Below are 57,352 nucleotides of genomic sequence, written 5' to 3' on the forward strand. Positions count from 1 at the left end.
AAAGAGGAAGAAAAGGGTATTGGTTAAAATTATAGGAGAGTAGAGAAATCCCTATTGATTTTTAAATCAATAGGGGTATTTTTTTCTTTTTAGAATTTCAAAAATATTTTTAAAATGGTATAATGTTTTTTGGGGGGTGGTATTTTGGAAAATATTAAATTTGAAAAGGATGGTAATATTGGAATAATTACAATATCAAGGCCTAAGGCATTGAATGCATTGAATTTTAAAACGCTGGTAGAATTAAATGAAGTTTTAGACCAAGTTGAAAAAGATGAGGAAATTTATGTCCTTTTGATAAGAGGGGATGGAGAAAAGGCCTTTGTGGCAGGTGCGGATATTGCTGAAATGAAGGACATGAATCCAAAAGAGGCTAGAGAATTTAGTATAATAGGCAATAAAGTATTTAGAAGGATTGAAAATTTAAGAATTCCAACTATAGCAGTAATAAATGGTTATGCTTTAGGAGGAGGATGTGAACTTGCTTTATCTTGCGATATTAGAATAGCCTCCGAAAATGCAAAACTAGGTCAACCTGAAGTAGGACTTGGAATAACTCCAGGATTTGGAGGAACACAAAGACTATCGAGGGTTGTAGGATTAGCAAAGGCAAAGGAACTGATTTTTACTGGAGATATGATCGATGCTAATGAGGCATTTAAAATTGGCCTTGTAAACAGAGTAGTAAAAAAAGAAGAACTTATGGATGAGGCATTAAATATGGCTAAAAAAATAGCCAGCAATGCTCCTTTTGCAATTAGTGTTGCAAAGGCTTCAATTAATAGGGGGTATCAGGCGGATATAGATACAGCTCTTATGTATGAAGTTGAAGTTTTTGCCCAGTGTTTTGCCACAGAAGATCAAAAGGATGCAATGACAGCTTTTTTAGAAAAAAGAAAAATTGAAAAATTTAAAAATAGATAGGGGGATAATTATGAAGGTTTTTGTTGTTGGTGCAGGAACTATGGGTTCTGGTATAGTTCAAGCTTTTGCACAAAATGGAGTTGAAGTTTATTTAAACGATATAAAGGAAGAGTTTATTGAAAGAGGGTATAACAATATAGTTAAAAACATAACAAAATTAGTAGAAAAGGGAAAGATATCTGAAGAGGATAAAAACAATATATTAAATAGCATACATAAATCTATAAACATAGAAGATGCAAAGGATTGTGATCTTGTAATTGAAGCGATAATCGAAGATATGAAGGCAAAAAAGGAATTGTTTAAAAGGCTTGATGAAATTTGCAGCGAAAAAACTGTCCTTGCTTCAAACACTTCTTCACTATCAATAACTGAGATTGCAGCTGCAACAAATAGACCCGATAGAGTTATAGGAATGCATTTTTTCAACCCAGCACCTGTAATGAAGCTTATTGAAATTATAAGAGGTATTGCAACATCGGATGAAACCTTTGAAAAGATAAAAGAAATTTCATTAAAGATAGGAAAGGACCCTGTAGAAGTTAAAGAGGCACCAGGATTTGTAGTTAATAGAATATTAATACCGATGATAAATGAAGCAATAGGAATACTGGCAGAGGGAGTTGCAAGCAAAGAAGATATAGATAAAGCGATGAAATTAGGTGCAAACCATCCTATGGGACCACTTGAATTATCAGATTTTATCGGAAACGATATAGTTCTTGCAATTATGGAATATCTTTATGAAGAAACAAAGGATGCTAAGTATAGACCACATATCATGCTAAAGAAGATGGTTAGGGCAGGATATCTTGGAAGAAAAACTGGAAAAGGATTTTATGATTATAAATAGGAGGAGGAATACCCTCCTATTTTTTATGCAAACGGCATTTGCGACAGCTTAGCGGTGAAACCTTTGTGGGCCTAGTAGTGGGGATCACTAGCAAATAGCAAGGGTGCCATACTCGAACCGGATGTATTAAAAGTGGCAAGTAATGAGAGAAATATGGCCATTCATACATTGGAAGGTATATATTACATATTGCTAATAAAAAACTTTTTAATTGTAACCTATAATTATGATAATTTAGTAAGACTAAACAACAATATTATTTCAACAGGTTCAGCATCCTTTACAACAAACTACAGCTATGAAGTAGGTGCATACCTAAACTCAATAACAGATATGATTTAAGATTAAAATAATGAAGTATTCATAAATTTAGAATAAGGAAGCATATTAGATGATAATAAAATAATAGATATTTTTATAGTAACAAATAAACGAGTGCCATCAGAATTGAATTATCAAGATAACATTTTAACTCTTGAACTAGACAAAGAAATTATTAAATTCCATATAGAACGACTTAACAGATGTATATTAGAAGAATTTTTTACATCAGAAATTTGTGATGTATACTACAATAATATTGAATTGACTATATGGGGTATACTATGTGTCTGAGTTTTAAATTAAACACACTAAAATTTAAAAGATAAAAGTAGGCTTTGAAAAAAATATTTTTTGGTTGGCCCCGTGAAGGATTTCCCTGGCATTCGCTCATTCGCTAAGCATTCTAAGCTTTTCTTTGTTTTCAAAAGTCTTACCATCGTGAGCCTATCTCCATGTCGACCACTCGGCTCTGCACGTCCGTGTGCAGAATTACGGACTTTTGAAAAGTCGAAAAACAAGAATTGCTAGAGCTCATGAGAGATACCTTATTGAAATCCATTCACGGGGCCATTGCAAAGTCTTCAACAAATAAGGGGTTTGTCTACAATCTGAAAAAATAGTGAAAATTTAACTTTAAGTTAAATTTTCACTATTTTTTTCAAAGCATGTTCAAAGTTAAAGATTTAAAAAGAAAAAATTAAATAAATACAATTTTTACAAAAATTCTATTAACAATTAAATTATATAAAATTTGATAATTATTGTAAATATTGGTTCAATAATATTAAGGGGTAGGGAATATGCAAAGGATCAAGAGATATATTCTTTTATTGTTAATCATTATTTCCATCGCAGCCAATATTTCAATGATTGCTAATATCAACACCAATAAAAATTATATAATAAGTGAAGAAGAACCTAAATTCCTATCAATTGACGAAATAAACCTTGTAAATTTAAACTTCTATGAAAAATTTGATAAGGGAGGCGATACTGTATAAAAATAGATGATTTTCTAAATAAGACTCATGATTATAAAGTTATAAGATCTTTAAAAGGGGGTAAAAAACTATGAAAAAAATAATATCATTTTTGTTGTCTTTGACATTACTCCTATCGACAACAATTGCATTTGCAGCAACAGGTGCAAATAAGGTATCAGATCAAGGAGTAAATAAAAGTAAGTTAAAAATAAAGGACATTTATGTAACGGTTCCATATGATATTTCTGAAGTAAAAATAGAAAGAATGCAAAAGGATGGTTATGAAAGAGTTGAAATAAGAGACAAGAAGACGGGAGAATTAATAGAAGCATTTGGAGAAAAGGTTGTTCCTCTCATTAATAGCAGTAATAGTAAAGATAGTAAAAGCCAATTTTTAAGCCAATATACAGTAAACTTAATTCAATCTACAAGTGGTGATTATTCAATACATTATGTATACAAAGAAAGAAAAGATGGACCAGCAGTTACAAGATTGTATACAATTTTAACAGTATATAGTTATGGCTCATTTAGGCAAATTGAATCAGTAAATGATACGTATTGGACTGCAGAAAGTGGCGGAACTTGGGAATTAGTGAATCCACATGCTACCACTATTTCTACATCAGGAAGTTTCCCAACAATTGAGATTGAAACATTCGGAACGGCTACTATTGAAGTAAGAACGACTTTAAGTGCAGGGGGAGAATACTCAATAAGTTATCTACAATCAATTGGATTTAGTATAAGTTATCAAATAGGAAGTACTTATTATTTAAGAAAAAGTATTTCAATAGGGTATACTTATAGTGTATATTAAAACTATCTAGGAAAAGTGAGAAACAACAATTCTATCCTTATTAAATAAAATATAAAAGAAAGGAGGATTAAATAATGACGGATTATTTAAGTGCATTACGGGGGATTGGTAATGGGATTAGTAATGGATTAGATAATATTGGAAGAACGTTATTTCATTTGCAAGGGCACTTTACTTACTTAGGTAATTTAATAAAAATAACAAACATTTTACTCCTATTTATAGTTGTCATTTTAGGTATAAATGCATACATTAACTGGAAGAGATATAAAAACGATATTCACAAATAAAGATCTCAACATTATACAGCGGTTTCAAACAGTCAAAAGTCCCACTTTACAAGAATCAAATGTGGGACTTTTGACTTTGGCTTTATGTAAATAGTTTGGGATTGGCAAATTATCTAGATGTCCATCTTTGCTAATTTTTAAGAAGTTTTTATGTAATTAAGATTAAGTAAAGCAAAATTAATAAAAATGGACATGTCAAAAATGCCAATGAAAGGTTGGCTTTTGTAAAAACTCAGCGTATTGTTTGGTTTTGCGTGAGGCTATTAAAAATTAAAGAGGAAAGGCAGTTTGTAGGGATACAAGGAAATGGATTTAACATTTTAGTAATTACTTGAAAGATTAGCTTCAATCTTTTCATATTTTAAAAAAGAAACTTTTTGCAGTGAATCTCTTTTAGAGATTATATTTTGTCAAGATTCTGTGTTGAATAAAAAATTATTCAGTTTATACTGGATTGCTAAAAAAATAACTATTATTGAAGATTTTATAAAAAGAATATATCATAAAATTGTGTAACATTTTAAATATTTTGAATAAAATTAATATAGCAAATAATTTAAAAAGAGGGGGATAAAATGAGAAAGGTAGCGATAGCAAGTGCAAAAAGAACTCCAATAGGATCCTTTATGGGTTCGTTATCAAGCTTTAGTGCTGTAGAACTTGGAACTAAAGTTATTGAGGCGATTTTAAAGGAAAATCCTCAGGTGAAAGAAAAAATAGATATGGTTTATATGGGTAATGTTCTACAGGCAGGTAATGGTCAAAATCCTGCAAGGCAAGCAGCTCTAAAGGCAGGCATTCCAATCGAAGTTCCAGCAACAACAGTAAATACGGTTTGCGGTTCAGGACTTCATTCGGTAATAATGGCATATACATCTATTATTGCAGGACAGGAAGATATCAGTATTGCAGGCGGAATGGAGAGCATGTCAAATGCCCCCTTTCTAGTTAAGGGAATTAGAAATGGTATTAAGATGGGCAACACTGAACTTATCGATGTTATGATTCATGATGGATTAACATGTCCTTTTAATTTATATCACATGGGAATAACAGCAGAAAATCTTGCTGAGAAATACAATATTTCAAGGGAAGAACAAGATAGTTTTGCTTATAATAGCCAAATGAAGGCATCAAAGGCAAGAAAAGAAGGTAAATTCCAAGATGAAATAATTCCGGTAACTATTAAAACTAAAAAGGAAGAAATAATTTTTAAAGATGACGAATATATTAGAGAAGATACAAGTTTAGAAAAGCTTGCTAAATTAAAGCCAGCATTTAAGGCTAATGGAACAGTAACTGCTGGAAACGCATCAGGCATCAATGATGGTGCAGCAGCAGTTTTAGTGGCATCAGAAGAAAAATGCAATGAATTAGGGTTAAAGCCACTTGTATACATAAAGGGATTTGGACTTGCAGGAGTAGAGCCAAGTATAATGGGAATAGGTCCAGTTTTTGCTATCAAGAAGATGCTTTCGAAGCTAAATATATCGCTCGATGAAATTGATTTATTTGAACTTAACGAAGCCTTTGCATCACAATCTTTAGCTGTATTAAAGGAATTAGGAGTTGATCCTGAAAAGGTTAATGTAAATGGTGGTGCAATTGCCTTAGGTCATCCTATCGGAGCAAGTGGAACTAGGATATTGGTAACGTTGATTCATGAGCTATTAAGGCAAAATAAGCGTTATGGCATTGCATCCCTTTGCATAGGTTCGGGAATGGGCGTTGCAATATTAGTAGAAAATGCAAATCTTTAAAAAATTCAAAAAATATATTAACAAAAATTTTAACTGATGCTATAATTATATTAGAACTAAATATGCATATTTTGGCATAAATAGAGGTGCGGGTAAAAGGGTAGCTTAAGGGTGTTAAGGGAAGGAACTCCCGATATCTTAAGCAAAGGGTTTACTCGCCGAAAGGGTGTGTTGGTTCCTCAGCATATCCTTGGGGGTAGGGTGTAAGCTCTATCACTGTCATGGCTGTGCCATGAAGCGCTATTTATGCAGTGGGCTAGTCTCATTGCATAAATAGCGCTTTTATTTTTAGATAAAAATGTCGAAAAATTTTAAATTATCAAAAACAGGGGGGATGATTTTGAAGGCGTTAATTAGAGTAAGAATGAGTCTTCATGATGCACATTATGGAGGAAATTTAGTGGATGGAGCAAGGATACTAAACTTATTTGGAGATGTGGCAACAGAGCTTTTAATAAGGCATGATGGGGATGAAGGGTTATTTAGAGCTTACGATTCAGTAGAATTTTTAGCACCGGTGTATGCAGGAGATTATATAGAAGCTGAGGGAGAAATAGTTGAAGTAGGAAATACTTCAAGGAAGATGAAGTTTGTTGCAAGAAAGGTAATTCAGTCAAGGCCGGATATAAATGATTCAGCGGCAGAAGTTTTAGAGGAGCCTATAATAGTTTGTAGAGCAAGTGGAACTTGTGTGGTTCCAAAGGACAAGCAAAGATTTAAATAGGGGGGAGCTTATGGAAAAACTTATTATTACTGCAGCAATATGCGGTGCAGAGGTTACTAAAAAGCACAATCCCAATGTTCCATATACTGTAGAGGAAATTGCAAGGGAAGCTGAGGCAGCATATAAAGCAGGAGCAAGCATTATACATCTTCATGTAAGAAATGATGATGGAACACCAACTCAGGATAAGGAAAGGTTTAGAGTTTGCATGGAGGCAATAAGGGAGCGCTGCAAAGATGTCATAATTCAACCTTCAACAGGTGGAGCTGTTGGAATGACAAATGAAGAAAGACTTCAGCCAATATATTTAAAACCAGAGATGGCAACATTAGACTGTGGAACGCTGAATTTTGGTGGAGATGATATTTTTGTAAACACCGAAAACACGATTATATATTTTGCTAAAAGGATGAAGGAGCTAGGAATAAAGCCAGAGCTTGAGGTATTCGACAAGGGTATGATAGATATGGCGTTAAGATTACATAAGAAAGGTTTCATAGAAGGCCCCCTTCATTTTAATTTTGTTATGGGCGTTAATGGTGGAATATCAGGGGAGCCAAGGGATCTTTTGTTTATGGCTGAAAGCATTCCAAAGGATGCTACTTGGACAGTTACTGGAATAGGAAGGTATGAAATGCCGCTTGCTACTATGGCTATTATTATGGGTGGACATGTAAGAGTCGGTTTTGAAGATAATGTTTATATTTCAAAAGGAGTTCTTGCAAAATCAAATGGAGAACTTGTTGAAAAGGTTGTTAGGATTGCAAAGGAATTAGGAAGGGAAATAGCAACGCCTGATGAGGCAAGAAAGATTTTGGGTATAAAGGGGTGATGATATGAATAAGGTTGTGGATATTGAAAAAATAAAACCTTTTTTTAAAGATGGAATGACGCTTATGATAGGCGGATTCTTAGCGTGCGGAACACCTGAGAAACTAATCGATATGTTGTTGGAATTAAATGTTAAGGATTTAACAATTATTGCAAATGATACCTCCTTTCCAGACAGGGGACTAGGAAGGTTAGTTGTAAACGGACAAGTTAAAAAGGTCATTGTTTCTCACATCGGAACTAATCCAGAAACAGGTAGACTCATGAACGAAGGAAAATTAGAGGTTGAGCTTTGTCCTCAGGGAACTTTAATCGAAAGAATAAGAGCAGGCGGAAGCGGACTTGGGGGAGTTCTAACTCCAACAGGCGTTGGAACTATAGTTGAAGAGGGAAAGCAAAAACTGACTATAAATGGAAAGGAATATCTTCTTGAACTTCCTTTGAGAGCTGACGTTGCCCTTATAAAGGGTAGCATAGTTGATGAGTTTGGAAATACATTCTACAAGGGAACAACAAGGAATTTTAATCCAATAATTGCTTTTGCAGCTGATACTGTTATAGTTGAGGCAGAGGAGATTGTAAAGGTTGGTGAATTAAGACCTGAGGATGCTATGACGCCTGGTGTTTTAGTTGATTACATTATAAAGGGGGGCGAAGGATTTGATTCCTAATCAAGAATTAGCAAAGGAAATAATTGCAAAGAGAATTGCGAAGGAATTAAAGGATGGTCAGCTTGTAAATTTAGGGATTGGACTTCCAACCTTAGTGGCAAATTATGTTCCTGAAGGAGTTCATATAATCTTCCAATCAGAAAATGGGATGGTTGGAATGGGACCAGCACCAGAGAAGGGAAAAGAGGATAAAAATATAACAAATGCAGGTGGAATGCCGGTTACTATAATGCCCTTTGGTGCCTTTTTCGATAGTGCAACATCCTTTGCGCTTATTAGGGGAGGCCATGTCGACATTACTGTTCTTGGTGCCCTTGAGGTTGACCAGGAAGGAAACTTAGCAAACTGGATAATTCCAGGTAAGATGGTTCCAGGAATGGGCGGTGCGATGGATCTTGTTGTTGGAGCAAGAAAGGTAATTGTTGCTATGCAGCATACAAGCAAAGGACAGCCAAAGATTTTGAAAAAATGTAGACTTCCATTAACTGCAAAGGCAGAAGTTAATATGATCGTTACAGAACTTTGCGTTTTAGAAGTTACCGACAAAGGTTTAGTATTAAGGGAAATTTATAAGGATACAACCATAGATGAAGTAAAATCATTAACTGAAGCTGATCTTATTATCCCAGAAGATATAAAAATAATGGACATTTAGGAGGTTTTGTTATGAAAAGGGGATGCAAATACGGAACACATAGAGTTTTAGAACCACAGGGGGTTTTACCACAACCTGCAGTTAAAATTTCAAACGATATGGAGATATACGACAATGAAATTTTGATCGATGTTATTGCTCTTAATATAGACTCAGCAAGCTTTACCCAGATTGAAGAAGAACAGGGCAAAGATGTAGAAAAGATAAAAAAGAGAATTTTAGAAATCGTTAACGAAAGAGGAAAAATGCAAAACCCTGTAACAGGATCCGGCGGAATGCTTATCGGAATAGTTGAAAAAATAGGAAGTGCATTAATCGGCAAAACAGATCTAAAGATAGGAGATAAGATTGCAACATTAGTTTCACTGTCCTTAACACCCCTTAGAATCGATGAAATAATAGATGTTAAGCCGGAAATAGATAGAGTTGAAATAAAGGGTAAGGCAATATTGTTTGAAAGCGGAATATATGCAAAGCTTCCTGAGGATATGGACGAAACTTTAGCATTAGCTGCCCTCGATGTTGCAGGAGCTCCAGCTCAAACTGCAAAGCTTGTAAAACCAGGGCAAAGCGTCCTTATTTTAGGTGCAGCAGGAAAGTCAGGGATGCTCTGCTGCTATGAAGCTATGAAGAGGGTAGGACCAACAGGGAGAGTTATAGGGCTTGTTAGAAGCGAAAAGGATAAAGAAAGATTAGAAAGCTTAGGATTATGCCATAGAATAATTGTTGCAGATGCGCAAAAGCCTGTTGAAGTTCTTAATAAAACCTTAGAAGCAAATGACGGTAAGGAAGTGGATATATCAATAAATTGTGTTAACGTGTCAAATACAGAAATGTCTTCAATTCTTCCTGTAAAGGACGAAGGAATTGTTTACTTCTTCTCAATGGCAACAAGCTTTACAAAGGCTGCATTAGGAGCAGAGGGTGTAGGAAAGGATGTAACCATGATTATTGGAAATGGATACACAAAGGGTCATGCTGAAATCACTTTACAAGAGCTAAGAGAAAATGAAAAGTTAAGAAGGGTTTTTGAAGAAATGTATGCAAAATAATTTGGGGGGATTTTAATGAAGGTTAATAGAAGATGGGAGCTTTTTAAGGATATTCCAGATGAGCTTTGGAATGACTGGAAATGGCAGCTAAGAAACAGAATCGAAACATTAGAGGATCTAAAAAAATATATTCCGCTTACAGAAGAAGAGGAAAAGGGAGTTGCTACCTGCCTTGGGACGCTTAGGATGGCAATTACACCATATTATCTTTCCTTAATCGATCCTAATGACCCACATGATCCTATAAGAAAACAAGCTATTCCAACAGAAAATGAGCTTCATAAAGCAAGTGAGGATTTACTTGATCCTTTGCATGAAGATACAGACTCACCTGTTCCAGGTCTTACCCACAGATATCCTGATAGAGTGTTGCTTTTAGTTACAGACCAATGTTCTATGTATTGTAGACACTGCACCAGAAGAAGGTTTGCAGGACAACAGGATATGCCTATGCCTATGGATAGAATAGAAAAAGCTATCGAATATATTAAAAATACACCAGTTATAAGAGACGTTTTAATATCAGGTGGGGATCCTTTAACTTTATCCGACGATAGGCTTGAATATATAATTAAAAAATTAAGAGAAATACCACATGTTGAAATTATTAGAATTGGTTCAAGAACCCCAGTTGTTATGCCACAGAGAATAACTAAGGAATTAGTTGATATGCTTAAAAAATATCATCCTATTTGGTTAAATACCCATTTTAATCATCCAAATGAAGTTACTGAAGAATCAAAAAGAGCAATTGCAATGCTTGCTGATGCAGGAATACCTCTTGGAAATCAATCAGTGCTTTTAAGGGGAATCAATGACTGCGTTCATGTTATGAAAAAGCTTGTTCATGAACTTGTCAAGATGAGGGTAAGACCATACTATATTTACCAATGTGACCTTTCAATGGGATTACAGCACTTTAGAACCCCTGTTGCTAAGGGAATTGAGATTATAGAAGGATTAAGAGGTCATACATCGGGTTATGCAGTTCCAACATTTGTTGTTGATGCACCTGGTGGTGGAGGTAAGATCCCTGTAATGCCAAATTATATAGTTTCAATGAATCATAACAAGGTAATTTTAAGAAATTTTGAAGGGGTTATTACAACCTATACAGAACCAGATGAATATACACCAAGTTGCAACTGTGAAGTTTGTAGTGGTGAAAGGGAAGCAAAATTAATAGGGATTGCAGGATTATTACAAGGAAATCAATTGTCATTAGAGCCTGAAGGACTTGAAAGAAAACAAAGAGGTCATAAGCATGAGTAATGTTTTGAAGCTTATAAAACCCTATAGAACAATATCCATAATTGGGATGGAAAAGAATGTTGGAAAAACAACGGTTCTAAATCATATTTTAAACAAGGCCAGGGGGAGTTATCCCCTTGGTCTTACATCAATAGGAAGAGACGGAGAGGATATAGATAGGGTTACAAATACAGAAAAGCCAAGAATTTATATCGAAAAGGGGACGATTTTTGCAACATGTAAGGAATTTTTCTTAAAATCTGATGTTACTAAAGAAGTTTTAGAAACCACAGGAATCAATACGCCCCTTGGGGAAATTATAATTGGAAGGGCCTTAAGCGATGGATATATTGAAATTGCAGGGCCTTCGGTGAATTCTGCGATTAGATGGACAAGTGAAAGGATGCTACACTATGGTGCTGGAAAGGTTTTAATAGATGGCGCTTTAAGTAGAAAAACGATGGCATCGCCAAGCATAACACAGGCCACAATTTTATCAACTGGAGCAGCACTATCAAGGGATATTAACAAGGTTATAGACAAAACTGAGCTTACCTTAAAGCTTTTATCAATAAAAAAAGAGGAAGATGATAAAGTTTTAAATAGTGCCTTTAAAATATTAGAAAATTTCAAGATAGGCGTTATATATAATGATTATTCATTTAAAAGCATAAATGTTTTAACTTCTTTGGAAGCTTCAAAGGATATAGTTGAAAACCTAATGGATGATGTAACCCATGTAGTTATAAAAGGAGTAGTAACAGATAAAATTTTAGAGGACATAATAAAATCAACTGATAGATATAAGGGAAAAACTTTTTTGGTAGAAGATGGGACTAAGTTGTTTTTAAATAGGGAAATATTAGATGTGTTTATTAAAAGTGGGGGAGAAATAAGGGCTTTAATGCCGATAAATGTTATATGTATAACAATTAATCCTAAATCGCCCTATGGCTATGAATTTGATGCTAAAAGGTTTCAAGAAAAAATGAAGGAGAAAATAAATATCCCTGTCTTTAACGTATTAGGAGATGAATAGGATGAATTTTTTTGATATAGACCTTAAAGAAATAGGATTTGACTATGTATATGAGCAGCTTCAACCTAAAACTGTTTTTGGAATGGAAATTAAAAAAAATATAAAGTTTTACAAAAAAAAGAATAAAAAAAATCTTTTGCAGGAATTTGAAGAGCTTGAGGATATAATATGTTCAATTAAACAAAATAGAAAAGCTTTTGATGAAATTGAACATATACTTTATAAATTCAAAGATATAAGAAAAAGTATAGAAAGATGTAAGAATGGTTCAGTTTTAGATGAAGTGGAATTGTTTGAAATCAAAAATTTTTGCTTAAATTTAAGAGCTTTAAAAAGTTTAATTTCAGAAGCAAAAATAAGCAATATTATTTTACATTCTTTAGATGATGTTTACATAATTTTAGATCCAGAAGGAAAGAACATACCTACTTTCTACATATATAACGTTTATTCTGAAAAATTAAATGAGATAAGAAATAAAAAGCTTGAAATAGAAAAAAAGATTTTTCTTGAAGTTGATGAAAAAAACATAAATCGTTTAAAGGAACAAAGATTAAATCTGGTGATAGCTGAAGAAGAGGAAGAATTAAAAATTAAGAAGGAATTGTCTAAAAAGATAAGTAAATATGTTAATGCTTTTGAAGAAAACTTTAGAGGCATTGGAAAATTAGACTTTTTAATAGAAAAGGCAAAACTTGCGATAAAATATAATGCCACAAAGCCAATTATTATTGATGATTTAAAAGTTAATTTAATAAATCAAATTAATCCTTATGTCCTTGATATATTAAAGGAAAAAGGCAAAAGCTTTACTCCAATAACTATTGAAATGTTTAAAGGCACAACGGTTATAACCGGTGCTAACATGGGTGGAAAAAGCATATCTTTGAAGACTACTACACTGAACTTACTTTTAGGACATCTGGGATTTTTTGTGTTTGCGGAATATGCAGCTTTCCCAATATTAGATTTTATTTATTTTATCTCAGATGATCTTCAGTCGGTATCAAGGGGACTTAGCACCTTTGGTGCAGAAATAATAAAGCTTAATGAGGTTATAAGCAGAATAAAAAAGGAATTCGGATTTGCTGCCCTTGATGAGGTGGCAAGAGGAACAAATCCTAAAGAGGGACATGCAATAGTAAGGGCAGTCTGCCAATATCTTAATAGTTTTAGCAGTTTTGTTTTAGTGTCCACCCATTATGATGGAGTAGTTGACAAAAATATGAATCACTATCAAGTAGTGGGGCTAAAAAATGTTGACCTTGATAATCTCAAAAAAGATCTGGCAATTAAAAATTCAATTGAAGTTATCCAGGAATACATGGATTATAGTTTAGAAAGGATAGAAGGCATAAGAGAAGTCCCAAAGGATGCACTAAATATTTCAAAACTATTGAATTTTGATGAAGAAGTAATAAAAATAGCTGAAAATATATTAAAAGAGGGGGATAGGAATGAAAAGTAAACTTAATTTAAATTGGGAGATAGTTGAAAAGGCAAGGGAATGTGCAAGGAATATTGCCAATGATACTCAAAAATTCATTGACAAACATACAACAGTAGCTGTTGAAAGAACAGTATGTAGATTGCTCGGAATTGATGGTGTGGATGAATTTGGCGTTCCTTTGCCAAACGTAGTAGTTGATAATATTAAAAAAGGAAATGGGCTTTCTGTTGGTGCAGCAATTTATATTGGAAATGCAATGCTTCATACAAAATTAACTCCTCAGGAAATTGCAGAAAGGGTTGCAAAGGGAGAAATAGACCTTACAAAGCTTCCAATGCATGACTTGTTTGATATAAAACTTGAAGTTATGAAGGTTGCTAAACAAACTGTAGAAAGAATAAGAAAAAATAGGGAAACAAGGGAAGAACTATTAAGAAAATACGGAGATAAGCAAGGGCCACTTTTATATGTTATAGTAGCAACAGGTAACATATACGAAGATATTGTTCAGGCAAAGGCAGCAGCAAGGCAAGGGGCAGACGTCATTGCGGTTATTAGAACAACGGGTCAAAGCCTTTTAGACTATGTTCCTTATGGTGCTACAACAGAGGGCTTTGGAGGAACCTATGCGACTCAGGAAAACTTTAGACTAATGAGAAAAGCCCTTGATGAAGTAAGCGAAGAGCTTGGAAGATATATAAGATTAACCAATTACTGTTCTGGACTTTGCATGCCTGAAATTGCAGCGATGGGTGCTTTAGAAAGATTAGATGTTATGTTAAATGATGCCCTTTATGGAATACTTTTTAGAGATATAAACATGAAAAGAACACTAGTTGACCAGTTTTTCTCAAGGGTTATTAATGGATTTGCAGGTGTTATCATAAACACAGGAGAAGATAATTATCTTACAACAGCGGATGCCGTTGAGGAAGCCCACACAGTTTTAGCATCACAATTTATAAATGAGCAGTTTGCTCTTCTTGCTGGAATTCCAGAGGAGCAAATGGGACTTGGACATGCTTTTGAAATGAATCCAGATCTTAAAAATGGATTCTTATTAGAACTTGCTCAGGCTCAAATGGCAAGGGAAATATTCCCTAAGGCACCTTTAAAATACATGCCCCCAACAAAGTTTATGACAGGAAATATATTCAAAGGACATATTCAAGATGCACTATTTAACATGGTAACTATAATGACAGGGCAAAGAATACATCTTTTAGGAATGCTTACTGAGGCTATTCATACTCCGTTTATGCAGGATAGAGCCCTTTCAATTGAAAATGCAAGATATATCTTTAATAATATGGAATCATTTGGAGATGAAATTGAGTTTAAGAAGGACGGAATAATTCAAAGAAGGGCTAATGAGGTATTAAATAAGGCTTATGAACTATTAAAGGAAATAGAAAGGGAAGGATTATTCAGAACATTAGAGCAGGGTAAATTTGCAAATATCAAAAGACCAATAAACGGTGGAAAGGGACTTGAAGGCGTAGTTGAAAAGGATGAAAAATATTACAATCCATTTATTGAGCTTATGTTGGGAGGTAGAATCTAATGAGCGGAGGACTTTATTCAACCGAAAGAAAGGATTACGACAAGACGTTAGATCTTACTAAGGTAAAACCCTATGGAGATACAATGAATGATGGAAAGGTTCAACTTAGCTTTACTTTACCAGTTCCAAATGGTGAAAGGGCAGTTGAAGCTGCAAAGCAGCTTGTAAAAAAGATGGGTATTATAGATCCTCAGGTAGTATATAATGCTGCATTAGATAAGGAATTTACCTTTTTTGTAGTGTATGGCAGTGTAGTTCACACCGTAGATTATACAGCTATCCATGTTGAAACGGTAGACGTTCAGACGATGTCTATGGAGGAGACAAATCAATTTATCAAGGAACATATAGGAAGAAAGCTTGTTGTTGTAGGAGCAAGCACGGGAACAGATGCTCATACTGTAGGAATCGACGCAATAATGAATATGAAAGGATACGCAGGGCATTATGGTTTAGAAAGATATGAGATGTTTGAGGCATATAATCTTGGAAGCCAAGTTCCAAATGAAGAATTTGTTAAAAAGGCAATTGAACTTAAAGCGGATGTATTATTGGTGTCACAGACAGTAACTCAAAAGGATATCCACATACAAAACTTAACCCATCTTGTTGAACTTCTTGAAGCAGAAGGAATTAGAGATAAAATTTTATTGATATGCGGAGGTCCAAGAATAACCCATGAACTTGCAAAGGAACTTGGATACGATGCAGGGTTCGGACCTGGAAAATTTGCCGATGATGTTGCAACTTTTATAGCAACCGAATTTGCACAAAGGAAATTACCTGGAATAAAATAAGGACAGCGACTGCTGTCCTTATTTGTTAACATTTTATTAATTAAACTCCATCTCCTTTGACTTCAAATTTTTATAATATTATACTAAATGATGTCGAAAAATAATAGGGGAAGTGAAAAGGGATGGAGAAGTTAAAGTTAAGTTTAAAATTATTACCTGATGTATATTTATTTGTCTTGATAATTTTTATTAAAACATTATCTGCCAATGTTGCAATGAAATTGGTTTACCAATCAACCTTTTATACTTTATTTGGTATTTTAGGTTCTTCGCTCATTTTTGCATCTATTTTAAGCTTATTTAAGTTTAAAACACGATATATCGCTTTTTATATATTTGACTTTTTAATAAGTTTGATACTTCTAACTGATATAGTTTATAACAGATATTTTTTAGATGTAACCTCTGCTGCTTTAATTAAACAAGCGGGGCTTGTTGGGGAAGTTAAAGATAGCGTATTTGCCCTTTTAAAACCGTGGGATCTATTTTACTTTGTGGATTTTATATTTATTTCTTTATTTTATAAATATTTTAAGAGAAATTTAGTTGAAAACGAAACAAAATTAACTAAAAGATTAACATCCTTTGCTATGCTTGTTATTTTAGGATTGACTTTTAGTTATCAAAGCGTAAAGGCATTGGATAGAAGACAGCCAGGAATTTTAAAGACTATGTATGATAAAAAGTATATCGTTTCCAATATTGGAAATATCAATTTCCATGCCTTTGACCTTTATAATTTTATAAAAAGAAATGTATTAAACATAAAAAAGATAGATGAAAAAGAGATTAAAGAAACTTTAAAATGGTTTGAAGATAAAAATGCAAATAAAAATAAAAATTATTTTGGAGAATATAGGGGCAAAAATCTTATAGTAGTTCAGCTTGAGGCCTTTCAAGGATTTGTTTTAGAAAGAAAAATCAATGGTCAGGAGCTGACGCCAAACTTAAATAAACTTGCAAAAGATAGCCTCGTGTTTGAAAATTATTACTATCAAACTGCCTGGGGTGGAACCTCAGATGCAGAGTTTTTAAGCAATGTATCTTTGCTTCCTGCAAGGGACGGATCTGTTTATTATCAATATGCAGGGAATAAATACAATGCACTGCCAAAAGAATTAAAGGGAATAGGCTATTCCACAGCAGTAATGCATGCAAACAGGCCTGGTTTTTGGAATAGGACTAATATGTATAGGGCTTTAGGCTTTGACAAATATGAAAGTGAAAAGGACTTTAATATAGATGAGATTCAAGGTATGGGACTTTCTGATAAATCCTTTTTTAAACAGGCAGTTGAAAAAATGAAAAGCTATGATAAGCCCTTTTATTCCTTTTTAATTACTTTATCCAGTCATTTCCCATATAAAGATTATCAAAATAAGATAGCCAAAATAATTAATGTCGGAGAGTTTGAAGGGGATGTTGTGGGTGACTATCTAAAGGCTGTGAAATATACTGATGAAGCTGTTGGGCTTTTTATTGATGAGCTAAAAAGATCAGGGCTTTGGGATAATTCGATTGTTGTATTTTATGGTGATCATGCAGCAATCCCTTATGAAAAAAGGAGCAGCCTTGCAAAGATAATTTATGGCAAAGATGATCTTACGACCCTTGAGTGGGTAACCAATCAAAAAGTTGTAATGATGATACATTTTCCAGATGAAAGGATAAAAGGCATAGATAAAACTACAGCCGGACAGATGGATTTATATCCTACCCTTGCTAATTTGTATGGGATAGAGCCAAAGTATGTTTTGGGAAGAGACCTTTTAAATCAAAAAGATGGATTTATATTAACAAGGGAAGGGAATTTTGTTACAAATAAATATGCTTATTTAAAATCTTCTGATAAACTTGTTGAGCTAAAGAATGGAAAAGAAGCTGATAAGGAAAAGTTTAAGTATCTGTTTGATAAGTATAAAACTTATTTTGATATGTCAAATAAAATGATAGAATATGATTTGCTAAGGTATTTAGAAAGATAGATTCTATGTCAATTATGGGGTGGGCAAATTATTTAGATGCCCGCCCTTGCTAATTTTCAGGACATTTTTGAGAGATTAAGATTATGTTAAGAATAATATTTAAAATTGGGCATGATAAAAAGACGAAGCTAAGGCTGGCTTTTTGAGTCAGTATAACGAATTGTGCATGCTTAAGCTTTTAAACGATTTGGATAGGTGAAAATGAAAACTCAAGATTCTGGCTAGGAGTATTAAATGAACTAAAAAATCGAGGAGTAGAAGACGTATTGATATTCTCAGTTGATGGATTAAGTGGCTTAAAGGAAGGAATCGAAGCAACATTCCCAAGGGCTGAAATTCAAAGATGCATAATCCACCAGCTAAGAAATTGCTTTAAGTATGTATCATATAAACATCTTAAAGAGTTTAGTAAAGATTTTAAAGCCGTATATCAGGCAGCAAGTGAAGAAATTGCAAGAGATAAATTTGAAGAAGTAAAGAAAAAATGGCAAAGCTCTTATCCGTTTGCGATAAAAAGTTGGGAAAACAACTGGGAAGTATTAATTCCATTTTACAAATTTCCGGAAGAAATAAGGAAGATAATGTATACAACGAACATAATAGAAGGATTTCATAGACAATTAAGGAAGGTAACAAAATCAAAGGCTATATTTCCAAATGATGAATCATTAGAAAAGATGTTGTTTTTAGTAGCAAAGAATGTAATGAAAAAATGGACACAAAGATATAAAAACTGGGACATGGTATTAAACCAATTAATGATAATGTATCCAGAAAGAGTGGAGAAATTTATAAGATAAAACTCTCGCCGCGGGCAAATTCTTACCAAGAAAGAGTGCAAATTAATTTAAATACACAAATTTACTTACACTACCTTTAATAATGTTATAGACAGTTTTGAGTGACTTATTGGTTTTAATATATGTAGAATTATGTAGTAATTAGTTGGGTATTTTTTAATTGACATAAATGGTATTTGAGGGATAAAATGGTAATAGAAGGTAACAACTCGAGTTTTACTTAAATTTATAATATTTAATAAAACATACGGTGTAATGTCTAGTAGTGAAATTGTAGAAGTTTTAATGGAAGAAGCATCTATTTTAAGATCATAGACAATAATATCAGAGATTAATTTGTAAGCATCTTTAAGGTTATTAGGAATAGAAAAAGATTTGGAAGGTCGAATGGCTATTGGGGCATAAAACTAACAACAAGCGATTGTCTACTACAAAAGTATTGGGCGCGCAAAAAAACTCCTTTTATGTAATATTTAGCCCAATGCAACGGTATATCCCTGACAGGCTGCTGCATTAAGAGCTTCGTCTATCAGAACAATCCTACCTACCTAACGGAAGCACCTTACTTTGCTAAAGGTAAGGAAAAGATAAGAGAATGGACAGCATACGAGTAAGAAGATAACAAAAAGTCCTAGGAGGGTTAGGTTACTTAGAAGTAACCAGCAAAGATTTTGTAATAGGAAGCAAGGGCTACTGCGCCATTGTTGAGGCTATATAACACTGATACTAATACGCCTAAATTTAATAAGGGTCTAAATAAACATGAAAAAGTTGGTTGGTATAGCACATCTTGTTGAACTAAAACTATTATTAAATTATCAAAGGACAACAAAACTAACGATTAAAATATTTCCCATTTAAGCCCTTAAACTTGAACTGGAAATTCTCTATAAGGTATATTATACATTATACAAGGAGGTTTACATGAATAAGAAAAAAATTTTGCTTATAGGAGTGTTGATTACACTTATTGTAGTAATATTAATATACAATTATATTTCTGATTCTTCAAAGACTATGATGAAATTAGGTGAATCTGATAATTGGAGAATTGAAGCTTTTATAGAAAACAATAAGGATATATATATATTTAGACCTACTTTATACCCTAAATTTTATCCAAATAATAGTTTGGAAATAAAAGTTATGTGGAATCTAAATGAAAAATTATTAATATCTGATGTTAATTCCCCTAAATTAACTGGTAGCTACTCATTTAGTGAGTTCCAAGCAAAAAATCTTCCAGATATACCATTGCAACATTTTAATTTTTTAAATGGAAATAGGAAAGAAATTTACAGATTGTTATCTCAAAGCTCAATCGACATATTATGGAAACAAGGTAATGGTGAGTTAAAAAAAGATACAATATTTTTAAAATGCAAATAATAAATAAAATCTTATGGTAATAAGTTAAGATAAAAAACACTTTATACAATGTATGAAATACTGCCTTAATTTATAAAATTTAATATATAAAAGATAAATTAGAAACAATATGGAAGTATTATGCATAGAGCATTATTTGATAATATATACTCATTTTCAGTGAAAAAAGTTTGTAATTACGTAGTAGCACATTTGACGTATTGAAACAAATAATGATAAATATAATGATTTATTTGTTTAATAATAGCTTTTCTTATCAAAGATATCAGATTTTTTCGTTTCAAGTTAAATTGGTAAACTTGTCAATTTTATTTATACTCATAGAGGTAAACTTAATTTAGTATTTTATAAACACTGAAATTAAAATTTACTATAAGAGGAGTGAAAATAATGAAAAGAATATTGTCATTAGTTGTTATTTTCTTTTTATTATCGAATACGTTAGTTTTTGCTGCAACTGTAAAAAAATACGGTTTTTCGGGGGAAAAACAAGGTTACTTTGATTTAGATATTGAAATGTATCAAAATGAATATGGTCTAATTAATCCACAAGTTATCTATATTCAAAGACCTGATGGTAAAAAATATGAAAGTAGAGATTTAGAAGAATTATTTTTACAAAAAAATATTCTATCTAATTGTAATAGTAATCAAGAACTCATAATATTACAGATACCAATAGAACCTGGAACTATTAGAATTGTTACAGGAAATGCTAGTGTTAGTCCTTGGGTAATTAAAGATTCTATATCTAAGCGAGCTTAGAATCTATTAAAAGGTTTAACATTGGCAGGAATTGGTTTTTTTATTAAACCTATTGGTGGATTTATATTAGGTGCTGGAGATGCAGTAATAAGTAATGCTGTAACAAATGCATATCAAGTAAGTAGTGTTTCCCAATTTAATAATAGAATAATAAGAAAAATTGGAGAAGTTTATGATGGAAGTTCATGGGTTCCATTAGCTGAGTTCCAAAGATGGGAAGAATATTGGCAAAAATATACATATACATACGATAATCAAGGGGTAGAAACAAATTCATTTAGGTATGTATCTTTTCCAGGGGCTTCTGGAAGCATTTTGTTGCCTAATGTTCCAACTAAAATACAAAAATATGTTGATTATGATGATAATTCAAAACTTTCTTCCATAACATATGAACGTTGGCTAATGAATCGTGGATATTATGTATATAAATATAATGAGTGGGGCGATAATATATTAATTGATAATTCAAATTGGTGGCAAAATTACGTAAATAGTAAAACAATACAACCATAAGTAGCGTTTATAAAATGATATTTGTTTTAGATAAAATATATATTATGGTAAATATGGGTATAATATCATATTTGGACGTCAATTTGCAGTATTTGAAATAAATTGTTCTAATGAGATTAATTGGCATAATAATTCTAACTATGTCGATAACTTAAAAATAAAACTACAAAATATAACAATGAGAAAATAAATAAAAGCCTTGAGAAATCAGGGCTTTTTTATTTGGCTCTATGTCAATAGTTGGGGTTGGAATTTGATTAGTGTGATTGTCCCTTCTAATTTTTGATAGTAACTATATGACATGTATTCGTGATAATGGAACTAAAGCACAAGACTAAGAAAAATATGTGGAAAAAGATATAATGCTTTAATTGAAAGGTATGAAGGGATTAGAAAGTCAATTGAAGATGTTGAAAATCAGAGGTTTAAAGGGCTTATAAAGAAGGATAGGATAGAGGAATTTATGAAAGTTTTAAGAGATAGGAATGGGTTAATAGATGAGTTTTGTGGGAATATTTGGAATATGGTAATTAAGACGGTTAAGGCTTATGAAGATGGAAAGATGGTGTTTGTATTCAAGGATGTGATGCGGACTGACCCCCCTAATTTTGGACAATATCTTAAGTTTTCATGGTTAATCTTAGAGATTCGAAATTTTACTTCTACTTATTCGGTCCGCCCTTGACATTGAGCCTCTACATGCATGATTCCTAGCACTAGCATCAGCACCAACAATAGTGCAGCTTTTTTTAGGCTATCATGCATGTCCTCAATGTCAAGGGGGCGCAAGATGGACCTTACTTTACTACAAATATATGTTTATACTCTCCCCAGTAATTTTAAGATATTCAAAATACTCGGCTGGCGGCATGTATTTCGTTGATGAATAGATTCGTTTTGTGTTGTATCTCCTTATAAATTCATTGACAGTTTTATAGGCCTCAGCAAAGGTTGAAAATTCGTTTATGCTTAAGCATTCTTCCTCTAAAATTCTATGGTAGGATTCAATATCAGCATTCATGTTAGGGGTTTTGTAAGGTATTCTCTCATGTTCTATATTTAACTGTTTACAAGAATTTTCAAAAGTTTCACTTATAAATTGTAGCCCATTGTCTGAGCGTATAGCTGGTTTATTTTCAACTTCGTATAATTGTCGTTTCAATAACGCAATTTTTAAAGTCCTTGCTGCGTCTTCGCCTGTACAGCTTAGCCCTATGTGATGTGAAATGATATTACTATCAGCAACATCAATAATGCTAATTATATAGAAAAATCTGTCTTCTCCATTTATATACCCATATTTTATATCAGTTTGCCATTTCTGTTTGAAGCTGTAACAGTTCTATTTCTTGCAATTTTTCTTGGATGTCTAGATTTGATTTCTCTTTGAGGTTTTAATATATTTAATTCCTTACAAAGTCTGTAGATTTTCTTCTTATTAATATTAATTTTAAAGTTTCTACTAAGAGCATGTGTTATTTTTAGATATCCATAATAAATACTTTCTTCTTCAATTATCTGGATAATATATTCCTTTATTTGTTCATCTGATATTTTTTCTCCGCTTAGAGTAAAATAATAACATGTTTTTGGTCTTCCAGTTGATTTATTCTTAATAATTTTTAATCCTGACAAATGATAATAATATGTCGAACGATTAAGCCCAATTATCCTCAATACTTTTGTTTTTGGATAACCAGCCTCAATCCATTTATTTAAAATTTCAACTTTATCTGCTATAGTTGGTTTGTTTTTTTAGTAAGTCTTTAAGTATAGCTATTTCAAGGTCTTTCTCGCCAAGAAGTTTTTTAAAGTTTTGTCCTATGCTTCAAGGTTCTTAACATTAGAATTATCAAGTGACTTTTTAATATTAGCTTTAGGCTCTCTATTTGATTCCCTATTTTGTCTAACCCACTTGTAAACTAACTCTTTAGATAGCCCATTTTGTCTTGCTACTAAAGCAATATTTCCTGTTTCAATTGCTGCTTTGATTATTGAATCTTTAAATTCTTGAGTATACTTTTTTTGTGTCATTATTATTCCCCCTCGACAATTATATCTTATCATATTAAGATACATTGTCTAAATACTTTAGGGGGCTAAATAGGAGACAAAGCTGTATTATTTGCAGAGTAGATATTACAACCTTGAGTGGTGTAGATTTGTTAGTGCGGATGCGATTGTTGGTAGGATTGGAGAACTTTTAACGCATAATATGTTTTCGTATTGTTTCAACAGGCCAATAATGTTTGAAGATTCTTCAGGATTTGATGCAGAAGATATAGGAAGAACGTATAAGCAAATTCCTGTTCCAAATGTGATTCTTGAAATAATGGATTATTTTTCACCAATTCCTATTTCATTGTTTATTGGTGTTTTACAAAAAACGAGTGTAACTATAAATAAAAACAAGCCTATTAAAGTAGTTATAAATGGTAAGAAAGAGTCACTTAGAGTGGATGTCGAACCTGATTTAAATAAAATTCAAATTCAGTCAGGGCATGGCAAAAAATCAAGTATTGACATTAGAATAAATCCTAAAAAGCCTTTAGACGATCAAATACCAAAAAACATCCGAAGGAGTTTAAGCAAAGGGCAATATAATGATTTAATGAAATACTTGAAAAGGGCAGTTGATATTTTAAAAAGCTTAAAATAGGAGGTCTAAAGTGGAAACAATAATTTATATTAAAGAAACAATAAATTTACCAAAATTTGATGATTTAGTTTCTTATATGTGGGAAAAGGGTATTAGTTTATCTTACGTTCGAACAGGTGATGATTTTTACGATAGTAATATTGTAGAGTTGGCATGGAATAAATGGATCGATAATCCTGAATGGGATGATTTTACAAATGAATATATAGATTTTGAAATTAAACAAATAAAAAAAATAATCTTTCAAAGCAGAAAATAAGTTTGTTTTCAAAGTTTTACAATCCAAAATACATTGTAAAAGTTGAATTATCAGATAGTGCACTCTTAATAGATAAAAGGGCATATTTGCGCGCAATTTATTTAATAGCTAAAAGTTGCAATGGATATATTTTAGAAAAAAATAGCAAAAGTTTATTAACATCAGATGAATTTTATGAAAAATATAAAGATATTATTGAAATGCCTTTTACTATAATTATATTTTAGCAAAGCGGGCATCTGAATAAAGTATTTTTTTGTATGCAAAAAATGTTGAGGTTTATTTAGCACCCCAACATTTATTATAGAACCTTTTTAGTTAAGCTCAATTTTGTTGTAGTTCTTTTTACCTCTTCTTACAAGCATGAAACCTTCTTTAAACATGTCTTCTTTTAATATCTCATCAAAATTAGTTATCTTTTCATTGTTTACATATAAACCACCCTGTTGAATGAGGCGTTTTCCTTCGCTCTTTGAAGGAATAACCTTAGCTTCAACAAGAGCATCAAGAAGCTTTGAACCAAGTAGATCCTTTGAAATTACAGATGTTGGAACATTGCTTAAATCACCGCCAGCACCGAAAAGTGCTTCTGCAGCCTCTTGGGCTTTTTTAGCTTCTTCCTCTCCATGGATGAGCTTTGTGATTTCAAATGCAAGAACCTTTTTCGCTTCGTTTATCTCTTTATCCTTTAAAGAAGATAGTCTATTAACTTCATCCATTGGAAGGAATGTTAAAAGTTTTAGGCATTTTTCAACATCTGCATCGTTAATGTTTCTCCAGTATTGATAAAATTCGTATGGTGATGTTTTATTAGCATCAAGCCAAAGGGCACCCTTTTCAGTTTTACCCATTTTTTTGCCCTCTGAATTTGTAAGAAGAGCTATGGTCATACCATAGGCTTCCTTGCCTTCTTTTCTTCTAATAAGGTCAACCCCTGCAAGAATATTTGACCACTGATCGTTTCCGCCGACCTCTAATTTGCATCCATAACGCCTATTTAATTCAAGGAAATCATAGGCCTGCATTAACATATAGTTGAATTCAAGAAAGGATAGTCCCTTTTCAAGTCTTAACTTAAAGCATTCAGCTGTAAGCATTCTGTTTACAGAGAAATGAACTCCAATGTCCCTTAAAAATTCAATATAGTTTAGATTCCATAGCCAGTCTGCATTATTTACTAAAATAGCCTTTCCATCAGAAAAATCTATAAACTTTTCCATTTGTTTTTTTATATTTTCTACATTGTGCATTATTTCTTCCTTTGTTAGCATTTTTCGCATATCCGTTTTTCCTGATGGGTCACCGACCATAGCGGTTCCACCACCGATAAGGACAATTGGTCTATGTCCAGCCTTTTGAAGATGGGACATAACCATAAGCTGTATAAAATGGCCAACGTGAAGACTATCTGCTGTTGGGTCAAAACCGATATAAAATGTAACTTTTTCTTCCTCAAGCAATTTCTCTATTTCCTCTTCATGGCTTAACTGTTCTATGTAACCTCTTTCTCTTAAAACATTTAAAATTGACAAATCTTGTCCCTCCTTAGTTTAAGCTTTGAAGTATATTTTAACAAAGTAAAAACAAAATTTCAATGCAGTTGGATATAATCTCTGTCAATATGAATAATGACTTTATAGTTTGGATGGATATTAGTAATTTTGCTTATTATATCTTTAATTAAAGTGGGTTCATCCTTTTTAAGAACGTCGTGGGATACTACTAAATCAAATATAATGCTTTTTTTATCGTTATGTCCAATTATTCTAAAATCATGAAAGGATAAAACTTCTGGATAATCCTTTAGTATTTTTATAACCTCCTTCTTAGCTTCTAAAACTTCATTATCATCCATATTTACTGGATCCATATGGATTATTAATGTTATATTTAATTTTTTTGAAATTTCATTTTCTGCTTTATCTATCATCTCATGAAGTTCCATGATATCGATATTGGAGGGAACTTCAGCATGAACGGATACAAGATGGGTCTTATGTCCGTAGCTGTGGATTATAATGTCGTGGACACCGATTATGTATTCATAGGAGAGAAGCTCAGATATTATTTCATCCACAAGCTTAGGATCGGGCGCTTCACCAAGTAGGGGGCTTATGGTTTCCTTTATCAATTTATATCCTGCAAAAATTATAAATAGTGCTACTATAAGGCCTATATATCCATCTAAGGGGAAATTAATGTATTTTGAAAGTAAAAAACCTAATGCAACAGTAGAGGTAATTAATACATCAGAAAAACTGTCAAGGGAAGTTGCATCTAATATATTGGAATTTGTGATTTTTGCGAGTCTAGAGTTAAATCTTCCAAGCCAAAGCTTAAAGGATATAGAAATTATAAGAATAAAAAAGGATAAAAGGCTAAATTTAAGTTTTTCTGGATGCAATATTTTAGAAAATGAACTTTTTAAAAATTCAAATCCCACTAAAATTACCATTATCGATACTATAAGTCCTGCGATGTATTCTCCTCTTCCATGACCAAAGGGGTGTTCCTTATCGGCAGGCTTATCTGATAATTTAAAACCAATTATTGTTATTACTGAGGATCCCATATCAGAAAAATTATTGAAGGCATCAGCCGTTATTGAAATACTATTGGATAAAAAACCGATGATTAGTTTTATTATAAATAGAATTAAATTGATAAAGATTCCAACATAACCGCTCAATAGTCCTAAACTTTTTCTTTCATCCTCGGCATTTTTGATAAATTTTTTAATTAAAATGTCTGTAAGCATATAATCCCCTCGCAATTTGAAATATTAATTTAACAAAAAATATTATATTGCATTATAAAAAGGTTTTAAACATGGATAATACAAAAATTTTGTGTTATAATCTTCATGTCTTATTTTTACACCAAGGGGATGATTTTATGAGGATTTTTTTATCTGTTTTAATTGGAGCTGTTATAGGGTATATTACCAATTTCATTGCTATAAAGATGCTTTTCAGACCCCATGAAGAAAAAAAGTTATTTGGAATTAAAATTCCATTTACTCCAGGACTTATTCCAAAGGAAAGGCAAAGGATAGCAAATAGCATAGGAAATACAATAGGAGATCACCTTCTAACACCAGAAGTTATAACTGAAGCATTGTCTAGTCAAGGCTTTAAGATTAAAATTCGAAAATGGATAGAGGACAAATTAAAGGATTTTTTTAAAAGTGATAAGTCATTATTGGATTACTTTAAAAGCTTATTTGGGGAAAGATATATTACAATAAAGGAAAAGCTCAATGGCATTATTGCCAATGCATTGATTGAACAACTAAAAAATGAAGAAAGTAAACGATTAATTATAAATTATATCGTCCTTGAAATTAAGAAAATGGATATAAAAGAAATCCTTGAGTCTGTAATTGTTAATAATAAAGAAAATATTAAAATATTAATAAATGAAATGATTTTCAAAGAAGATTTAAAAAACATTACATTAAAGAATATAATATCAGAAGATTTTGCTGATAAAATTAAGGACTTTATAATAACAAACAGAGATAATATTGCAGGCTTTATCAAGACAAAACTAAAAACCCCAAAGGTAAGGGCAAAGATATCTGAACTATTATATGATATTTTACAACAGAATATTGGGAAATTTGTAGCTATGCTTATAAGCCCCGAATTTATTACACAAAGGGCATTATCTTCTATTGATGAATATTTAAGTAAGTTAGAGAATAAAACCGCCATTGCCCTAATGATAAATAATATTATTGATAATCTTCTTGACTTAAAAGTAAACGATATTATTAAATTAAATGAAAATGAAGAAGAGCTTAAGGACAAAATATGTGAAAAATTATTAGGACTTTTTAGTCAAAATGAAAATATAGAAAGAGTATCATTGACTTTAAAGGATATGATTGCGAATAACCCTAATTTGCCGGATATTCTTTTAAGCTGGATAAATAAATTTATTGAGGATCCTAAATATGTTAATGGTTGTCAACTATTAATAGCTTCAGTTATAGACAAAATATTAAACACTAAATTAAATTCTATATCCCATTTTATTGATGAAGAAACTATAAATGAATTGATAGATTTATTATCTGAGTCAACTTACTATGTTTTAAAGGAAAATGCCCATTATTTTATAGAAGGCATAGATATTCCAAGAATTGTAGAAAACAGGATCAACCAATTAGACGTTGAATATGCCGAAAAAATTATATTAGATGTAGCCAATAGGGAACTTTCTGCAATAACTTGGCTCGGAGCCCTATTAGGCGGCATCTTAGGCCTTATGAATCCATTAATACAAATTTTATTAAAATAAGAGCCCTAATTTTTGGGGCTCTTTTGACTTGGCTTAAGGCTTTTAGGTTCTTTAAGAGCTTCCTTTAAAGGTGCCCTTATAAAGGCATCCAAAAGATCCTTAAACCTGCTTGGCACAATAGGTGAAAAATAAGCTATTCCAAAGGATTCGAGCTTTGTAAGGTGAATTAGTAAAAAATAAAACCCTATTAATAAGCCGAAGAAGCCAAACATTTGACCTAATATGATCATTGGGAATCTAATAAATCTGATGGTTAGGGCCATTTGATAATTGGGAATTATAAACGTAGAAATAACTGTTATAGCAACTATAAATAAAGTTGCAGGGCTTACTAGGTTAGCCTTTGTTGCAGCATCCCCAATTACTATTCCACCTACTATGGCAAGGGTTGTTCCGATTGGATTTGGAAGTCTAAGGCCACCTTCTCGTAGAATTTCAACAGCCACATCCATTGCTAAAATTTCAAGCAAAGGAGGAAGGGGAATATTCTGTCTTGATGATATTATAACCGACATAAGCTTATATGGAAAAAGCTCTGGGTTATAAATTAACAAAACAAGGTAAATAGGTTCTAAAACCATAACAGTAATTATAGCTATAAATCTCATAAGCCTTGAAAAATTAGCAGTAATCGTTCTTTCTGAGTAGTCTTCAAATCCTTGAAAAAACTCAAAAAAAGTTGCTGGAAGAATAAGGGCACTTGGAGTTTCAGAAAGAAAAATTGCAGCTTTCCCTTCTAAAAGGTCAAATATAACTTTATCGGGCCTTTCTGTGCTCTTAGATAAAGGAAATATATTATAGGTTCTCATGTCTAAAAACTGCTCTAATACTCCTGAAGATATTGCAGCTGGAATTTTTAAATTGGAAATTCTTGCTTTAATATTTGTTAAAACCTGCGGGTCGATTACACCATCGATATAGACTAAGACTAATTCGCTTTTGAATTTTTCGCCTATGATATATTTTTCAAGCTTAAGATTTGGATTTTTAACTTTTCTTTGAAGAATAGTTAAATTGAGCTCTAAATTTTCAGTAAAACTTTCTCTAATACCATAAACAGATTTTTCACTTGTGGATTCTTCAATCTGTCTATAATTGTTATTTGTTGTATTGCAAACAATAGCAGCGTCGCAATTATCTATAAGGATTATAGATTTACCACTTATTAATTGAAGGGCTATGTCAGGGATGGAATTTGTTACTGAAACATCTGAAGAATAAAGATGCTTTTTTAATATTTCATCTATAATATCTTGATTTTTTGCCTTTATATTAGAATTAAGAAGGGGTTTTAATATATATTCCTCAACTAGATTCTTATCAGCTATGCCTGATATAAACAAAACAAAGCAGGTTTTATTATTCAAATCTATTTCCCTTTTTATAAAATTAAAATTGCTTGGAATTGTGGAAGTTATAAATTCTAAGTTAGAAAAAATATCTTTAGTTAATTTTTCCATCATATTTTCACCTACCTTATAATCCTTCCTGGGGATAATATTTTTATTTTTGCACTAATTTTTATATTTGAATTTATAAAATTTTCCTCAATAAAATCTATCTTATCCCTTCCAAGCTTGGCTACGGCATATTTTTGAACGTCAAAGATATCAGTCCCATATTTGTTTTGATACTTATCAGCAATTTCTTGAAGTTGTTTCGTTAATTCGTTAGAATATTTTTCTTCGAGTTCTATTAATTTATCCTTAGTAAGTTCTTGCGCATCATCTATGTTAGCTTCTTTAACAGAAGAATATATTAAAAGATATATGTTATAAGTGATTTTATTGTCATTTATATCAACTTTAACATTTCTTCTACTATTGCAAAATAAATCGATGGATTTTGAGTTTTCATCGAAAAATGTTAAATAGCCTTGGGCTTTTTCATTTCTTAATAGATTAATATATTTTGTATCTTCTTCTGGAATTGTAAAAATGAGTTTATCCTTTTTAAAAACAGCAATACCACTTAACTTTACAGTATCTTTATATTTTTCTATATAAGGAAGCATAATGTGTCTTCCTTCTTGATAATACATATTAAAAAAATCCTTAATGTTTGTATCCCTTTGGGTAAAGTTTGCTTCATAGGAAGATTTAATTAAATCTTCGATTTCTTCAGCCATAGTATTGCTATCCTTGGCATTTAGTTTTAAAATTTCTTCTGTTCTTTGTTTTGATACTGCAACTGTTGTGTTAAGATTCCTTTCCTGATCCCTTAAAAAGGCATCTATTATATCGGAAATACCAAATTTACCTCTTTCTTCGCTTATTAAAAGTGTTCTTACAGTTCCAGGTAGATGTCTGCGTTTAGTTATTAGTAATCTTTTATTAAACATCTCAAATATACTTTTTCCTTTTGTCGTTACAACACTTTTATCAACAACGTTTTGGGATTTAAAAACAATAAATTCAAAGCTGGAGGATAAGGTTTTATCCTTATCAATATCGTGGCCTATTCCAGCTATTACTGATGTGCGTTCGATGGAAGGTTTTCCATAACAGGAGGTAAAAATAAGCATAAATAATAGAACTAAACTAATTTTTTTCAAAGGTCTTACCCCCTTTGAAGTAGCTTAATATTAAGGTTAGCGTTGAGTAAACCAAGATAAATCCTACTAAATATGGTTCTACCTTATCTATAACCATTGTTCGCGTATGTTCCGGAACTAACATTGAGGATACGAACATAATAATAAGGCAACTATATAAACAACAGCGGTTATAGGACTTTTTTATTATTTTTGATAGGGTATAGGATAACCCATATCCCCCAACGGCTAATGTTTGGAATATCTTATTACCCCATAGAAATATAAACAAAGGTTCAAAATTTGAAAGAACAGGTAAATCAGCTCCAGCAACAAGATATAAGAGGGGATATTGAAGCTTTGAAGTTAATATGTGTCCACAATAATTTATAGTCAATAGAACAGTTAATGTGTATATAAATATAGTTATTAGACTGCCTATCACTCCTGAGGATAAAACCTTTTTAAAATCAGTTACATAGGGAATAATTAAAAGGCTAATTTCAACTCCAGAATAGGCAAAGAATGTTTCAGGAACAGCTTTAAATATTGAACTAACATCGTCGAACAAGGGAAGTAGGTTGGTAATGTGGCCTTTGTTTATAAAGTAAAAGGGTATAATAAGAATAAGTATGGTTAAATAAAACAATAGTTCAGATAATCTACCTATATTTGTTAATCCGTAATTAATTGTAAAATAGGTTAAAATAACCGTTATTACAATTATGGTATGGGGTGATAAAAATTTAGTTGTTGTAAAAACTAAAACATTAGCAAATCCTGAAAGGACAAATGAAGAAAAGAATATAAAATTGATAAAGAAAAATATTGTAAATATGTAGGCTAAAAATTTCCCCCAAATTCTTTTGTTGGTTTCCAAAAACTCATTATAATTAGTATTTCTGTATATAAGGGCTGCAACTATACAAATATAAATAGGATATATTCCTGCCACTAAAACGGAGATCCATCCTGACTGTTTGGCTACTTTACATACTCCGGATGCTAAAGACAAGATCCCAACGCCTATTATTGAATTTTGGATGATAAACATATATTGATTTCTTGTAATTTGATTGTTTATTTTAAACATAATTATCACCTTTAAATATTTTTTGCATAAAATAAAAAATTATGTTCAGTGGGAATAATAAAAATAAACCGTGTAAGAATAATAAAAGAAAGATTAATTTATGGAGGTATTACTATGGCAAGTAAAGAGCAACTTATGGCTGTTGCAAGAAGTTGTAGTTATTATAGGGTAGAAGGTATGCATAATCTCTTAACATATCCTGAAAGAAGCTGTGAAAATTGCTTGAACTGGGATGGAGAAAGATGTAAAATAAACGTTTTTGATAATGTATTAACTGGACTTGATCAAACATAAATTCCCCTAAAGACTCTCCTTTAGGGGAATTTTTTATTACAATTATTAGTCAAATATAGTATAATAATAAAAAAGGGTTTGTGGGGTGTTTATATGAAAAGTTATTTATGGGGACTTGTCTTTATTCTTGTTGGAATATTTTTAATAATTCAACGAACATTTTTGTTTGATATTAATTTGTGGAATTTTGTGTGGCCCATCTTTTTAATAATCCCAGGGATTGCAATTCATTATAATTATTTTTCAAAAAACAAAGGAACAAAAAATTTAATATTAGGTGGAACCTTAATTGTTTATGGATTTTACTTTTTATTTTCTATTTTTACTAGTTGGAAGTATGTAGAATATACAAACTTTATTTATCCTTTGGGTGTTGGAATAGGCTTTTTAGAGGATTATGCCTTTGAAAAGCATAAAAATAGTTTTGTTATATCAGTTATTTTAATTGCAGTATCTATATTTATGTTTTTAAAATCTTTAAATCTATATTACGGAATCGAACAATATGTTTTACCAGTTGCTTTTATTTTACTTGGTATTTATATTTTAATAAAAGGAAGAAGATGAGGTGGGTTATGGTTCTTATAATAGATAATTTCGATTCCTTTACTTATAACTTGTATCATTATTTTTTAATATTAGGTCAAGATGTTTTGGTAAAGGGTAGACATGAAATAAGCATTAATAATATTAAAAATATAAATCCAGATTATATAGTTTTATCCCCTGGACCAGGAAGCCCAGAAGAGGCCATTTTGCCCCTTGAAGTTATAGATAAATTTAAGGGGGAGATTCCAATCCTTGGTGTCTGTCTCGGACATCAATGTATTGGCCATTATTTTGGTGGTAAGGTTGTTAAGGGGCTAAGACCGGTTCATGGAAAGGTTCATGAAATCAACCATTTTAATAAAGGGGTATTTAAAAATTTAAAAAATCCTTTAAAGGTTACAAGATACCATTCTTTAGTAGTTTCTAAAGAAGATTTGCCGGATGAACTTGAAATTACTGCTCTAACTTTAGAGGGAGAAATTATGGGTATAAGGCACAAAGAATATAACATTGAAGGGGTGCAATTTCATCCAGAGGCGATTTTAACTGAAAATGGACTAGATATGTTAAATAACTTTTTAAGGAGTGGCAAAAATGCATAGGGCAGAATTGAATTTTTTAATAGATCCATTTTTAACTTTTAAAAGGGTTAAAAAGGGATATTCTATGCTTTTAGATAGCAGATACCAGCTTAAAGATTATGGTGACTACTCAATAATTGGTTTTAATCCCAAAATTATTTTAAAACAAGTTAATGGAGAAATTTACATTACTGAGGATAATAAAGATTTTAAAAGGGAAGGAACTTTTCTTGATGTTTTAGACTACTATTTAGATCTTTACAAAAAACCTAAATCTGATTTGATTTTTGATGGAGGATTTATTGGTTATTTGTCCTATGATCTTGGAATGGATCTTTGTAAGATAAAAAGGAAAAATAAAGCTTCAACAAATATTCCAGAGGCTTTTTTTGCTTATTATGATGAGTTTATTATAATCGATCATAAAAATAATACAACAATAATCAATACGAAGGATTTTGATGTAGTAAATTTACTAAAAAATATTGAAGAAGAATACAAAATTGATAATTATATTGGGAATTTAGAATTAACTTCTAATTTTACGAAGGAAGAATATAAAAAGGGAGTAGAAAGGGTTAGAGAATATATTAGGCAAGGCGAGGTCTATCAAGTTAATATATCACAACAATTTTATGCAAAAGGCTTTATTAATCCTTATGATGCTTATGCTATATTAAGAAGGGCTAATTACGGTCCTTATAATGCCTTTTTAGAGGTTGATGGCGGGTTTATTTTATCTACATCTCCAGAGCAGTTTATAAGAAAAAGGGGAGAATATATAACAACAAGGCCGATAAAGGGAACAACAAAACGAAGTTATGATAAAGAGGAAAATGAAAAATTAAAGAAAATGCTTTTAGAAAGCGAAAAGATAAAGTCTGAGCTTTTAATGATAATAGACCTTGAAAGAAATGACCTTTCAAAGATTTGTTATCCGGGGACCGTAGAGGTTAAGAATTTATTTGAAGTAGAAGAATATGCTACAGTTAACCATCTTGTTTCAACAATCCAGGGTAAGCTTTTAGATGACATAAAATTTAGTGATATAATAAAGGCTATGTTCCCAGGAGGATCTATAACAGGTGCACCAAAGCTTCGTTCAATGGAGGTTATTGAGGAAATAGAAAATATGTCAAGAGGAATATACACGGGTTCCATAGGATATATTTCAAATAATGGCAATTTTGACTTTAACATAGCAATAAGAACAGTTGTCATCGATGAAAATGGTCTTTATTATAATGTTGGTGGAGGAATAGTTTGGGATTCTGATCCTGAAGATGAATACGAAGAAACTCTCCACAAGGGAAGGGCAATATATAGCACCTTTTCGACTAAGTAAGTTGATCATCATGAAACAATTCTTCTAAATTAAATTTTATATTTTTAAATATTTTCGATGTAATGACTTCATTTGATTTGTATATATCAGGTGACAAATAACAGTTATCACTATAATAATATTGAATGATTGTTTTATTCAAGGGGTTAACGATCCAGTATTCTGTAACTTTAAATTTTTCATACAGATTAAGTTTTTTAACATAGTCTGTAGATTGACTTGAATTTGATACTATTTCTATAATAAATTCTGGTGAACCTAAAATGAATTTTTCCTTTATTTTGCTTTTATCACATATAATAAAAATATCCGGTTGAATTACGTTTGTTGCAGATTCTATATTGCTAGCGTTTAAAGTTAATATTACATCTAATGGAGCACTAAAAACTTCACAATTTAAATTTTTTAGACTGTCGTTTATCGCAATAAACATTTTCCTTAATATTCTTTGATGCTGAACTGAAGGAGAGGGACTCATTAAATATGGTGTCCCTTCTATTATTTCATATTTAAAATCATCAGGAAAGCTTAAATAATCCTTATAGGTGTAGATTTTATTTTGCTGAATTGCTAAAGACATAAGATTCACCTCACTTTATATATTATTTTATTATTTAATAAAGAAAAATACAACGTTTATAGGAGATGAATATATGGACATAGATATTTTTGAAAAGAATATTTCATTTGGGCTAATGCCATTTGAAACTTTGTATTTTAATAATAACGAAATAGAGGATGTAGATAAACATTTTAAAAGGTTGAAAAGGGCCCATAATATCTTAAAAATTGATTTTGACGTTAATTTAAGTGAGTTTAGCAAAGCCTTATATGATTATGTAGCTAAGTTAGCATGTAGCGAAGGAGTTTTAAAGGTTGTATATTATAATAAACAAATTAATATTTCATACAGATTACCAAATTATACAAATAATATGTTTAAACAGGGATTAAAATTGAGAACCTCTAATATAATAAAGGGTAAAAATAATATATTTAATTATATAAAAACCTTTAATTATGGAGTTAATTACATAGAGGATGTTAGGGCAAAAAAAGAAGGGTATGATACTGCACTTTTTTTGAATGAAAAGGGTTATATATGTGAGACCTCTTATGCTAACATTTTTTTTGTAAAGGATAATGAAATTTATACTCCTCATTTAAGAAGCGGAATTCTAAAGGGGATTATGAGGGATAATATTATACGCTTTTTAAGCTCAAAGGGATATAGAATAAATAAAACATTTATTGGTTATAATAATATTAGTAATTTTGATGAATGTTTTTTAACCAATTCAGTTATAGGAATCATGCCTGTAAAGCAGATTGATGATGTTTTTTATAACGGTAGGTCTATCATTGAATTAATTATAAAATTCAAAAAATTCTGGAGAAGTTGGATGTTTTGACTTGCAAATTATAAAATTTGTGATAAAATATATTTAAAGAAAATAATTTTCCAAAGGGGGCTATATTATGGCCAATTTAAAGGAAGTTTACAAATGTGAAATTTGTGGAAACATAGTTGAGGTTTTACATGCTGGAGCTGGGCAGCTTGTTTGCTGCGGAAAGCCGATGAAACTTTTAAATGAAAACACAGTAGAAGCTTCAACAGAAAAGCATATTCCGGTTATTGAAAAGGTTGAAGGTGGAGTTTTAGTTAAGGTCGGAAGCATAGAACATCCTATGGAGGAAAAACACTATATAGAATGGATAGAACTTCATGTTGATGATAAAGTTTTCAGAAGATATCTAAAACCAGGGGATAAACCCGAAGCCTTCTTCCCTATTGAGGGAGAGAATATGTTTGCAAGGGAATATTGTAATCTTCACGGTTTATGGAAGAGCATAATGGGATAAATAAATTAGGCGGGAATGATTCCCGCCATTTATATTTTTTGTTATGTTAAAAAATAAACTTTTGATTTTTATTGAAATTATTAGCATTATATTGTAATATTATAATATAAAAATACATAAAGGGGGTATAGGTATAATACACGATAAGAATATTACAAAAGTTTCAGAATTGTTTAAAATATTAGGGAACCCGATTCGGGTATCTATATTGATTTGCCTTTTGAAGGGTAATTCAAATGTAACCAAAATTCAAAAGTGCCTTGATCTTCCGCAATCAACCGTTTCCCAACAGCTTGGTATTTTGAAAGGTGCAGGAATAATAGAGGGCAACAGAAATGGACTTGAAATAATCTATTCTATCGTTGATCAAAAAGTAGTTGAAATTTTAAAAAGCATGTTTGACATTAAAAATTTTGATTCCTATTTTGTTGGAGGTGCTGATCTTTGATAAATTTTATTTTAACTTTTCTTAGTATGTTCTTAATATGGACAGCCCTAAGTTATCCGTTAAGTAACCAAGAAGTCGTATTTGGGACTATTTTATCTTTCTGCATTTCTTTGCTTACTATATTTTACAATAAAGATGCAAAAAAATTTAAGTTAAAAACTTTGTTTTATCTTTTTAAATATTTTTTGGTGTTCTTGGTTGAATTAGTAAAGGCAAATCTTAATATGGCCAAAATTGTATTGACTCCTTCATTACCTATATCTCCAAAAGTTTTAAAGTTAAAAACTGAGTTAAAGTCACCTATTGCAAAGGCCATTTTGGCTAATTCTATAACCCTAACCCCTGGAACAATTTCCGTAGAGCTTGTGGATGATTCTTTGTTTATTCATGTGGTTGAGGGGGACAAGGTAGCAAATATTGAAGATCTTAAAGGGCCCTTTGAAAGGTTGTTAAAGGAGGCTTTTGAAGAATGATTACATTTATATTAGTTTTATCTTTACTTGGGATGGTCCTTGGAATTTTTAGGTTGATTAAGGGAAAGTCAATAGAAAGTAGAGTAGTTGCAATCGATGTTTTAACAACTATAACCTCTGCTATAATTGTTATTTTTTCCTTTACCAATGATAATAGTTTGTTATTGGATGTAGCGCTAGTTTATGGACTTCTATCCTTTGTTGGAGTTGTTGCAATTGCTCGATACCTTGAGGGAGGAATTTGATTATGGAGATTTTAGGATGGATATTTTGTTTAATTGGAGCGGTGTTCTTGTTCTTGGCAGGTCTTGGAATTTATAGAATGCCAGATGCATTAAATCAATCTCAAGCTGGAACCAAAGCATCAACTTTAGGTATTGTTTCATTATTTGTAGGATTTTCTATTTTAAAACCTGAATGGGTTCCAAAGCTTATAATAATGGCACTGTTTTTCTTGTTTTCTTCACCAATAGCATCCCATGCTATTTGTAAAGCAGCACTTAGACGCAATAAGGGAAATTTCTATTTGAAGGAAAATGCCTTTTTAAAGGATGGTGAATAGAGTGTATTACTTAGGTTTAATAATTGCTTTTATTATGGCTTTTGGCTCTTTATGGGCGCTTTTAACGGATGATTTATTTAAAGCAATAGTTGTTTTTGGTATAGTTTCATTGTCTTCCTCAGTAATGTTCCTATTGATGCAGGCACCTGATGTGGCTATAACAGAAGCTGCTATAGGCTCAGGAATTACAACTGCACTTTTTATATTCACTTATAAGAAATTGGAGGATAGGAAAGATGAGAGATGAAAGGTCATTATTTATAAATATAGTTGCTCTACTTATCCTTTCAGTAATTGGATTTTATATTTATAAAGTTTCAATGGATACAGGAAAAGGAATAAAAATAACCGATAATATTACTCCTCAGATGAGGGTTGCCGACAGGTTTATGAACAAAAACGTTATTAAAGAAGAGAGTAAATATGTTTGGGGAGGGACTGCTGAAAATACTTCTGCTAATATAGTAACTTCGGTTGTTGTTGATTATAGATTGTTTGATACGACCCTTGAAGTTATAGTTTTATTTGTAACGATATTAGGTTTTGGTTTTGTGATTCCAAAGGATAAAAGAAAGATCATAAAACCTACAACTATTTTAAACAGATGGGCACCTATTCTTATGATTTTAATGCTAATGATTGGAGGATATATGTTTGTAAATGGGCATCTTTCACCAGGTGGTGGATTCCCAGCGGGGGCTATAATATCTACTGCAGTATTAATTGGAGTTTTAGCAGGCAGAAAAACACTAAGTCAAAAGACATTAAAAATAATTGAAGCAGTAGCTGGAATCTCGATATTTAGTTTAGGAATTGCAAGCTTTGTAATAACCGGTAATTTCTTTCAGAATTTTATATTGAATGATAGAATAGGTGATTTATTTTCTGCAGGATTGATTCCAATATTTTATGGTCTTATAGCCTTTAAAGTTGCAGCTGAACTTTCAAATATTTATTTTGAATTTTATGAGGAGTGTTGATTATGGCACAACTATTTATTTTATCTTCTATTTCATTGTTGTTTATAGGATTATTTGGAGTTTTAACGAGAAAAAATATAGTAAAAATATTGATAGCATTAAACATAATGGAGACTGGAATCAACCTTCTTTTGGTTGCCTTTGGTTATGTTGAAAATGGGATTGTCCCAATTTTAACTTCAAATGAAAGCATAATGAATCTTACAAAGATGGTTGACCCTGTTCCGCAGGCTTTAGTTCTAACTTCAATTGTAATTGGCCTTGGAACAACAGCCTTTTCTTTAGCTCTTGCAATAAGATATAGATATAATCACAACTCATTATCAATTAGAGCATCAGAGGAAGAAGAGGGGGTTAATATATGAATAGTATAGTTTTTTTAATAGTAATCCCTCTTATTGCAGCATTTTTATCTTTGTTTTTGGGAAAGAACGATAAGATATTAGCATATATAGTGACATTATTTAATATTATCTTTTCAATATTGATTCTATTTAGCGGGAAAATTCCTTTTAATGTTGCAATTGGAGGATGGAGAGCACCTTATGGCATAAATTATGCTGTAACTGATTTGACTATATTCTTTTTAGTATTGGTAAATGTTGCAGCTTTATTAGCGTTAACGTCAGTAAGAGAAATAATGGAATATCAATTTTATTCATTTTATTTTGTTCTTTTATCTTCAACAAATGGAATTGTTTTAACTGGAGATCTATTTAATTTTTTCTTATTTATAGAGCTTTCAACCTTTGCAGTGGCAGGCCTTATATCATATAAAAGAGACAGGCTATCGACGGGTGCAGCATTAAAATATTTAATCTTATCGTCTACTGCATCAATATTTAGCTTAGCAGCCATTGGGCTTATATATAAAACACTTGGGACTTTGAATTTTGCCGATATAGCCAATAAGGTAAATAATCTAAATGAAGCATCTTTAAGTTTAATTTTAATCCTATATATATCGAGCCTATTAGTTGAACTAAAAATATTCCCATTTAATATGTGGGTTGTAAAGGCCTATGAAGCTTCTAAGACTTCTGTAAATCTTTTTATTCATGGAATGCTTGGAACAGCTGGAATATATGGAGTTTTAAGAATACTTTTAATGGTTTTTTCTAAAGAAACAGGGAAGTTAACTTTAAGTGGGAATTTATCATCTATTTTAATGTTATTTGCTTTTGTTACGGTTATTATCGGAGAAATTGGTGCTTTAACGGAAAAAAATATGAAAAAGATTTTAGCTTTTTCATCAATGGCTCAACTTGGAATAGTTTTGTTTGGAATTAGTTTAGGAAGCTTTGATGCCTTGAAAGGGGTTCTCTATATCGTTATATCAAATTATCTTGCTAAATTTGTAATGTTTTTAACAGTAAATGAATTTTCGAAAGTTTCAGGAAGTACAAACTACCTAGATATGAAGGGACTAGGAAGAAGATATCCTGTTTTAGCAATTTCCTTTACTATTTCAGCTTTAAGCCTTATGGGTATTCCATTTTTCGCAGGATTTTGGGGTAAAATTTCTATCATAGGAAATGCGGTTTTTTCTGGTAAACTTGAATTGATCGGAGCTGTATTAATTTTAATAGCGTCGGTCATAGAAGGAGTATATTATCTTAGGATTTCCCACACATTTTTTAGCCAAGGACATGAAAGGGAAGGAAGGATATCAAGAGTTTATTGTTTATTGCCTATGATCTTAGCGTTAGTAATTTTATTTATTGGAATTAACCCAGATTCATTTGAAAATATTATTTCGATTTTGCTAGATGAAATAAAGTCCCCTGAAAAATATATTAAATTAATTTTATCATTGAAGTGAGGTAGGGAATATGGTGGAAATCTTTATCATTCCTCTTGTGACAGCATTTTTATTAGCTATATTCATTAGAAATAAGAAGGTTGTTTGGCCTCTATTTTTAATTTCAAATTTATATATTTTATTAAAACTTTGGACTTTGTTTGGGAAGTGGGAAATAGAAAAAACAATATATACAAACTATGAATTGTTTGGAGCAAAGTTAAGTTTTACACTTTCCAATAATCCACTTGGATGGTATTTTGCCTTTTTTTCAGCTGTCATAACTCTTGTAATTTCTGTTTTTTCACTTGGATTTAATCAAAAAACAAAGGAAAACGTAGCACCGATTTGGATGCTTATAATATTTTCTAATCTTGGAATTTTCTTTGCTGCAGATTGGATTACGTTTTTTATGATGTGGGAACTTATGGGATGGACATCCTTCTTTGCCATAACTAATGGTAGAGATAAAGCTTTAAATGAGGCTAAGTATTACCTTGTTTTATCTTTACTTGGTGCTTCTTCAATGTTGATCGGAATAATATTGTTAGGTGCTCTTACAGGTTCCTTTGAAATATTTGCTTCGGCTTATGGATTAGTTCAAGTTTTCTATTCTGAAAAAGCTTTATCAATAGCAGCTATTATGTTACTATTGTTTGCCTTTTTTATTAAATCGGCTATTTTCCCATTTTACATGTGGCCATCTAAAGTTTATGCTGTTGGACCAGAAGATTATATAACTTTCATGTCTTCAGTTATGATTAAATACGGAATTTACCCAATAGCAATGTTTATTGTTCCTGTTGTTGGAAGTTTAGACTTACCAAAGATTTTAAATACTGCAAACTGGATTCAATATTTCGTTGGATATTTAGGTGCCATTAGTGCTGTATTAGGAACTATCTTAGCTATATTCCAAACTGATATGAAAAAGCTATTTGCTTACTCATCTGTAGCTAATATGGGATATATATTATTAGGATTTGCATCAATGAATATTGTTGGATTTGAAGGAGCTCTTTTTCATGCAGTAAATCATATGGTTTTAAAGGCAGCTATATTTTTAACTCTTGCGGCGGTAATTTTTAGAACTGGCGAAAGCGAAATGCATAAACTTGGTGGGCTTGTATATAGAATGCCTATAACTTTCTTAACATTCTTATTAGGAATTATTGCAGCAGCTGGAATTCCTCCTCTAAATGGATTTGGATCAAAATGGATGATAATACAGGCTCTCATGTCACAAAAAATGATTATTTTTGCTATTGCAATGATATTTGCATCAACTGGTGCATTTATGTATCTATTTAGAGCATTAGCTTCAATATTTCTAGGGCAACTTCCAGATAGATTTAAGGATATTAAGGAAGTTCCACTAACAATGCTAATTCCTATGATAATAATGATGATTGGGATGCTTTTAATTGGAGTAGTTCCAGGAGTTGTTATGAAACCATTAACAACAGCTTTAAGAGCGGTTGGATATAATGTTAATATTGCCTCATGGACAAGTCTTGAGGGAGCACTTAAAAATTCGACGATAGACTTAACCTTGGTATTCTTAATCTTCCTTGGAGGTTTTGTAATTTCAGCAATAATGTATATTCTTGGAAATAAATCAGAAACAGTCCCACAGGAGGACAATTATACTGGTGGCGAATATCCAGAGGAATGGGGAGTAAATGCTGATAGATTCAATTATTCATATTCATTTTACCAACCATTTAAGGAAATGTTTGAACCATTGCTTGAAAAAATATCCATCGATGAATTTTTCGCAAGCATAGGAAGAAATTTTGAGTATATGAGTGCTACAGTTCAAGGATTATTTAGAAGAGGAGAAGGAGCAGTATTGCTCTTTAGTATAGGTGTTCTCCTACTAATACTAGGAGGTTGGATTATATGATAGAAATTTTAAGAGTATTTTTGTTTGGTTTCTTTGCAATATTTATAGGACTTTTCTTTATGGGTATTGGTAGAAAGATTATTGCAAGAATTCAATTAAGACTTGGACCACCATTTTATCAAGCATTTTTAGACGTAGGTAAATTATTTTCAAGAAAATCAATTACACATAATTTTGTTATGGACCTTGGAATGGTAATGTCCCTTGCTGGACTTGTTGCAACAATGCTTTTTGTCCCAATTGCTGGGCATACAGCTATAAAAACAAGTTCTAACCTTATAGTTATTATGTATCTTATGGCAATAGGTTATCTTGGTATGGCGATGGCTGTAGCAGCAAGCGGAAATCCTAATGCTACAATTGGAGTATCCCGTGCTCTTACCATGATGTTAGGCTATGAGGTTCCATTTTTTACAGTTATGCTAGGGCTGATAATAATTAATGGGACATCGTCTTTAGAACTTATTGCAAACAGCCAAGCAGGCTCAATTTTAAATTGGAATATGATTAAATTCCCGTTGGGATTTATAGCTGCAGAAATTGCACTTCAAGCTATGATGGGAGAAAAGCCCTTTGATGCTATGATAGCACCTGCAGAAATTGCATCAGGGCCTATGGTTGAACTTAGCGGTAAATATTTAGGTTTGGCCTTTTTAACCCATGCGGTTTCAATATTCGTAGAAACTGCAATAATTGTAAATCTATTTATGGGAGGAGCTTCAAATATATTTACATTTGTTTTAAAACAATTTGAAATATATCTTATTACTGTTATAATAGAGGCGGTTTTCCCAAGATTTAAGATTGAACAAGCTGTAAAGTTCCTTTGGACAGTTCCTATGAGCATAGCATTACTTCAGCTTGTTTTGATAGTATTCTAGGAGGCGATACCATGGAAGAATTAAAGGTTGAAAAGAAAAGAAGTTGTATTGAAAATGTAATAGATTTCTTTAGGCAAAGGTCTATATGGATGCTTCACTACTGAACGGGCTGTGGTGCGGTGGAGTTACCACCAACTATGACATCCAGGTGGGATGTTGAAAGATTTGGTATAGGACCTATGGCAACGCCAAGACAAGCAGATGTCCTTCTTGTTACAGGATATGTTTCACTTAAAACGTTAAAAAGAATTATCAGAACCTATGAACAAATGCCAGAACCTAAATGGGTTTTAGCTTTTGGTTCCTGCACAGTAAATGGAGGTATATATTGGGATTCATATAATACAATTACAAATTTAGCAGAGTATATTCCAGTGGATATAACAGTATCAGGATGCATGCCAAGACCAGAAGCTGTTATGGATGCACTACAAACGCTTATGAAGATGATTCAATCGGGAGAAGCTGGGGCATACAAAAAGTATAAGGAAAATTATGAGTATTATAAGGCAAATCAGGATAGGGTATTAAGAAAAACTTATCCTATATTGGGTGAAAAATTAATTCAAAATGAAGAAGCAGCAACAAGCATTGAATAATTACCCAATAATGAAATTGGAGGGAAATTATGAAGCTTAGCAAAGAAGAAATAATAGATTTATTAAAACAAAGAGGTCTTGAGGTTAATGACCTTTATCCTACACAAATAAGTGTGATTGTAAATAAGGAAAACTTAATAAATCATCTTGTATACTTAAAATCAATTGGATTTGACCATCTTTCCTTTATAAATGCAGTTGATTTTATAGATGAAGGCGAATTTGAACTTGTTTATCATGTTTGGTCATATACTAATAAAGTTCATGTATTAAATAAGGTTAGAATAGATAGGAATGATCCAAAAATACCAACGATAGTTGATCTATGGGAACAGGCACAATTTTATGAACAAGAGGTTCATGAATTCTTTGGCATAGTATTTGAAGGAAATAAGGATTTGTCACCTCTTTTCCTTGAAAATTGGCTGGATATTCCACCGCTAAGGAAGGATTTTGACACAAGGGAATTTTCAATTAGGCTTTTTGATGCTAAACCGAATGGAGGTGACAGGTAATGGATGCACCATCTTATATGCTAACTAAAATAGCTGAAAAGGATGATTTAGCTGTTTATGAGCTTTTCTTTGGCCCAAATCATCCTGGAATGCATGGTAATTTTGGGTATGTTCTTGAGATGATTGGAACAGAAATAGTAAAGGTAAGACCTAATGCAGGACAGCTCCATAGAGGATTTGAAAAGTTGATGGAACAAAAACTTTGGGTTCAAAACATTGCACTTGTTCCAAGAATATGCGTAGTTGATCCCGATCCAAATGAAGTTGCCTACTGCACAGCAATAGAAAAGATCATGGGAATTGAGATCCCTGACAGAGCAAAATTCATTAGAACAATTACCCTTGAGATGAGCAGATTAACTTCTTTCCTTATGGGAATGGGAGCTTTAGGCGCAGCACTTGGGCTTTATACTCCGATGTATATTATGACTGCTGATAGAGATTTGATTCTTGATCTTTTTGAATGGCTTACAGGAGGAAGAATTTATCATATATTCAATATCCCTGGAGGAGTAAGAAATGATTTGCCTGAAGGATGGGTGGATAGATTAAATAAAGTTCTTGATCATCTTGAAAAAAGATTAATAGAATACGATAAGATTTTATTTGAGAACCCAATTGTCCATAAAAGATTGAAGGGACTTGGCTATGTATCAAAGGAAGATGCCGTAAGATTTGGCCTTACAGGTCCAAATTTAAGAGCTTCGGGCAATCCGTATGATGTAAGGGTTGATGACCCTTATGCAGCTTATGCGTATCTTGATGTAAAAGTAATAATACAAGAAGGTGGAGATGCATTAACTAGAGCGGTTCAAGTAAGAATTGAATTTGAGGAAACAATAAAGTTAATTAGACAAGCACTAAAGCTTATGCCTGAAGGCGAAGTAAGGCTGAACCTTGGTAATTTAGCTATGTTAAAGGTTCCAAAAGGTGAAGCCTATGCTAAAGTTGAATCCTCAAAGGGAGAATTTGGATATTATGTGGTTTCTGATGGGGGAATGAAGCCCTATAGAGTTGCAGTAAGAGGTCCATCACTTCCAGCAGGACTTTTACTTGCACAAAAACATCTCCCAAAAATGAAGATAGATGATGTTGCGGCATGGATGGGTTCTTTAGCGATTTGCCCACCTGATATAGATAAGTAGGAGGGAAAACTATGGCATTAGGAGATAAGAGCGTGTATTCTCCTTTGACAACCCTTAAAAATCTCTTTAAAAGACCTATGACAATAAAATATCCAAAGGAAATTTTAAGGGTTTTCCCAAAGGAAGGAGTTTCACCGAATTATAGGGGACTTCATACAAATGATTTGGAAAAATGCGTTGGATGTGCAGCCTGTCAAAGAATATGTCCCTTTGATGCAATAGAAATGAAGATAATTGGACAAAACGAACAAGGCAGAGCAATAAAAAAGCCTGTAGTTGATTATGGCAGATGCAGCTTCTGCGCCTTTTGTGTTGATGTTTGTCCGACAAATTCGCTTAAAATGTCAAGACATTATATTTATAAAATCAAGACAGTAAAATCCTTATCAGCTAAAGATGAGGTTGAATTTGTAAAAGATAAATTCAGAATAATGCCGGATGAAAAATTAGGAGATGACATTGGATATAATACTGGAAAAGCTAAAAAGGTATTAGGTTAGTAAAAGGGCTGTTTAACAAAATAGCCCTTTTACTATATAATTATTATGGGATCAACATGGGGTTGGGGGGAGTTTTGATGAATAAAATAAGACGGTATTTAAAAGAAAAATTATTATGTAATTTAGAAGGCAATGCCTATGCTTGTATTATTTTTGAACCAATGTGGGCTATATTTGGTGGAATGATATTTTTTTATCAGCCATTATATATGAAAAGCTTAGGTGTAAATGAACTTCAGATGGGTTTAATAAATTCAATAGGAGCTGCTTTAATGATTTTAACATCTTTTGTTGCTGGTCCAATAACTGATAAATATGGCAGAAGAAAAACTACGCTTATTTTTGATTTAATCTCTTGGAGTTTGGTAATGTTTATATGGGCAATTTCACAAAATTTTTGGTTCTTTTTAGTGGCAGCTTTATTAAATTCATTACATAAAATATCATATACTTCATGGACATGCCTTGCAATTGAGGATACTATTGAAGATAAGAGGGTTTACTTTTTTAGCCTAATTATGATAATAAATTTAGCTTCCGGTATTTTTGCACCTTTAGCAGGGATTTTGGTGAATAGATTTGGAATAACATTAGCAATGAGGTTGATATATTTTTTAGGATTTATTAGCATGACTTTGATGTTTGTTGGAAGAAATAAAATGACAACTGAAACTAGAATTGGCATGGAATTAATTAAAAAGCATAATAATCTTTCTTTAAGTGAAAAGATTACGGATTATAAAGAAGCTATGGTTTACTTTTTTACAAATAAATTAACTTTTCTAGTATTTTTAATTATGCTATTTACATATTTGCAGAATTCATTTTTATTTTATCAATCGATATATCTAAAGGATATCATAGGCATAAAAGAGTCATTAACATCATTAGTTCCAGGACTTTCGGCTATCATTTATTTAATTACATATTTTATATTTATGAAGTGTCTGACCCAAAAAGGCGAGGCAAGTAGTTTATCTTTAGGTTTGCTATTAAATGGACTAGGAATTTTGCTATTTTTGTTAGTAAAACCCAAGAATTATCTATTACTTGCTTTTAGCACTATTCTAACAGCTTCAGGTAATATTATAACAATAACATTTAGGGAAACCTTATGGAGCAATGTAATTGGAGAAGAGGAAAGGGCTAAAATTTTCGCAGCTGGTCAAGGCCTTATTTCATTGTTTTCTGCCCCGGCAGGATACTTTGCGGGATGGCTGTATAAAATTAATCCTGCTTTACCATTTTTGATGAGTCTAATTTTTTATTTAGCTTCATATGGAATATCGTTTGTTGTGAAAAATATAAAAGAATACATGCCTAGCAAACCAAGCTAGGCTTAAGTTTTACGTAAAGTATTCTATTGTTGAATTAGGGAAATATTGTTTTATCTTATCATAAAAATACTGCTTTATTTCTGATGATATTTCTTTAGGATATACATATTTATAATATCCATAGGGCCCCCATTTTTTTAATCTAGTTTCCTCGTTTAAATCAAGTTTAGTTTTAGGAAAACGCTTAAGTATTATATCTTTTGATTTTAGTGTAAACCTATATTGGATTAGTTCAAATGTTAAATTGCTATTTGAAAAACCATCTAATTTGTTGTATAAATTAATTAGCATATCTTCATAATCCTTTTTCCATCCATCATATATGAAAATCGGGGCAATTATAAACCCTGTATCATAATCTGCTTTAAAAATTTTTGCTGCGGCATCCAACCTTTCTTGCAGATTATCTGTATTATGTTCATAGGTTTTAATAATATAATCAGTATTTATGCTAAACCTTATTTTAGTTTTTTTGTTATGATTTACGTTTAATAATGAGTCGATGTTTGAAAATTTAGTAACTAATCTTAGCTTTCCGAATTCTTGTTTTGAAAAAAATTCAACGGTTCTTGCAACAGAACCAGTTAGATGTTCTACTGATATAGGGTCGCTGGTGCTGGCAAGTTCAAAGGTGGTAATATTGGGCTTGCTTTCATCTATATACCCTTGAATGTTATCAAGGATCTCATTTATGTTTACAAATATTTTAATATGTGGTGAAGCAGCATGTTTTGTCTGAAGATAACAGTATTCACAAGTGCCGGGGCAGCCTGAAACTAATGAAAATTGGAAGTCTGCCGATGGCTTACAGGAGTCTAGCTTTTTATTTTTGCTTATACCAAGGATTATTGTTCTTTTGGAATATGCAAAAAATTCTTGCTCGGATAGATTTTTTGTCTTTTTATTAAAGCTATCTTCAATTATTGGAATATTTAAGTTTTCTGCTTTTTTTAGGATTTCGTATGTTAAACTATAATTTAAAGCTTCTTTTTCAACAAATATTTGAGAAGGAATAAACTTTTTCATGTATATCACCTATTATTATTTTTGTAAAAAAATAATAAAATAATGTAAGTTATGATAAAAAATTATATAAAATTGGAAAGGAATTTAAGAGAAATTGTAGAATTAAATAAATAAGGAGAATTTTTATTTGGAGGCTGCTGGGTATGGGGAAAAGAGTAGTTGACATTTTTAGTTGCAGAGAAGGAGATAAATTAGCTCTTAATGTTGTTACTGACTCTGGAACTACTGTTGTAACTGAAGGGACGATTCTAAATAAGTACCTAATAGATAAGATAATTAAAATGGGTATACGAAAAATATACATATATGAAGATAATGAAAACGGTAATATGGATTATATAGCCTTTAAAAAGGAATACTCTAAAAATGTTGATGCGGTAAAAAATATTCTAACCGAACTTGCTGCAGGTAAGAAATTGGATCTTAGCTTAGTAGCAGAAATTTCTAATGAAATAAAAAAACATATAGATCAAAAGGATAATATTATTAAGTTTTTATCAACCCTTAAAGCCTTTGATCAATATACATTTAACCATAGCTTAAATGTTGCTTTCTATAGCATGCTTCTTGGTAAATGGTTGGGATTAAAAAGCACACAAATTGATGATTTAATTAAAGCTGCAGTGCTTCATGACATTGGAAAAGTAAAAATACCTGAGGAGATTTTAAATAAAAAAGGTAAATTAAGCGATGAAGAATTTGAGGTTATGAAAAAGCATCCTGTTCATGGTTATGAAATTGCTCTTGAAAGTCAAAAACTTTCTTTTGATATTTTAAAGGCTATACTTTTGCATCATGAAAAGGAAAATGGTTCAGGATATCCTCTGATGGTTAGAGGTGACAAAATTCCTTTATATGCAAAGATTATAGCTATCTGTGATGTTTATGATGCCATTACTTCAGAAAGGGTTTACAAGGGACGTATGTCTCCCTTTGATGCATTTAAAATCATAGAAATGGATGGCTATGAATTGTTTGATGTAAAAATAATGTTAACCTTTCTACAAAATATTTCTAATTATTATATCGGAACAGATGTGGTTTTAAACAATGGCGACATTGGCCAAGTTGTATATATTAATCCAAGAAATATTTCTTATCCTATTGTTAAAATAGGATCAGACTATGTTGATCTTTTAAGCAATAAGGAACTTAAGATTGTTTCATTATTAAATTAAAAAATATAATTGACTTAAATTGCAGTAATTCTTATAATCGAAATTGTGAAATTATAGGTGATGGGGTTCACCTTAATTGCCTTGTGCTGATAACTCCTACTTTTGTAGGAGATTTTTTATCTTTTTGGAGGTGGTCATGATGCTTAAGGTAATTTATGTAGGTTTAGGAGGATTTATAGGTGCATCACTGAGATATTTAATTTCGATGGGGGCATCAAAAACTTTCAATTTGGATATTCCAATGGGAACATTGATAGTGAATATTTTAGGTGGATTATTAATAGGATTTATAATGGAATTGAGTTTGTCGACAGATATAATATCGCCAGACCTTAGACTTTTTTTAACAACAGGTATCTTGGGTGGGCTTACAACATTTTCAACCTTTAGTTACGAAACGATAAACCTTTTAAACTCTGGAGCATATATTTGGGGTATAATAAATATTGTTTTAAATGTTTTATTAAGCTTAATAGGGGTTGTAGTTGGGAAAATTTTATGTAATGCTATTATTTAGGAGGGGAGTATATGAAGTTAGAAGGTAAGGGAAAACTTTTAAAAATATTTATAGGGGAATCAGATAGATGGCATGGTGAGGCTTTATATCATATTATTCTCAAAAAGGCAAAGGAGTTTGGTCTTGCAGGCGCTACAATAGTAAGGGGAATAGAAGGTTTTGGTGCAAATAGCAGGGTTCATTCGGCTTTAACAGAAGTATTATCCCACGATTTGCCTATTGTTATTGAAATCATAGATAAAGAAGAAAAGATAAATGAATTTATAAAGGTTATCGATCCTATGATTACTGAAGGATTGGTAGTAATTATGCATGATGTAGAAATTATTAAGTATGTTAAATCACGAAACTAATAAAAAGTTGGAGGGACAAAATTGCAGGCAGCAATAATTTATTTTTCGGGAACTGGAAATACTGAATATGTAGCAAAACTTTTTAAAAAACATTTTGAATATGGAGGAGTTAGTTGTGTTTTAATTGACGTATCAAAGAAAAGAACACTAAATGAGGAGTATGACTTTTATGTATTTGGAGCACCAATACATGCTGAAGTTTTTCCCAAAATTTATATAGACTGGGTTGCTAAAAACTTAAAAGAAGACAATAAAAAGTGTCTTATATTTTCAACTCAAGCTGCCAATAAAGGATCTGGACCTGATCAGTTATCGGAGATTCTTATTAAAAAGGGTTATAGGATTACAGTTCAGGATTTTATTACTATGCCTAATAATTATTATGTTGTAGCCTTTGAAAAGCCAACTAAGGAGGAAATAAAAAAAGCAAAAGAAAGAGCGGAGGAAAAAGTTAAAAGTTTAGTTCAGAAATTTTTAAAGGATGAAATATACATAAATAAAGTAAGCAAAATAAGATTAAACCTTGCCAAAATAGAGTATAAGTTTTTTTATCGATTTTCTAAGGGATGGGCAAGAAGAAATCTTACAGTTGATATGAAGCTTTGTGTGAAATGTTTAAAATGTGTAAAGAATTGTCCGACTAAAAATATTAAGTTCAAAGATAACAGTTTTTATTTTGAAGATAGCTGCATATCATGTCAAAAATGCCTACATACTTGTCCGACGAATGCATACCTATATAAAGGTAAAAAATTTGAGCAATATAAAATTTAAAATGGACTGTCTCTTTATTTTGAGGCAGTCCATAATTTATTTATCCTCTATTCCGTCACTCCCTGGAGTCATAAGATATGCATAAAATACCCATAGAGATGATAATCCGACAATTCCATAAAACATTCTTGCAAAGGGTGATGTATAGCCTCCTAAGATTGGGAGTAAAGGATCAAACCCAGATAGAGCAATTAATCCCCAATTAATTCCGCCTAATATAACAATAGCAAGGGCAACAAGATTTAAAATTCTCATAGTAATCATCCTTTCTATTTTTATTTTTTTATAATTAGGATAAATTATTCAAATATATTATCTTGTTATTAAATTTAAAAATATTCCAAAATTACTTATTTAGCTTAACTTGTAATTTTAAATATATTAAAATTGTAGTATAATGTAGTATGAATTAAGTAAGCATAAGGAGGTGGACTTTTGTTTATAAAAATAGACAATTTAGATATTTATTATAAAAAAGCTGGTAGCGGTAAAAAGATAGTTCTTCTTCACGGCTGGGGAGGAAGAGCAGATAGCTTTTTGCCAGTTTTTAATTATCTTGCAAGTAAATTTGAAGTATATGCGATAGATTTTCCAGGTTTTGGTCAATCCTCTTTGCCGCCCAAAGCTTGGGGAGTTGGTGACTATACCGATATGCTAAATAAATTATTTGAAAAGCTTAATATAGAAAAGGCTTCATTAATTGGGCATTCCTTTGGTGGTAGGGTTTCAATTATGTTTTCAGCTCTTTACCCTGAAAAAGTAGAAAGGGTTGTTCTTGTAGACAGCGCCGGGATAATTCCTAAAAGAACCTTGAAATATTATTTTAAAGTTTATAAATTTAAGCTATTTAAAAAATTATATTTATTATTAAATGGTGGCAAAAAAGAAGCTCTTGAAAAGTTTTATAAAAAATACGGTTCAAAGGATTATAAAAATTCTGGTCCATTAAGGGAAACTTTTGTAAAAGTTGTCAATGAGGATTTAAGAGGATTTTTACCTAAGATTAAAGCCCCAACCCTTCTTATATGGGGTGAAAAAGATCAAGATACTCCTCTTTACATGGCAAAAATCATGGAAAAAGAAATACCAGATGCAGGTCTGATTGTTTTTGAGGGTGCAGGACATTTCGCATATCTTGATAAGTTGAATGATTTTAATATAATAGTTTCAAAATTTTTGGAAGGAAGTGAGTGATTTGAGCATGTTAGTTTATGTTTTAGCTATAATCTTTTTTGCCTTTGTTTCGGTTTACTATAATAGGTTTTACCTTCATATGGCTCAGCTTGTAGGATACAAACCAAATGAATTTTTAAATTGGCTTAATAAGTATGATAGGGATAATTTTAAAAGAAATTTTATATTTTTATTTTTACTTTTCATTTCAAATCTTTTTCCAAAAGATTATAGTTCTTATGCACTATTAATTCTTTGGATTGCTTTGGCTTCAATAAATATTTACACCCATTATAATAGAAGGAAAAAGGCAAAAAAACCTCTTAATTTTACATATAGAGCTAAAAGATTATTTGCCTGTGCATTATTTCTAAATTTATTGCTTGTTATAATATCTTATGCTTTATTTAAGTCACCATTGGCCTTTATAAATGGATTGATTTTAATACAGGTTTTTATTTCTTATTTAATGCTGATTTCCTTAAAAATAATGCTGCCTATTGAAAAGAAAATCCAGCAGGGCTTTATAAACGAGGCAAGGGAAATAATTAAAAGGAGAAAGGACCTTTTAGTTATCGGCATCACAGGAAGCTACGGAAAAACAAGCACTAAATATTTTATAAAAACAATTCTTTCGGAAAAATATAATACCCTAATGACGCCTGAAAGTTATAATACTCCAATGGGAATTACAAAGGTAGTTAGGGAACAATTAAGGGATGAACATGAAATTTTTGTATGTGAAATGGGAGCAAGATATGTTGGAGATATAAAGGAGCTTTGCGATATAGTTTATCCTAAAATGGGAGTATTAACTGCCGTTGGCCTTCAGCATCTTGAAACAATGGGATCACAGGAAAACATTAAAAAGACAAAATATGCACTAATAGAATCCTTGCCAGATGATGGTGTCGCCTTCTTTAATGGAGATAACGATATTTGTTTTGAACTTTCTAAAAGGAGAAACATAGAAACTTATGTATATGGAACAAATAAAAAAGAAGGCATAAATGTATATGCAACAGACATAAAAAATACTAGGGAAGGTTTAAAGTTTACTGTTCATGGAGATGTTGATGGTAAAATAGTGCAATTTGAATGTAGAACAAAACTCTTAGGAAAACATAATGTTAATAATATTTTAGCAGGAGTCGCAGTTGCCCTAAAGCTTGGTCTTTCTGAAGAAGAAATAAAGAGGGGGATTGAAAAAATAGAGCCGGTTCCACATAGGCTTCAAATCCTCGATACTAACAATGGAGTTACAGTAATAGATGATGCCTTTAATTCAAATCCTGAAGGTTCAGCCTTAGCCCTTGAAGCACTTTCTGAAATGGATGGAGGCAAAAAAATTATTGTAACTCCTGGAATGATTGAACTTGGAGAAGTTGAGTATGAAGAAAACAAAAAATTTGGCCAAAGAATTGCAAAAACCTGTGACTATGCTATATTAGTTGGAAGAAAAAGAAGTATTCCTATAGTTGATGGCTTAAAGGAGGAAAACTTCCCAGAGGATAGGATTATAATTGTAAATAGTCTTGATGAAGCAACAAAAGAATTAAGTAAAATAGTATCTATTGGAGATATCGTATTGTTTGAGAACGATCTGCCTGATAATTATAATGAAAATTAAGGAGGATAGAGATGGTTAAGAAAAATGTTTTAATAATGTTTGGAGGAAGAAGCGTTGAACATGAAGTTTCTGTTATAACAGGCCTTCAGGTGGCTGAAAATATCGACAAGGAAAAATATAATGTTGTTCCGCTTTTTATTACAAAACAGGGTGAATGGTATACTGGGGATGAGTTATTGGATATAAAAAATTATAAGAATTTAGATGTTCTTCTTAGCAAGGCCAAAAAAGTTTATCTTGAACCTATTCCTAATAATCCTTATTTAAAATTTTATCCTGAAAAGGGTTTGTTTAAAAAAACACCAGAACCAATAAAAATAGATGTTGTTTTTCCAGCATTACATGGATCCCATGGTGAAGATGGAACAATGCAAGGCCTTTTAGAGCTTTGTAATATTCCTTATGTTGGAAGTGGAGTTTTAGGTTCTGCGGTTGGAATGGATAAAATCATAATGAAGGATATTTTCAAAGCCAACGATATTCCAATAGTTAATTATACATGGTTTTTAAGAAGGGATTATGTAAATGACAGCGAAAGGGTTTTAAATTATCTTGAAGATAAATTAAAATATCCTTTGTTTGTAAAACCAGCAAATTTAGGTTCAAGTATAGGTATTTCAAAGGCGAAAAATAGAGATGAGCTAATAAATGCAATAGAAATTGCAATAAACTATGATAGAAAGATTATAGTCGAAGAGGCTGTTGAAAATCCAATGGAGATAAATTGCTCCGTAATTGGCTTTGATAATGAATATAATGCATCAGTTTTAGAGGAGCCTGTCTCTTGGCAGGAATTCTTGAGTTTTGAGGATAAATATTTAAGGGGAAATAAAAACTCAGGCATGAAAAGTGCAGCAAGGAGGATTCCTGCACCAATTCCAGAAGATAAAACTAAAGAAATTCAAGACCTTGCTATAAAGGTATTTAAAATTTTAGACTGCTCAGGAATTTCAAGAATTGATTTTCTTGTTGAAAAGGACACTATGAAGGTTTATGTAAACGAAATAAATACTATGCCAGGGTCTATATCCTTTTATCTTTGGGAACCAACAGGGCTAAAGTTTAAAGATTTAATTAATAAACTCATAGAATATGCAATTTTGAGAAATCAAGAGTATAATAAAAATATATACGTATTTGATACTCCATTGCTTAAAAAGGCTAGTTCAGGAGTTAAAGGAGGAAAAATATAAGAGGGAACTAATTTGTTCCCTCTAATTTTTTTGATATTTGGAATCCATTTTTTACTGCTTTATCAACGAGGTCGCTTAAGTGTCCCATTGGACAAATCTGGCACCAGCTTCTTGGCTTAAATATTGTTCCAAGAGTTATACCTACTAAAAGGGAAAGAGTCATAAATCTATAAATTGAAAAGGAGATTTTGAGGATGCTACCCTTTGAATGAAACAAAGATAAGCTTAAGAGAGAAAGCATAAGGAGTAACAATATATTTTTTACACCTTTTGTTCGCATAAAATTAGGTAATGGATTATTTAAAGAAATATATTTTAAAAATTTACCTAATAAAGAACCCCGAGGACAATAATGGGAACAATGGATTTTACCTCTACCTAAAAAAGCATGAAATGGAGGCATTATCATACATATTATTCCTAAAAGTCCTATTACAGGATAAAAATAACCAAGTATCACGAAGGATGCTAATATTATCCATGACCAGTGCTGATGACTTTTCTTTTTCATATACTTCCCTCCCTTTAGCAACTATTTTTGTTAAAACTTCGTAACATAAGCTATTACTTATTATACTTATACGGGGTATAAGTGTCAAATGAAAAATATTTTAGAAAATTCTTTAACTTTCTACTAAAATAGTTTAAAATTAGTAATGTGAATGAAAAGGAGGGATAAGATGGAAGGAAAGGAGATATTAAAGAAATTAAGTGATCTAAATGCGGTTTCAGGTAGTGAATATTTATTGCAGGATGATTTGGAATGCACTTTTAAGCCCTATGTAAATGAAATTAAAAAGGGAAAAATGGGAGACTTTATAGCTATTAAAAGGGGAGAAGGGGAGGATAGATTAAAAATATTAATAACTGCCCATGTAGATGAAATAGGCCTTATGGTTACGGATATCGATGAACGTGGATTTGTTTCCTTTACAAATGTTGGCGGAGTAGATCCAAAGACTTTACCTGCCCAAGAGGTTATAATTCATGGCTTAAGGGATGTGCATGGAGTAATTGGAGCAAAACCACCACATGTTTTAACTGAAAAGGATAGAAAAAAGGCAATTAAAATGGATGAGATGGTAATAGATTGTGGGATGACAAAGGATGAATTAAAAGAATTAGTAAAAATTGGAGATTACATTACAATAAAGAAAGAGTCGTTGGAGCTTTTAGGTGATTTCATTACAGGAAAAGCCCTTGATAATCGTGTTGGTATAATGGCACTTTATGAATGTGCCAAAGAATTGAATAAAATAAAACATACTGCTGATGTTTATTTTGCAGCTACAACTCAAGAGGAAAGGGGTCTTTTAGGGATTAAAACAACTACCTATGAAGTAAATCCTGATATTGGAATAGTTGTTGATGTAACCTTTGGAGATAAATATGCAAATCCTGATATTCAGCTTGAGTGTGGAAAGGGAGTTGAAATCA

At 31.7% G+C, this 57,352-nt stretch carries 67 protein-coding genes, 2 pseudogenes and 2 riboswitches (2 of these 71 only partly in view); of the genes and pseudogenes, 57 read left to right on the plus strand and 12 right to left on the minus strand.

What is annotated here, in order from left to right:
• The 24 genes and pseudogenes from CAAU_RS07870 to CAAU_RS07985 all read left to right on the plus strand — a co-directional run.
• Positions 1-43 carry the 3' portion of a secondary thiamine-phosphate synthase enzyme YjbQ gene (locus CAAU_RS07870; RefSeq protein ID WP_008908909.1) on the plus strand. Its footprint begins 374 nt before the window's first position, so 43 of the gene's 417 nt are visible here — the last part of the coding sequence; its start codon lies off the left edge, out of view; it ends in the stop codon at positions 41-43.
• A gap of 101 nt (positions 44-144) precedes the next feature.
• Positions 145-924 (plus strand): short-chain-enoyl-CoA hydratase, encoded by a 780-nt coding sequence (locus tag CAAU_RS07875; protein ID WP_008908910.1) that lies wholly within the window; start codon positions 145-147, stop codon positions 922-924.
• Positions 925-931: 7 nt separating this feature from the next.
• Complete coding sequence (locus tag CAAU_RS07880; protein ID WP_040306303.1) at positions 932-1,777, plus strand: 3-hydroxybutyryl-CoA dehydrogenase; 846 nt, start codon at positions 932-934, stop codon at positions 1,775-1,777.
• 132 nt (positions 1,778-1,909) lie between these two features.
• Positions 1,910-2,119 (plus strand): hypothetical protein, encoded by a 210-nt coding sequence (locus tag CAAU_RS07885; protein ID WP_040306252.1) that lies wholly within the window; start codon positions 1,910-1,912, stop codon positions 2,117-2,119.
• Positions 2,120-2,901: 782 nt separating this feature from the next.
• Positions 2,902-3,102, plus strand: coding sequence for a hypothetical protein (locus tag CAAU_RS07890; RefSeq protein ID WP_008908913.1), 201 nt, complete (start codon positions 2,902-2,904; stop codon positions 3,100-3,102).
• Between the two features lie 70 nt (positions 3,103-3,172).
• Complete coding sequence (locus CAAU_RS07895; RefSeq protein WP_008908914.1) at positions 3,173-3,904, plus strand: hypothetical protein; 732 nt, start codon at positions 3,173-3,175, stop codon at positions 3,902-3,904.
• Positions 3,905-3,978: 74 nt separating this feature from the next.
• Positions 3,979-4,194, plus strand: coding sequence for a hypothetical protein (locus CAAU_RS07900; RefSeq protein ID WP_040306254.1), 216 nt, complete (start codon positions 3,979-3,981; stop codon positions 4,192-4,194).
• A gap of 575 nt (positions 4,195-4,769) precedes the next feature.
• A complete protein-coding gene (locus tag CAAU_RS07905) occupies positions 4,770-5,954 on the plus strand; it encodes an acetyl-CoA C-acetyltransferase (protein WP_008908915.1) in 1,185 nt (394 codons plus the stop codon).
• Between the two features lie 73 nt (positions 5,955-6,027).
• A riboswitch (Lysine riboswitch) is annotated at positions 6,028-6,205 on the plus strand.
• Between the two features lie 89 nt (positions 6,206-6,294).
• Positions 6,295-6,678, plus strand: coding sequence for a 3-aminobutyryl-CoA ammonia lyase (gene kal / locus CAAU_RS07910; RefSeq protein ID WP_008908916.1), 384 nt, complete (start codon positions 6,295-6,297; stop codon positions 6,676-6,678).
• 10 nt (positions 6,679-6,688) lie between these two features.
• Complete coding sequence (gene kce / locus CAAU_RS07915) at positions 6,689-7,510, plus strand: 3-keto-5-aminohexanoate cleavage enzyme (protein WP_008908917.1); 822 nt, start codon at positions 6,689-6,691, stop codon at positions 7,508-7,510.
• Positions 7,511-7,514: 4 nt separating this feature from the next.
• Positions 7,515-8,180, plus strand: a complete 666-nt coding sequence (gene atoD / locus CAAU_RS07920) for an acetate CoA-transferase subunit alpha (protein ID WP_008908918.1) — start codon at positions 7,515-7,517, stop codon at positions 8,178-8,180.
• Positions 8,170-8,835 carry a CoA transferase subunit B gene (locus tag CAAU_RS07925; RefSeq protein WP_008908919.1) on the plus strand — a complete coding sequence of 222 codons (666 nt, stop codon included), beginning with the start codon at positions 8,170-8,172 and terminating at the stop codon, positions 8,833-8,835. Before atoD ends, CAAU_RS07925 begins: the two co-directional genes overlap by 11 nt.
• An 11-nt stretch (positions 8,836-8,846) precedes the next feature.
• The gene (kdd, locus tag CAAU_RS07930; RefSeq protein WP_008908920.1) at positions 8,847-9,887 is read left to right on the plus strand and encodes an L-erythro-3,5-diaminohexanoate dehydrogenase; all 1,041 of its coding nucleotides are present in this window, start codon (positions 8,847-8,849) and stop codon (positions 9,885-9,887) included.
• A gap of 15 nt (positions 9,888-9,902) precedes the next feature.
• Positions 9,903-11,159: a lysine 2,3-aminomutase gene (gene kamA / locus CAAU_RS07935; RefSeq protein ID WP_008908921.1), complete on the plus strand. Its 1,257-nt coding sequence runs from the start codon at positions 9,903-9,905 to the stop codon at positions 11,157-11,159.
• A complete protein-coding gene (gene kamB, locus CAAU_RS07940; RefSeq protein ID WP_008908922.1) occupies positions 11,152-12,177 on the plus strand; it encodes a lysine 5,6-aminomutase reactivase subunit KamB in 1,026 nt (341 codons plus the stop codon). The genes kamA and kamB overlap by 8 nt, the downstream gene beginning before the upstream one ends.
• Before the next feature lies 1 nt (position 12,178).
• On the plus strand, positions 12,179-13,645 hold the full coding sequence (kamC, locus tag CAAU_RS07945; protein ID WP_008908923.1) for a lysine 5,6-aminomutase reactivase ATPase KamC: 1,467 nt from the start codon (positions 12,179-12,181) through the stop codon (positions 13,643-13,645).
• Positions 13,635-15,191 (plus strand): lysine 5,6-aminomutase subunit alpha, encoded by a 1,557-nt coding sequence (gene kamD / locus CAAU_RS07950; RefSeq protein ID WP_008908924.1) that lies wholly within the window; start codon positions 13,635-13,637, stop codon positions 15,189-15,191. The genes kamC and kamD overlap by 11 nt, the downstream gene beginning before the upstream one ends.
• Complete coding sequence (gene kamE / locus CAAU_RS07955) at positions 15,191-15,988, plus strand: lysine 5,6-aminomutase subunit beta (RefSeq protein WP_008908925.1); 798 nt, start codon at positions 15,191-15,193, stop codon at positions 15,986-15,988. The genes kamD and kamE overlap by 1 nt, the downstream gene beginning before the upstream one ends.
• A 122-nt stretch (positions 15,989-16,110) precedes the next feature.
• Positions 16,111-17,973 (plus strand): LTA synthase family protein, encoded by a 1,863-nt coding sequence (locus CAAU_RS07960; RefSeq protein WP_008908926.1) that lies wholly within the window; start codon positions 16,111-16,113, stop codon positions 17,971-17,973.
• Between the two features lie 185 nt (positions 17,974-18,158).
• Positions 18,159-18,773: pseudogene (locus CAAU_RS07965) on the plus strand (IS256 family transposase); the annotation flags it as partial.
• Between the two features lie 924 nt (positions 18,774-19,697).
• Positions 19,698-20,162 carry a hypothetical protein gene (locus tag CAAU_RS07970; RefSeq protein WP_008908928.1) on the plus strand — a complete coding sequence of 155 codons (465 nt, stop codon included), beginning with the start codon at positions 19,698-19,700 and terminating at the stop codon, positions 20,160-20,162.
• Positions 20,163-20,552: 390 nt separating this feature from the next.
• A complete protein-coding gene (locus CAAU_RS07975) occupies positions 20,553-20,927 on the plus strand; it encodes a hypothetical protein (protein ID WP_008908929.1) in 375 nt (124 codons plus the stop codon).
• Positions 20,928-20,948: 21 nt separating this feature from the next.
• Positions 20,949-21,443: a hypothetical protein gene (locus tag CAAU_RS07980; protein ID WP_008908930.1), complete on the plus strand. Its 495-nt coding sequence runs from the start codon at positions 20,949-20,951 to the stop codon at positions 21,441-21,443.
• 463 nt (positions 21,444-21,906) lie between these two features.
• Entirely contained in the window at positions 21,907-22,128 is a 222-nt protein-coding gene (locus tag CAAU_RS07985) for a hypothetical protein (RefSeq protein ID WP_040306259.1), read from the plus strand.
• Positions 22,129-22,248: 120 nt separating this feature from the next.
• On the opposite strand, the gene CAAU_RS07990 is transcribed toward CAAU_RS07985, so the two are convergent.
• From CAAU_RS07990 to CAAU_RS07995, 3 genes are all read right to left on the minus strand, one after another.
• Positions 22,249-22,749 carry an integrase core domain-containing protein gene (locus CAAU_RS07990; RefSeq protein ID WP_083852837.1) on the minus strand — a complete coding sequence of 167 codons (501 nt, stop codon included), beginning with the start codon at positions 22,747-22,749 and terminating at the stop codon, positions 22,249-22,251.
• The gene (locus CAAU_RS14285) at positions 22,746-23,120 is read right to left on the minus strand and encodes an IS3 family transposase (RefSeq protein WP_192811202.1); all 375 of its coding nucleotides are present in this window, start codon (positions 23,118-23,120) and stop codon (positions 22,746-22,748) included. Before CAAU_RS14285 ends, CAAU_RS07990 begins: the two co-directional genes overlap by 4 nt.
• 144 nt (positions 23,121-23,264) lie before the next feature.
• A complete protein-coding gene (locus CAAU_RS07995; protein ID WP_008908933.1) occupies positions 23,265-23,477 on the minus strand; it encodes a transposase in 213 nt (70 codons plus the stop codon).
• 82 nt (positions 23,478-23,559) lie between these two features.
• Between CAAU_RS07995 and CAAU_RS08000 the strand changes: the two genes are divergently transcribed.
• Genes CAAU_RS08000 through CAAU_RS08010 form a run of 3 tightly spaced genes read left to right on the plus strand, consistent with a single transcriptional unit; the run spans position 23,560 to position 24,588 of the window.
• The gene (locus CAAU_RS08000) at positions 23,560-24,102 is read left to right on the plus strand and encodes an RHS repeat-associated core domain-containing protein (RefSeq protein WP_083852840.1); all 543 of its coding nucleotides are present in this window, start codon (positions 23,560-23,562) and stop codon (positions 24,100-24,102) included.
• A 10-nt stretch (positions 24,103-24,112) separates the two neighbouring features.
• Entirely contained in the window at positions 24,113-24,361 is a 249-nt protein-coding gene (locus CAAU_RS08005; protein WP_008908935.1) for a hypothetical protein, read from the plus strand.
• A 2-nt stretch (positions 24,362-24,363) separates the two neighbouring features.
• A complete protein-coding gene (locus CAAU_RS08010; protein ID WP_008908936.1) occupies positions 24,364-24,588 on the plus strand; it encodes a hypothetical protein in 225 nt (74 codons plus the stop codon).
• An 87-nt stretch (positions 24,589-24,675) separates the two neighbouring features.
• On the opposite strand, the gene tyrS is transcribed toward CAAU_RS08010, so the two are convergent.
• The gene (gene tyrS / locus CAAU_RS08015) at positions 24,676-25,893 is read right to left on the minus strand and encodes a tyrosine--tRNA ligase (RefSeq protein WP_008908937.1); all 1,218 of its coding nucleotides are present in this window, start codon (positions 25,891-25,893) and stop codon (positions 24,676-24,678) included.
• Positions 25,894-25,952: 59 nt separating this feature from the next.
• Positions 25,953-27,119, minus strand: coding sequence for a cation diffusion facilitator family transporter (locus CAAU_RS08020; protein WP_008908938.1), 1,167 nt, complete (start codon positions 27,117-27,119; stop codon positions 25,953-25,955).
• A 137-nt stretch (positions 27,120-27,256) separates the two neighbouring features.
• Here CAAU_RS08020 and CAAU_RS08025 point away from each other — a divergent pair, with 137 nt between their 5' ends.
• Positions 27,257-28,666 (plus strand): DUF445 family protein, encoded by a 1,410-nt coding sequence (locus tag CAAU_RS08025; protein WP_008908939.1) that lies wholly within the window; start codon positions 27,257-27,259, stop codon positions 28,664-28,666.
• Positions 28,667-28,671: 5 nt separating this feature from the next.
• Here the strand turns inward: CAAU_RS08025 and CAAU_RS08030 are convergent, their stop codons facing one another.
• From CAAU_RS08030 to CAAU_RS08040, 3 genes are read right to left on the minus strand one after another with little or no spacing between them, the layout of a single operon-like run.
• Positions 28,672-30,129, minus strand: a complete 1,458-nt coding sequence (locus CAAU_RS08030; protein WP_008908940.1) for a spore germination protein — start codon at positions 30,127-30,129, stop codon at positions 28,672-28,674.
• Positions 30,130-30,137: 8 nt separating this feature from the next.
• On the minus strand, positions 30,138-31,220 hold the full coding sequence (locus CAAU_RS08035) for a Ger(x)C family spore germination protein (protein WP_008908941.1): 1,083 nt from the start codon (positions 31,218-31,220) through the stop codon (positions 30,138-30,140).
• Positions 31,207-32,292: a GerAB/ArcD/ProY family transporter gene (locus tag CAAU_RS08040; RefSeq protein ID WP_008908942.1), complete on the minus strand. Its 1,086-nt coding sequence runs from the start codon at positions 32,290-32,292 to the stop codon at positions 31,207-31,209. Before CAAU_RS08040 ends, CAAU_RS08035 begins: the two co-directional genes overlap by 14 nt.
• 114 nt (positions 32,293-32,406) lie before the next feature.
• On the opposite strand from CAAU_RS08040, the gene CAAU_RS08045 reads away from it, so the two are divergent.
• The 4 genes from CAAU_RS08045 to pabB all read left to right on the plus strand — a co-directional run bounded on the left by CAAU_RS08045 (position 32,407) and on the right by pabB (position 35,061).
• A complete protein-coding gene (locus CAAU_RS08045) occupies positions 32,407-32,586 on the plus strand; it encodes a hypothetical protein (RefSeq protein WP_008908943.1) in 180 nt (59 codons plus the stop codon).
• A 93-nt stretch (positions 32,587-32,679) separates the two neighbouring features.
• On the plus strand, positions 32,680-33,153 hold the full coding sequence (locus tag CAAU_RS08050) for a LiaF transmembrane domain-containing protein (protein WP_008908944.1): 474 nt from the start codon (positions 32,680-32,682) through the stop codon (positions 33,151-33,153).
• 8 nt (positions 33,154-33,161) lie between these two features.
• Positions 33,162-33,737, plus strand: a complete 576-nt coding sequence (locus CAAU_RS08055) for an anthranilate synthase component II (protein ID WP_008908945.1) — start codon at positions 33,162-33,164, stop codon at positions 33,735-33,737.
• Positions 33,730-35,061 carry an aminodeoxychorismate synthase component I gene (gene pabB / locus CAAU_RS08060; protein WP_008908946.1) on the plus strand — a complete coding sequence of 444 codons (1,332 nt, stop codon included), beginning with the start codon at positions 33,730-33,732 and terminating at the stop codon, positions 35,059-35,061. Before CAAU_RS08055 ends, pabB begins: the two co-directional genes overlap by 8 nt.
• Here pabB and CAAU_RS08065 read toward each other — a convergent pair.
• On the minus strand, positions 35,054-35,641 hold the full coding sequence (locus CAAU_RS08065; RefSeq protein ID WP_008908947.1) for a Uma2 family endonuclease: 588 nt from the start codon (positions 35,639-35,641) through the stop codon (positions 35,054-35,056). The genes pabB and CAAU_RS08065 overlap by 8 nt on opposite strands.
• Before the next feature lie 73 nt (positions 35,642-35,714).
• Between CAAU_RS08065 and CAAU_RS08070 the strand changes: the two genes are divergently transcribed.
• From CAAU_RS08070 to CAAU_RS08150, 17 genes and pseudogenes are all read left to right on the plus strand, one after another.
• The gene (locus tag CAAU_RS08070; protein ID WP_008908948.1) at positions 35,715-36,473 is read left to right on the plus strand and encodes an aminotransferase class IV; all 759 of its coding nucleotides are present in this window, start codon (positions 35,715-35,717) and stop codon (positions 36,471-36,473) included.
• A gap of 67 nt (positions 36,474-36,540) precedes the next feature.
• Entirely contained in the window at positions 36,541-36,924 is a 384-nt protein-coding gene (locus CAAU_RS08075; RefSeq protein ID WP_008908949.1) for a desulfoferrodoxin, read from the plus strand.
• 169 nt (positions 36,925-37,093) lie between these two features.
• Complete coding sequence (locus tag CAAU_RS08080) at positions 37,094-37,372, plus strand: ArsR/SmtB family transcription factor (protein ID WP_341350036.1); 279 nt, start codon at positions 37,094-37,096, stop codon at positions 37,370-37,372.
• Positions 37,369-37,845, plus strand: a complete 477-nt coding sequence (locus tag CAAU_RS08085) for a Na+/H+ antiporter subunit E (protein WP_040306263.1) — start codon at positions 37,369-37,371, stop codon at positions 37,843-37,845. Before CAAU_RS08080 ends, CAAU_RS08085 begins: the two co-directional genes overlap by 4 nt.
• The gene (locus CAAU_RS08090) at positions 37,842-38,090 is read left to right on the plus strand and encodes an MrpF/PhaF family protein (RefSeq protein ID WP_008908952.1); all 249 of its coding nucleotides are present in this window, start codon (positions 37,842-37,844) and stop codon (positions 38,088-38,090) included. The genes CAAU_RS08085 and CAAU_RS08090 overlap by 4 nt, the downstream gene beginning before the upstream one ends.
• A gap of 2 nt (positions 38,091-38,092) precedes the next feature.
• A complete protein-coding gene (gene mnhG, locus CAAU_RS08095) occupies positions 38,093-38,407 on the plus strand; it encodes a monovalent cation/H(+) antiporter subunit G (RefSeq protein ID WP_008908953.1) in 315 nt (104 codons plus the stop codon).
• A 1-nt stretch (position 38,408) separates the two neighbouring features.
• Positions 38,409-38,654, plus strand: a complete 246-nt coding sequence (locus CAAU_RS08100; protein ID WP_008908954.1) for a Na(+)/H(+) antiporter subunit B — start codon at positions 38,409-38,411, stop codon at positions 38,652-38,654.
• Complete coding sequence (locus tag CAAU_RS08105) at positions 38,644-39,387, plus strand: MnhB domain-containing protein (RefSeq protein WP_008908955.1); 744 nt, start codon at positions 38,644-38,646, stop codon at positions 39,385-39,387. The genes CAAU_RS08100 and CAAU_RS08105 overlap by 11 nt, the downstream gene beginning before the upstream one ends.
• A gap of 2 nt (positions 39,388-39,389) precedes the next feature.
• Positions 39,390-39,752: a sodium:proton antiporter gene (locus CAAU_RS08110; protein WP_008908956.1), complete on the plus strand. Its 363-nt coding sequence runs from the start codon at positions 39,390-39,392 to the stop codon at positions 39,750-39,752.
• Positions 39,749-41,209 carry a complex I subunit 5 family protein gene (locus CAAU_RS08115; protein ID WP_008908957.1) on the plus strand — a complete coding sequence of 487 codons (1,461 nt, stop codon included), beginning with the start codon at positions 39,749-39,751 and terminating at the stop codon, positions 41,207-41,209. Before CAAU_RS08110 ends, CAAU_RS08115 begins: the two co-directional genes overlap by 4 nt.
• Positions 41,210-41,219: 10 nt before the next feature.
• Entirely contained in the window at positions 41,220-43,094 is a 1,875-nt protein-coding gene (locus CAAU_RS08120) for an NADH-quinone oxidoreductase subunit M (protein WP_008908958.1), read from the plus strand.
• A complete protein-coding gene (locus tag CAAU_RS08125) occupies positions 43,091-43,975 on the plus strand; it encodes a respiratory chain complex I subunit 1 family protein (RefSeq protein WP_008908959.1) in 885 nt (294 codons plus the stop codon). Before CAAU_RS08120 ends, CAAU_RS08125 begins: the two co-directional genes overlap by 4 nt.
• Positions 43,976-44,091: 116 nt before the next feature.
• Positions 44,092-44,574: pseudogene (nuoB, locus tag CAAU_RS08130) on the plus strand (NADH-quinone oxidoreductase subunit NuoB); the annotation flags it as partial.
• A 29-nt stretch (positions 44,575-44,603) separates the two neighbouring features.
• Entirely contained in the window at positions 44,604-45,089 is a 486-nt protein-coding gene (locus CAAU_RS08135; protein WP_008908961.1) for an NADH-quinone oxidoreductase subunit C, read from the plus strand.
• Positions 45,089-46,234 carry an NADH-quinone oxidoreductase subunit D gene (locus CAAU_RS08140; protein ID WP_008908962.1) on the plus strand — a complete coding sequence of 382 codons (1,146 nt, stop codon included), beginning with the start codon at positions 45,089-45,091 and terminating at the stop codon, positions 46,232-46,234. Before CAAU_RS08135 ends, CAAU_RS08140 begins: the two co-directional genes overlap by 1 nt.
• A gap of 11 nt (positions 46,235-46,245) precedes the next feature.
• Entirely contained in the window at positions 46,246-46,734 is a 489-nt protein-coding gene (locus CAAU_RS08145) for a 4Fe-4S binding protein (protein WP_008908963.1), read from the plus strand.
• Positions 46,735-46,811: 77 nt separating this feature from the next.
• Positions 46,812-48,071: an MFS transporter gene (locus CAAU_RS08150; protein WP_008908964.1), complete on the plus strand. Its 1,260-nt coding sequence runs from the start codon at positions 46,812-46,814 to the stop codon at positions 48,069-48,071.
• Positions 48,072-48,080: 9 nt separating this feature from the next.
• On the opposite strand, the gene splB is transcribed toward CAAU_RS08150, so the two are convergent.
• Entirely contained in the window at positions 48,081-49,097 is a 1,017-nt protein-coding gene (splB, locus tag CAAU_RS08155) for a spore photoproduct lyase (protein WP_008908965.1), read from the minus strand.
• Positions 49,098-49,240: 143 nt separating this feature from the next.
• On the opposite strand from splB, the gene CAAU_RS08160 reads away from it, so the two are divergent.
• The 4 genes from CAAU_RS08160 (at position 49,241) to CAAU_RS08175 (ending at position 51,919) form a co-directional block, all read left to right on the plus strand.
• Positions 49,241-50,275: an HD-GYP domain-containing protein gene (locus CAAU_RS08160; protein ID WP_008908966.1), complete on the plus strand. Its 1,035-nt coding sequence runs from the start codon at positions 49,241-49,243 to the stop codon at positions 50,273-50,275.
• Positions 50,276-50,322: 47 nt separating this feature from the next.
• Positions 50,323-50,381, plus strand: a riboswitch (Fluoride riboswitch).
• A gap of 33 nt (positions 50,382-50,414) precedes the next feature.
• On the plus strand, positions 50,415-50,792 hold the full coding sequence (gene crcB / locus CAAU_RS08165; protein WP_008908967.1) for a fluoride efflux transporter CrcB: 378 nt from the start codon (positions 50,415-50,417) through the stop codon (positions 50,790-50,792).
• Between the two features lie 11 nt (positions 50,793-50,803).
• A complete protein-coding gene (locus CAAU_RS08170) occupies positions 50,804-51,145 on the plus strand; it encodes a DUF190 domain-containing protein (RefSeq protein ID WP_008908968.1) in 342 nt (113 codons plus the stop codon).
• 21 nt (positions 51,146-51,166) lie between these two features.
• On the plus strand, positions 51,167-51,919 hold the full coding sequence (locus tag CAAU_RS08175) for an EFR1 family ferrodoxin (protein ID WP_008908969.1): 753 nt from the start codon (positions 51,167-51,169) through the stop codon (positions 51,917-51,919).
• Positions 51,920-51,955: 36 nt separating this feature from the next.
• On the opposite strand, the gene CAAU_RS08180 is transcribed toward CAAU_RS08175, so the two are convergent.
• Complete coding sequence (locus CAAU_RS08180) at positions 51,956-52,174, minus strand: DUF378 domain-containing protein (RefSeq protein ID WP_008908970.1); 219 nt, start codon at positions 52,172-52,174, stop codon at positions 51,956-51,958.
• Between the two features lie 180 nt (positions 52,175-52,354).
• On the opposite strand from CAAU_RS08180, the gene CAAU_RS08185 reads away from it, so the two are divergent.
• Genes CAAU_RS08185 through CAAU_RS08195 form a run of 3 tightly spaced genes read left to right on the plus strand, consistent with a single transcriptional unit; the run spans position 52,355 to position 55,915 of the window.
• Entirely contained in the window at positions 52,355-53,113 is a 759-nt protein-coding gene (locus CAAU_RS08185) for an alpha/beta fold hydrolase (protein ID WP_008908971.1), read from the plus strand.
• Positions 53,114-53,120: 7 nt separating this feature from the next.
• Positions 53,121-54,722 carry a UDP-N-acetylmuramoyl-tripeptide--D-alanyl-D-alanine ligase gene (locus tag CAAU_RS08190; protein WP_008908972.1) on the plus strand — a complete coding sequence of 534 codons (1,602 nt, stop codon included), beginning with the start codon at positions 53,121-53,123 and terminating at the stop codon, positions 54,720-54,722.
• An 11-nt stretch (positions 54,723-54,733) separates the two neighbouring features.
• A complete protein-coding gene (locus CAAU_RS08195; protein WP_008908973.1) occupies positions 54,734-55,915 on the plus strand; it encodes a D-alanine--D-alanine ligase family protein in 1,182 nt (393 codons plus the stop codon).
• Positions 55,916-55,922: 7 nt separating this feature from the next.
• Here CAAU_RS08195 and CAAU_RS08200 read toward each other — a convergent pair whose 3' ends face one another.
• Entirely contained in the window at positions 55,923-56,426 is a 504-nt protein-coding gene (locus CAAU_RS08200; RefSeq protein WP_008908974.1) for a 4Fe-4S binding protein, read from the minus strand.
• A 169-nt stretch (positions 56,427-56,595) separates the two neighbouring features.
• Between CAAU_RS08200 and CAAU_RS08205 the strand changes: the two genes are divergently transcribed.
• A protein-coding gene (locus tag CAAU_RS08205) for a M28 family peptidase (RefSeq protein ID WP_008908975.1) crosses the window boundary here: on the plus strand, positions 56,596-57,352 show its 5' portion. It continues 284 nt past the right edge of the window; only the first 757 of its 1,041 coding nucleotides appear in the window; it begins with the start codon at positions 56,596-56,598; the stop codon falls past the right edge of the window.

Origin of the sequence: Caloramator australicus RC3, assembly GCF_000297115.1 — a bacterium.
In the GTDB taxonomy this organism is placed as follows: Bacteria; Bacillota; Clostridia; order Clostridiales; family Caloramatoraceae; genus Caloramator; species Caloramator australicus.

Bases quoted from the DNA above. Each gene is read 5' to 3' on its own strand.
- CAAU_RS08070 (WP_008908948.1), top strand. From the start codon at position 35,715: ATGGACATAGATATTTTTGAAAAGAATATTTCATTTGGGCTAATGCCA.
- CAAU_RS08135 (WP_008908961.1), top strand. From the start codon at position 44,604: ATGAAGCTTAGCAAAGAAGAAATAATAGATTTATTAAAACAAAGAGGT.
- CAAU_RS08195 (WP_008908973.1), top strand. From the start codon at position 54,734: ATGGTTAAGAAAAATGTTTTAATAATGTTTGGAGGAAGAAGCGTTGAA.
- kdd (WP_008908920.1), top strand. From the start codon at position 8,847: ATGAAAAGGGGATGCAAATACGGAACACATAGAGTTTTAGAACCACAG.
- CAAU_RS07900 (WP_040306254.1), top strand. From the start codon at position 3,979: ATGACGGATTATTTAAGTGCATTACGGGGGATTGGTAATGGGATTAGT.
- CAAU_RS08105 (WP_008908955.1), top strand. From the start codon at position 38,644: ATGAGAGATGAAAGGTCATTATTTATAAATATAGTTGCTCTACTTATC.
- CAAU_RS08160 (WP_008908966.1), top strand. From the start codon at position 49,241: ATGGGGAAAAGAGTAGTTGACATTTTTAGTTGCAGAGAAGGAGATAAA.
- CAAU_RS08180 (WP_008908970.1), bottom strand. From the start codon at position 52,174: ATGAGAATTTTAAATCTTGTTGCCCTTGCTATTGTTATATTAGGCGGA.
- CAAU_RS08020 (WP_008908938.1), bottom strand. From the start codon at position 27,119: ATGCTTACAGACATTTTAATTAAAAAATTTATCAAAAATGCCGAGGAT.
- CAAU_RS07995 (WP_008908933.1), bottom strand. From the start codon at position 23,477: ATGACACAAAAAAAGTATACTCAAGAATTTAAAGATTCAATAATCAAA.
- crcB (WP_008908967.1), top strand. From the start codon at position 50,415: ATGCTTAAGGTAATTTATGTAGGTTTAGGAGGATTTATAGGTGCATCA.
- CAAU_RS08065 (WP_008908947.1), bottom strand. From the start codon at position 35,641: ATGTCTTTAGCAATTCAGCAAAATAAAATCTACACCTATAAGGATTAT.
- CAAU_RS08170 (WP_008908968.1), top strand. From the start codon at position 50,804: ATGAAGTTAGAAGGTAAGGGAAAACTTTTAAAAATATTTATAGGGGAA.
- CAAU_RS07895 (WP_008908914.1), top strand. From the start codon at position 3,173: ATGAAAAAAATAATATCATTTTTGTTGTCTTTGACATTACTCCTATCG.
- kamA (WP_008908921.1), top strand. From the start codon at position 9,903: ATGAAGGTTAATAGAAGATGGGAGCTTTTTAAGGATATTCCAGATGAG.
- CAAU_RS07975 (WP_008908929.1), top strand. From the start codon at position 20,553: ATGAAAAGAATATTGTCATTAGTTGTTATTTTCTTTTTATTATCGAAT.
- pabB (WP_008908946.1), top strand. From the start codon at position 33,730: ATGCATAGGGCAGAATTGAATTTTTTAATAGATCCATTTTTAACTTTT.
- CAAU_RS08125 (WP_008908959.1), top strand. From the start codon at position 43,091: ATGATAGAAATTTTAAGAGTATTTTTGTTTGGTTTCTTTGCAATATTT.
- splB (WP_008908965.1), bottom strand. From the start codon at position 49,097: ATGAAAAAGTTTATTCCTTCTCAAATATTTGTTGAAAAAGAAGCTTTA.
- CAAU_RS08045 (WP_008908943.1), top strand. From the start codon at position 32,407: ATGGCAAGTAAAGAGCAACTTATGGCTGTTGCAAGAAGTTGTAGTTAT.
- CAAU_RS08075 (WP_008908949.1), top strand. From the start codon at position 36,541: ATGGCCAATTTAAAGGAAGTTTACAAATGTGAAATTTGTGGAAACATA.
- CAAU_RS07960 (WP_008908926.1), top strand. From the start codon at position 16,111: ATGGAGAAGTTAAAGTTAAGTTTAAAATTATTACCTGATGTATATTTA.
- kce (WP_008908917.1), top strand. From the start codon at position 6,689: ATGGAAAAACTTATTATTACTGCAGCAATATGCGGTGCAGAGGTTACT.
- CAAU_RS07970 (WP_008908928.1), top strand. From the start codon at position 19,698: ATGAATAAGAAAAAAATTTTGCTTATAGGAGTGTTGATTACACTTATT.
- CAAU_RS08120 (WP_008908958.1), top strand. From the start codon at position 41,220: ATGGTGGAAATCTTTATCATTCCTCTTGTGACAGCATTTTTATTAGCT.
- CAAU_RS08090 (WP_008908952.1), top strand. From the start codon at position 37,842: ATGATTACATTTATATTAGTTTTATCTTTACTTGGGATGGTCCTTGGA.
- kamC (WP_008908923.1), top strand. From the start codon at position 12,179: ATGAATTTTTTTGATATAGACCTTAAAGAAATAGGATTTGACTATGTA.
- CAAU_RS08110 (WP_008908956.1), top strand. From the start codon at position 39,390: ATGGCACAACTATTTATTTTATCTTCTATTTCATTGTTGTTTATAGGA.
- atoD (WP_008908918.1), top strand. From the start codon at position 7,515: ATGAATAAGGTTGTGGATATTGAAAAAATAAAACCTTTTTTTAAAGAT.
- kamE (WP_008908925.1), top strand. From the start codon at position 15,191: ATGAGCGGAGGACTTTATTCAACCGAAAGAAAGGATTACGACAAGACG.
- CAAU_RS08200 (WP_008908974.1), bottom strand. From the start codon at position 56,426: ATGAAAAAGAAAAGTCATCAGCACTGGTCATGGATAATATTAGCATCC.
- CAAU_RS07905 (WP_008908915.1), top strand. From the start codon at position 4,770: ATGAGAAAGGTAGCGATAGCAAGTGCAAAAAGAACTCCAATAGGATCC.
- CAAU_RS08145 (WP_008908963.1), top strand. From the start codon at position 46,246: ATGGCATTAGGAGATAAGAGCGTGTATTCTCCTTTGACAACCCTTAAA.
- kamD (WP_008908924.1), top strand. From the start codon at position 13,635: ATGAAAAGTAAACTTAATTTAAATTGGGAGATAGTTGAAAAGGCAAGG.
- CAAU_RS08025 (WP_008908939.1), top strand. From the start codon at position 27,257: ATGAGGATTTTTTTATCTGTTTTAATTGGAGCTGTTATAGGGTATATT.
- CAAU_RS08040 (WP_008908942.1), bottom strand. From the start codon at position 32,292: ATGTTTAAAATAAACAATCAAATTACAAGAAATCAATATATGTTTATC.
- CAAU_RS08050 (WP_008908944.1), top strand. From the start codon at position 32,680: ATGAAAAGTTATTTATGGGGACTTGTCTTTATTCTTGTTGGAATATTT.
- CAAU_RS08150 (WP_008908964.1), top strand. From the start codon at position 46,812: ATGAATAAAATAAGACGGTATTTAAAAGAAAAATTATTATGTAATTTA.
- CAAU_RS08055 (WP_008908945.1), top strand. From the start codon at position 33,162: ATGGTTCTTATAATAGATAATTTCGATTCCTTTACTTATAACTTGTAT.
- CAAU_RS08190 (WP_008908972.1), top strand. From the start codon at position 53,121: ATGTTAGTTTATGTTTTAGCTATAATCTTTTTTGCCTTTGTTTCGGTT.
- CAAU_RS08030 (WP_008908940.1), bottom strand. From the start codon at position 30,129: ATGATGGAAAAATTAACTAAAGATATTTTTTCTAACTTAGAATTTATA.
- CAAU_RS08115 (WP_008908957.1), top strand. From the start codon at position 39,749: ATGAATAGTATAGTTTTTTTAATAGTAATCCCTCTTATTGCAGCATTT.
- CAAU_RS08140 (WP_008908962.1), top strand. From the start codon at position 45,089: ATGGATGCACCATCTTATATGCTAACTAAAATAGCTGAAAAGGATGAT.
- mnhG (WP_008908953.1), top strand. From the start codon at position 38,093: ATGGAGATTTTAGGATGGATATTTTGTTTAATTGGAGCGGTGTTCTTG.
- CAAU_RS07890 (WP_008908913.1), top strand. From the start codon at position 2,902: ATGCAAAGGATCAAGAGATATATTCTTTTATTGTTAATCATTATTTCC.
- kamB (WP_008908922.1), top strand. From the start codon at position 11,152: ATGAGTAATGTTTTGAAGCTTATAAAACCCTATAGAACAATATCCATA.
- CAAU_RS07985 (WP_040306259.1), top strand. From the start codon at position 21,907: ATGAAAGTTTTAAGAGATAGGAATGGGTTAATAGATGAGTTTTGTGGG.